At 69.2% G+C, this 57,671-nt stretch carries 48 protein-coding genes and 4 pseudogenes (1 of these 52 cut by a window edge); 25 read left to right on the top strand and 27 right to left on the bottom strand.

The window, feature by feature from the left end; translation table 11 throughout:
- Positions 1-50 precede the first annotated feature (50 nt).
- From IEZ15_RS27860 to IEZ15_RS27840, 5 genes and pseudogenes are all read right to left on the bottom strand, one after another.
- A complete protein-coding gene (locus IEZ15_RS27860) occupies positions 51-1,187 on the bottom strand; it encodes an SIS domain-containing protein (protein WP_114244851.1) in 1,137 nt (378 codons plus the stop codon).
- Between the two features lie 58 nt (positions 1,188-1,245).
- A complete protein-coding gene (locus IEZ15_RS27855) occupies positions 1,246-1,428 on the bottom strand; it encodes a Trm112 family protein (protein WP_030927015.1) in 183 nt (60 codons plus the stop codon).
- 244 nt (positions 1,429-1,672) lie between these two features.
- A complete protein-coding gene (locus IEZ15_RS27850; RefSeq protein WP_189279856.1) occupies positions 1,673-3,046 on the bottom strand; it encodes a phosphomannomutase/phosphoglucomutase in 1,374 nt (457 codons plus the stop codon).
- Between the two features lie 176 nt (positions 3,047-3,222).
- Positions 3,223-4,185 (bottom strand): annotated as a pseudogene (locus IEZ15_RS27845) (L-lactate permease).
- Positions 4,186-4,332: 147 nt separating this feature from the next.
- Complete coding sequence (locus tag IEZ15_RS27840; protein ID WP_189279855.1) at positions 4,333-4,710, bottom strand: DUF3499 domain-containing protein; 378 nt, start codon at positions 4,708-4,710, stop codon at positions 4,333-4,335.
- 322 nt (positions 4,711-5,032) lie between these two features.
- Here IEZ15_RS27840 and IEZ15_RS27835 point away from each other — a divergent pair, with 322 nt between their 5' ends.
- On the top strand, positions 5,033-5,461 hold the full coding sequence (locus IEZ15_RS27835; RefSeq protein WP_114244853.1) for a metallopeptidase family protein: 429 nt from the start codon (positions 5,033-5,035) through the stop codon (positions 5,459-5,461).
- Between the two features lie 53 nt (positions 5,462-5,514).
- Here IEZ15_RS27835 and IEZ15_RS27830 read toward each other — a convergent pair whose 3' ends face one another.
- The 3 genes from IEZ15_RS27830 to IEZ15_RS27820 all read right to left on the bottom strand — a co-directional run bounded on the left by IEZ15_RS27830 (position 5,515) and on the right by IEZ15_RS27820 (position 11,412).
- Positions 5,515-7,041, bottom strand: a complete 1,527-nt coding sequence (locus tag IEZ15_RS27830; RefSeq protein ID WP_189279854.1) for a DUF5719 family protein — start codon at positions 7,039-7,041, stop codon at positions 5,515-5,517.
- Complete coding sequence (locus IEZ15_RS27825; RefSeq protein ID WP_189279853.1) at positions 7,038-10,847, bottom strand: glycosyltransferase; 3,810 nt, start codon at positions 10,845-10,847, stop codon at positions 7,038-7,040. Before IEZ15_RS27825 ends, IEZ15_RS27830 begins: the two co-directional genes overlap by 4 nt.
- A gap of 301 nt (positions 10,848-11,148) precedes the next feature.
- On the bottom strand, positions 11,149-11,412 hold the full coding sequence (locus IEZ15_RS27820) for a WhiB family transcriptional regulator (protein WP_030927001.1): 264 nt from the start codon (positions 11,410-11,412) through the stop codon (positions 11,149-11,151).
- 705 nt (positions 11,413-12,117) lie between these two features.
- On the opposite strand from IEZ15_RS27820, the gene IEZ15_RS27815 reads away from it, so the two are divergent.
- The 3 genes from IEZ15_RS27815 to IEZ15_RS27805 are packed head-to-tail and all read left to right on the top strand — an operon-like array spanning position 12,118 to position 14,952.
- Positions 12,118-12,657, top strand: a complete 540-nt coding sequence (locus IEZ15_RS27815; RefSeq protein ID WP_189279852.1) for a cysteine dioxygenase — start codon at positions 12,118-12,120, stop codon at positions 12,655-12,657.
- Between the two features lie 13 nt (positions 12,658-12,670).
- Positions 12,671-13,627 (top strand): 2-phospho-L-lactate transferase, encoded by a 957-nt coding sequence (gene cofD, locus IEZ15_RS27810; protein WP_114249066.1) that lies wholly within the window; start codon positions 12,671-12,673, stop codon positions 13,625-13,627.
- Complete coding sequence (locus tag IEZ15_RS27805; RefSeq protein WP_189279851.1) at positions 13,624-14,952, top strand: coenzyme F420-0:L-glutamate ligase; 1,329 nt, start codon at positions 13,624-13,626, stop codon at positions 14,950-14,952. Before cofD ends, IEZ15_RS27805 begins: the two co-directional genes overlap by 4 nt.
- Positions 14,953-15,056: 104 nt before the next feature.
- Here IEZ15_RS27805 and IEZ15_RS27800 read toward each other — a convergent pair whose 3' ends face one another.
- From IEZ15_RS27800 to IEZ15_RS27790, 3 genes are all read right to left on the bottom strand, one after another.
- Positions 15,057-16,055: a DNA-3-methyladenine glycosylase family protein gene (locus IEZ15_RS27800; RefSeq protein WP_189279850.1), complete on the bottom strand. Its 999-nt coding sequence runs from the start codon at positions 16,053-16,055 to the stop codon at positions 15,057-15,059.
- A 59-nt stretch (positions 16,056-16,114) separates the two neighbouring features.
- Positions 16,115-17,206: a mannose-1-phosphate guanylyltransferase gene (gene manB, locus IEZ15_RS27795; RefSeq protein WP_189279849.1), complete on the bottom strand. Its 1,092-nt coding sequence runs from the start codon at positions 17,204-17,206 to the stop codon at positions 16,115-16,117.
- 124 nt (positions 17,207-17,330) lie between these two features.
- Complete coding sequence (locus tag IEZ15_RS27790) at positions 17,331-18,668, bottom strand: peptidoglycan recognition protein family protein (RefSeq protein WP_189279848.1); 1,338 nt, start codon at positions 18,666-18,668, stop codon at positions 17,331-17,333.
- 137 nt (positions 18,669-18,805) lie between these two features.
- Here IEZ15_RS27790 and IEZ15_RS27785 point away from each other — a divergent pair, with 137 nt between their 5' ends.
- From IEZ15_RS27785 to IEZ15_RS27770, 4 genes are all read left to right on the top strand, one after another.
- On the top strand, positions 18,806-19,558 hold the full coding sequence (locus tag IEZ15_RS27785; RefSeq protein WP_189279847.1) for a TIGR03089 family protein: 753 nt from the start codon (positions 18,806-18,808) through the stop codon (positions 19,556-19,558).
- A gap of 181 nt (positions 19,559-19,739) precedes the next feature.
- Positions 19,740-20,975: an LCP family protein gene (locus IEZ15_RS27780; protein WP_229846140.1), complete on the top strand. Its 1,236-nt coding sequence runs from the start codon at positions 19,740-19,742 to the stop codon at positions 20,973-20,975.
- A 223-nt stretch (positions 20,976-21,198) separates the two neighbouring features.
- The gene (locus tag IEZ15_RS27775; protein WP_189279845.1) at positions 21,199-23,007 is read left to right on the top strand and encodes an LCP family glycopolymer transferase; all 1,809 of its coding nucleotides are present in this window, start codon (positions 21,199-21,201) and stop codon (positions 23,005-23,007) included.
- A 49-nt stretch (positions 23,008-23,056) separates the two neighbouring features.
- Positions 23,057-24,736, top strand: a complete 1,680-nt coding sequence (locus IEZ15_RS27770) for an LCP family protein (RefSeq protein ID WP_189279844.1) — start codon at positions 23,057-23,059, stop codon at positions 24,734-24,736.
- A gap of 76 nt (positions 24,737-24,812) precedes the next feature.
- Here the strand turns inward: IEZ15_RS27770 and IEZ15_RS27765 are convergent, their stop codons facing one another.
- Positions 24,813-25,826 (bottom strand): glycosyltransferase family 2 protein, encoded by a 1,014-nt coding sequence (locus IEZ15_RS27765; protein WP_114244864.1) that lies wholly within the window; start codon positions 25,824-25,826, stop codon positions 24,813-24,815.
- A gap of 181 nt (positions 25,827-26,007) precedes the next feature.
- Between IEZ15_RS27765 and IEZ15_RS27760 the strand changes: the two genes are divergently transcribed.
- Entirely contained in the window at positions 26,008-27,471 is a 1,464-nt protein-coding gene (locus IEZ15_RS27760; protein ID WP_444545160.1) for an LCP family protein, read from the top strand.
- A gap of 18 nt (positions 27,472-27,489) precedes the next feature.
- Here the strand turns inward: IEZ15_RS27760 and IEZ15_RS27755 are convergent, their stop codons facing one another.
- On the bottom strand, positions 27,490-28,038 hold the full coding sequence (locus IEZ15_RS27755) for an acyl-CoA thioesterase (protein ID WP_114244866.1): 549 nt from the start codon (positions 28,036-28,038) through the stop codon (positions 27,490-27,492).
- A 119-nt stretch (positions 28,039-28,157) separates the two neighbouring features.
- On the opposite strand from IEZ15_RS27755, the gene IEZ15_RS27750 reads away from it, so the two are divergent.
- The 3 genes from IEZ15_RS27750 (at position 28,158) to IEZ15_RS27740 (ending at position 33,313) form a co-directional block, all read left to right on the top strand.
- Positions 28,158-29,450, top strand: a complete 1,293-nt coding sequence (locus IEZ15_RS27750; RefSeq protein ID WP_189279842.1) for an LCP family protein — start codon at positions 28,158-28,160, stop codon at positions 29,448-29,450.
- A gap of 148 nt (positions 29,451-29,598) precedes the next feature.
- Complete coding sequence (drmD, locus tag IEZ15_RS27745) at positions 29,599-32,181, top strand: DISARM system SNF2-like helicase DrmD (protein WP_189279841.1); 2,583 nt, start codon at positions 29,599-29,601, stop codon at positions 32,179-32,181.
- 136 nt (positions 32,182-32,317) lie between these two features.
- A complete protein-coding gene (locus IEZ15_RS27740; RefSeq protein WP_189279840.1) occupies positions 32,318-33,313 on the top strand; it encodes a helix-turn-helix domain-containing protein in 996 nt (331 codons plus the stop codon).
- 101 nt (positions 33,314-33,414) lie between these two features.
- Here IEZ15_RS27740 and IEZ15_RS27735 read toward each other — a convergent pair whose 3' ends face one another.
- From IEZ15_RS27735 to IEZ15_RS27710, 6 genes are all read right to left on the bottom strand, one after another.
- Positions 33,415-34,542 (bottom strand): reverse transcriptase family protein, encoded by a 1,128-nt coding sequence (locus IEZ15_RS27735; protein WP_194535971.1) that lies wholly within the window; start codon positions 34,540-34,542, stop codon positions 33,415-33,417.
- Positions 34,543-34,686: 144 nt separating this feature from the next.
- Positions 34,687-35,055, bottom strand: coding sequence for a hypothetical protein (locus IEZ15_RS27730; RefSeq protein WP_189279838.1), 369 nt, complete (start codon positions 35,053-35,055; stop codon positions 34,687-34,689).
- A 32-nt stretch (positions 35,056-35,087) separates the two neighbouring features.
- On the bottom strand, positions 35,088-35,558 hold the full coding sequence (locus tag IEZ15_RS27725; RefSeq protein WP_189279867.1) for a hypothetical protein: 471 nt from the start codon (positions 35,556-35,558) through the stop codon (positions 35,088-35,090).
- A complete protein-coding gene (locus tag IEZ15_RS27720; RefSeq protein ID WP_189279837.1) occupies positions 35,558-36,019 on the bottom strand; it encodes a Panacea domain-containing protein in 462 nt (153 codons plus the stop codon). Before IEZ15_RS27720 ends, IEZ15_RS27725 begins: the two co-directional genes overlap by 1 nt.
- A gap of 187 nt (positions 36,020-36,206) precedes the next feature.
- A complete protein-coding gene (locus IEZ15_RS27715) occupies positions 36,207-37,046 on the bottom strand; it encodes a hypothetical protein (RefSeq protein ID WP_189279836.1) in 840 nt (279 codons plus the stop codon).
- A gap of 137 nt (positions 37,047-37,183) precedes the next feature.
- Complete coding sequence (locus IEZ15_RS27710; protein WP_189279835.1) at positions 37,184-38,803, bottom strand: alpha/beta hydrolase; 1,620 nt, start codon at positions 38,801-38,803, stop codon at positions 37,184-37,186.
- Between the two features lie 17 nt (positions 38,804-38,820).
- Here IEZ15_RS27710 and drmB point away from each other — a divergent pair.
- From drmB to IEZ15_RS47215, 3 genes and pseudogenes are all read left to right on the top strand, one after another.
- Positions 38,821-39,738, top strand: a pseudogene (gene drmB / locus IEZ15_RS27705) (DrmB family protein); the annotation flags it as partial.
- Positions 39,735-40,478 (top strand): DISARM system phospholipase D-like protein DrmC, encoded by a 744-nt coding sequence (drmC, locus tag IEZ15_RS27700; protein ID WP_189279834.1) that lies wholly within the window; start codon positions 39,735-39,737, stop codon positions 40,476-40,478. The pseudogene drmB and the gene drmC, both read left to right, overlap by 4 nt.
- A gap of 68 nt (positions 40,479-40,546) precedes the next feature.
- A pseudogene (locus IEZ15_RS47215) lies at positions 40,547-40,696 on the top strand (LCP family protein); the annotation flags it as partial.
- 117 nt (positions 40,697-40,813) lie between these two features.
- Here the strand turns inward: IEZ15_RS47215 and IEZ15_RS27695 are convergent.
- The 3 genes from IEZ15_RS27695 to IEZ15_RS27685 all read right to left on the bottom strand — a co-directional run bounded on the left by IEZ15_RS27695 (position 40,814) and on the right by IEZ15_RS27685 (position 45,298).
- Positions 40,814-41,629: a class I SAM-dependent methyltransferase gene (locus IEZ15_RS27695; protein ID WP_189279833.1), complete on the bottom strand. Its 816-nt coding sequence runs from the start codon at positions 41,627-41,629 to the stop codon at positions 40,814-40,816.
- Positions 41,626-42,102, bottom strand: a complete 477-nt coding sequence (locus tag IEZ15_RS27690) for a hypothetical protein (RefSeq protein WP_189279832.1) — start codon at positions 42,100-42,102, stop codon at positions 41,626-41,628. Before IEZ15_RS27690 ends, IEZ15_RS27695 begins: the two co-directional genes overlap by 4 nt.
- Positions 42,103-42,289: 187 nt before the next feature.
- Positions 42,290-45,298, bottom strand: coding sequence for a carboxypeptidase regulatory-like domain-containing protein (locus IEZ15_RS27685; RefSeq protein ID WP_229846139.1), 3,009 nt, complete (start codon positions 45,296-45,298; stop codon positions 42,290-42,292).
- 445 nt (positions 45,299-45,743) lie between these two features.
- On the opposite strand from IEZ15_RS27685, the gene IEZ15_RS27680 reads away from it, so the two are divergent.
- From IEZ15_RS27680 to IEZ15_RS27650, 7 genes and pseudogenes are all read left to right on the top strand, one after another.
- Positions 45,744-46,253: a SigE family RNA polymerase sigma factor gene (locus IEZ15_RS27680; protein WP_189279830.1), complete on the top strand. Its 510-nt coding sequence runs from the start codon at positions 45,744-45,746 to the stop codon at positions 46,251-46,253.
- A 66-nt stretch (positions 46,254-46,319) separates the two neighbouring features.
- Positions 46,320-47,147 carry a hypothetical protein gene (locus IEZ15_RS27675; RefSeq protein WP_189279829.1) on the top strand — a complete coding sequence of 276 codons (828 nt, stop codon included), beginning with the start codon at positions 46,320-46,322 and terminating at the stop codon, positions 47,145-47,147.
- A gap of 25 nt (positions 47,148-47,172) precedes the next feature.
- Positions 47,173-47,352: pseudogene (locus IEZ15_RS27670) on the top strand (ATP-binding protein); the annotation flags it as partial.
- A 280-nt stretch (positions 47,353-47,632) separates the two neighbouring features.
- Complete coding sequence (locus tag IEZ15_RS27665) at positions 47,633-48,622, top strand: helix-turn-helix domain-containing protein (protein ID WP_189279828.1); 990 nt, start codon at positions 47,633-47,635, stop codon at positions 48,620-48,622.
- A 104-nt stretch (positions 48,623-48,726) separates the two neighbouring features.
- Complete coding sequence (locus IEZ15_RS27660; protein WP_189279827.1) at positions 48,727-49,311, top strand: DUF6932 family protein; 585 nt, start codon at positions 48,727-48,729, stop codon at positions 49,309-49,311.
- Entirely contained in the window at positions 49,308-50,264 is a 957-nt protein-coding gene (locus tag IEZ15_RS27655) for a hypothetical protein (RefSeq protein WP_189279826.1), read from the top strand. Before IEZ15_RS27660 ends, IEZ15_RS27655 begins: the two co-directional genes overlap by 4 nt.
- Positions 50,265-50,370: 106 nt before the next feature.
- Positions 50,371-50,844 carry a hypothetical protein gene (locus tag IEZ15_RS27650; protein ID WP_189279825.1) on the top strand — a complete coding sequence of 158 codons (474 nt, stop codon included), beginning with the start codon at positions 50,371-50,373 and terminating at the stop codon, positions 50,842-50,844.
- Positions 50,845-50,915: 71 nt separating this feature from the next.
- Here IEZ15_RS27650 and IEZ15_RS27645 read toward each other — a convergent pair whose 3' ends face one another.
- On the bottom strand, positions 50,916-51,281 hold the full coding sequence (locus IEZ15_RS27645) for a nuclear transport factor 2 family protein (protein WP_189279824.1): 366 nt from the start codon (positions 51,279-51,281) through the stop codon (positions 50,916-50,918).
- 337 nt (positions 51,282-51,618) lie between these two features.
- Between IEZ15_RS27645 and IEZ15_RS27640 the strand changes: the two genes are divergently transcribed.
- Complete coding sequence (locus IEZ15_RS27640) at positions 51,619-52,170, top strand: hypothetical protein (RefSeq protein ID WP_189279864.1); 552 nt, start codon at positions 51,619-51,621, stop codon at positions 52,168-52,170.
- Between the two features lie 171 nt (positions 52,171-52,341).
- Here the strand turns inward: IEZ15_RS27640 and IEZ15_RS27635 are convergent, their stop codons facing one another.
- Complete coding sequence (locus IEZ15_RS27635; protein ID WP_189279863.1) at positions 52,342-53,499, bottom strand: acyl-CoA dehydrogenase; 1,158 nt, start codon at positions 53,497-53,499, stop codon at positions 52,342-52,344.
- Between the two features lie 199 nt (positions 53,500-53,698).
- Between IEZ15_RS27635 and IEZ15_RS27630 the strand changes: the two genes are divergently transcribed.
- Entirely contained in the window at positions 53,699-55,042 is a 1,344-nt protein-coding gene (locus tag IEZ15_RS27630; RefSeq protein WP_189279823.1) for a UDP-glucose dehydrogenase family protein, read from the top strand.
- 23 nt (positions 55,043-55,065) lie between these two features.
- On the opposite strand, the gene IEZ15_RS27625 is transcribed toward IEZ15_RS27630, so the two are convergent.
- Positions 55,066-55,578, bottom strand: coding sequence for a CGNR zinc finger domain-containing protein (locus tag IEZ15_RS27625; protein ID WP_189279822.1), 513 nt, complete (start codon positions 55,576-55,578; stop codon positions 55,066-55,068).
- Between the two features lie 95 nt (positions 55,579-55,673).
- Here IEZ15_RS27625 and IEZ15_RS27620 point away from each other — a divergent pair, with 95 nt between their 5' ends.
- Positions 55,674-56,033, top strand: a complete 360-nt coding sequence (locus IEZ15_RS27620) for a VOC family protein (RefSeq protein ID WP_114244878.1) — start codon at positions 55,674-55,676, stop codon at positions 56,031-56,033.
- 49 nt (positions 56,034-56,082) lie between these two features.
- Here IEZ15_RS27620 and IEZ15_RS27615 read toward each other — a convergent pair whose 3' ends face one another.
- A complete protein-coding gene (locus IEZ15_RS27615; protein WP_189279821.1) occupies positions 56,083-57,273 on the bottom strand; it encodes a dipeptidase in 1,191 nt (396 codons plus the stop codon).
- A 6-nt stretch (positions 57,274-57,279) separates the two neighbouring features.
- On the bottom strand, positions 57,280-57,671 hold the 3' portion of the coding sequence (gene purE, locus IEZ15_RS27610; protein ID WP_114244880.1) for a 5-(carboxyamino)imidazole ribonucleotide mutase. The gene runs 148 nt beyond the window's last position; only the last 392 of its 540 coding nucleotides appear in the window; its start codon lies off the right edge, out of view — the gene reads right to left on this strand; the stop codon is at positions 57,280-57,282.

The raw sequence follows: 57,671 nt of genomic DNA, 5'->3' as shown, positions 1-57,671 counted from the left end.
GTGAGATGCGTGGATCGGGGGGTGTGCGTGGTGCGGGTCGGCCCGGGCGGTCAGGCGCGGGCTGCCGAGGCGAGAGCCAGGTAGACGGCGGCGAAGTCGGTGACCGCGAGGAGTTCGGCGAGGGCTTCGAGGTCGGTGCCCTCGTCCGGTTCGAGTTCGCTGATCGCCGTGTCGTGGCCGAGAGCCAGTTCGCGGGCGGCGGGCCCGGCGCTCAGGCCGCCGGTGGGGCGGTCGCGGAGCAGTACGACGCGGGCGTGCAGGGGCTCCGGCTCGTCGACCCTGTCGCGGAAGAAGTCGTCGGGGTCGGCCCCGGCGGCGAATGTCCCCGCCAGCAGTGCGCCGTGAGCGGGAAGCGCCTCGGGGAGTTCGGCGGCGAGGGCCGGGCGGCCGGAAAGCTCGGCCAGGACGGCGGCGAATCTGCGGCCGACCGGGGCCGCGGCTTCGCCCTCCGTCCAGATGAGGGGCAGGCTGTCGGCGAGCTCGGCAGCGAGGGTCTTGGCCGGGTTGCTGTACGTGGCGATGGCCGGACCGCAGCGTTCCGCGGTGCGGTCGAGGCGGTCGGCGACGCCCTGCAGCGCCTCGGCGGGCGCGGTGACCAGGCCGACCCGGTCGAGCAGCGCGAGCAGCGGGGTGAACAGGGCCCAGAGCGTGCCGGGGCCCGCGGCCGATGTCTCGACGTCGTACTCGCCGTGCGGGGCGGAGGCCATCGGTACGACGAGTCCGTGCGCCCCGTCGATCGCCTCGCGCAGCGGTGACTGGCGGGGGGCGACGGCCACGACGCTGCAGCCGCGGCGGTACGCCTGTTCGGCGAGAAGGGAGAGGCCCGGCTCGGAACCGTCGGCCGTGACGATGAGCAGCAGGTCCACAGAGCCTGCCCAGCCGGGCAGCGTCCAGCGCATCGCGCCCGCGGCGGGGGCGACCCCGGTGGGGTGGATGCGGGTGACAGGCGCGGAGGCGCCTGCCAGGGCCGTGATCAGGTCGGCGACGCCGGACGCGGCGGTTCCGGAGCCCGCGACGAGTACGGCGCGGGGACGGCCCTCCGGGTTCAGTGCGGCGATCCCGGCCTCCGCCGCGTGCCGGGCGGCGGTACGGACCCGGGCCCCGGCCTCGGCGGCGCCGCGGAGCAGGCCGCGGCGGTCGGCTCGGGCCAGGGCTTCCGGGGCGTCGAGCAGCGACTCGTCGAGCATGGGGACGGTCCTCCGATCACGTGCTGATCACCGTGCGGGGCGCGGGGCGCGGATGCCGTTACGCGGGGCGGCGGGCCTCATCGACGAGGAGGACCGGAATGCCGTCCCGTACCGGGTAGGCCAGGCCGCAATCCGTGCCGGTGCAGACCAGCTCGGGACTGTCGGCTGCCGACCGGTCATCGAGCGGAGAGTGACAGGCCGGGCAGGCGAGGATCTCCAGAAGGCCGGCTTCGAGCGGCATGGGGTGAGTCCCTTCAAGCATTCGAACAAGCGGTTCGGGCGACGTCAGCCTACCGCCGGGGTGCGGGGGGCGCGGCCAGGGCCGGGGGGTGGGGGTGGGCGGGGCGGGCGCCTGCGGCGGGGCCTGTTCCCGTACCCGCCCCTTCCCGAGCCGGCCGGGCCGGCCCCGCTCCTCAGACTCCAAAGGAGGTGACATTGCCGGGTGGGCCGCAATCGCCGGACAGGGCAAAACCGCCGGACTCGCCCTACGAGGCCCGTGCCCGGACCAGTGCCAGCACCTCGTCCCGTACCGCCGTCATCGTCTGCTCGTCCCGGGCCTCGACGTTCAGGCGCAGCAGGGGTTCCGTGTTGGAGGCTCGGAGGTTGAACCACCAGTCCGGTCCCGTGACCGTCAGGCCGTCCAGGTAGTCGGTCGTGACACCGTCGCGGGGTGCGAAGGATTCACGTACCGCTGCCGTGCGGCCCGGCTGGTCGGCGACCGTGGAGTTGATCTCGCCGGATCCGGTGTAGCGGTCGTACTGGGCGACCAGTTCCGACAGTGTGCCCGGCTGGCCGCCCAGCGCGGCCAGGACGTGGAGCGCGGCAAGCATGCCCGTATCGGCGTTCCAGAAGTCACGGAAGTAGTAGTGCGCGGAGTGTTCGCCGCCGAAGATCGCGCCGTGCTCGGCCATCTCCGCCTTGATGAAGGAGTGGCCCACGCGGGTACGGACCGGGGTCCCGCCGTTCTCGCGGACGACCTCGGGGACCGAGAGGGATGTGATCAGGTTGTGGATGACGGTGCCCTTGCCGCCGTTACGGGCGAGTTCGCGGGCCGCGACCAGGGCGGTGATCGCGGACGGGGAGACGCCCGCGCCCCGCTCGTCGACGACGAAGCAGCGGTCGGCGTCGCCGTCGAAGGCGAGGCCCAGGTCGGCGCCCTCGGCCACGACGCGGGCCTGGAGGTCGACGAGGTTCTTCGGGTCGAGGGGATTGGCCTCGTGGTTGGGGAACGTGCCGTCGAGCTCGAAGTACATCGGCACGAGGTCGACGGGGAGCTCCGCGAAGACGGTGGGGACGGTGTGACCGCCCATGCCGTTGCCCGCGTCGACGACGACCTTCAGCGGGCGGATCGATGCGAGGTCGACCAGGGACAGCAGGTGCGCGGCGTAGTCGGCGAGCGTCTCGCGCTCGGTGACGGTGCCGGGGGTGGCGGCCGGTTGCGGTGTGCCGGTCTCGGACCACTTCTCGACCAGGGCGCGGATCTCGAAGAGCCCGGTGTCCTGGCCCACGGGTGCGGCTCCCGCCCGGCAGAGCTTGATGCCGTTGTACTGCGCCGGGTTGTGCGAGGCGGTGAACATCGCGCCGGGGAGACCGAGGCTGCCGGAGGCGAAGTACAGCTGGTCGGTCGAGCAGAGGCCGATCATTGTGACGTCCGCGCCGCGCGCCGCGGCGCCGCGTGCGAAGGCTCCCGAGAGGCCGGGCGACGAGGGCCGCATGTCGTGGCCGATCACGATCGCGTCCGCGCCCGTCACCTCGACGAACGCCGCCCCGAACTGCTCGGCCAGCGATTCGTCCCACTGGTCGGGCACCACTCCGCGCACGTCGTACGCCTTGACGATCTGCGACAGATCAGCAACCACGGGCCGGTCCTCCTGAGATTTCTTCGGACCGCCCAAACTACCCGGCGGCCGTTCGGGCGGGCCGTGGGGTCTTGTGGCTGTGCGGCTGTGCGGTTGCCCGGCTGTGCGTACGGTGACCGGGGGCGGCCCGTTGCCGCTTTGTCCTCATTGCCGGGCGGGGTTGAGTGCCGTGCCGCTCAAGGCAGCATCCAGCCCAGCGCCGTCGTGCTCTGTGCCGGCACGATCAGGCACATCACAAGCAGCAGTCCCAGGCTCCACGGCAGCACCTTGCTCAGCAGGTCCCCCTCGCGTCCGGCCGGGCCGACCGCCGCGCACGCGATCGTCAGGTTCTGCGGGGAGATCATCTTGCCGAGCACCCCGCCGGAGCTGTTCGCCGCGGCCGGCAGCTCCGGTGAGAGACCCGATTCGCGTGCCGCCGAGACCTGGGGGGCGCGGAAGAGAGCGTTCGCGGAGGTGTCGAAGCCAAAGACCGCGACGTCGAACCAGCCGAGCGCCGGCGAGAGGAAGGCCGGTCCGGCACCTGCCGCGGCGAGGAGGGCCGGCAGCGGGGTCCGGCGGCCCACGACGCAGGCCACGTCGTCCAGCGGCAGCCGGTGATCCGGGCAAGGGTCACCACGGGGGTACCCATGGCGCCGAACGCGACCGGTGCGGTGTTGGCCACGAGCGAGACGACGGCCGCCTTCACCGGGTCGAAGCCGAGCGCCACCAGTCACGGAGGAGATCGCGACGGGCGCACCGAATCCGGCGAGAGCTTCGAGGAGCGCGCCGAAGCAGAAGGCGATGACCAGCACCTGGATGCGAGGGTCGTCCGAGAGCTTGCCGAAGGAGCGGCGGAGGATGTCGAAGTGCTGGGTACGCACGGTCATCCGGGACGCCCAGAGGGCGTTGACGACGATCCACATAGTGGGGAAGAGCCCGAAGAGCACGCCCTGAGCGCCTGCGGAGAGGGTCTGGCCGAGGGGCATGCCGTACGCGAGCGAGCCGACGGCGACCGCGACGGCGAGGCCGACGAGTCCGGCGCGGTGTGCCCGCATCCCGGCCGCCCCGAGCAGCACCAGCACGGTGACCAGGGGAAGCGCCGCGACCAGAGCGGACAGGGTGAGCGAATCGGCTACGGGTTCGAGTTGCTGGACAGACACACAGGCCTCCCCGGATTCCGTGATGCGGGAAGCTGTTTCTCACGACGAGGAAATAGTCGTGTCCACGACAAATTTTCGCCAATGGCCCGTACATGAAAACTTGAACGGGAAATCACGGACCGGTCGCACCGAACGGCACGGCGTGCTTCAGGACTCCGGTGAGCGCAGCACCCGCAGATGGCCGCGGCGAGCGACCCCCGCCGGGTCCGCGGTCTGCGGGCCCCCGCCCCTGCCGTCGGCTCCGCGGTCGTGCGGCCGCGCCGCTTCCCGCACGGCATTGGCAAGCGCTTCGAGGTCGTCACCGCTGGGGCGCGTGGGAGCGGAGGGGTCGGAGAGCCTGACGACCTCCCAGCCACGTGGTGCGGTCAGCCGCTCACTGTGCTCGGCACAGAGGTCGTAGCAGTGGGGCTCGGCGTAGGTGGCGAGCGGGCCGAGGACCGCAGTCGAGTCGGCATAGACGTACGTCAGTGTCGCGACGGCAGGGCGGCCGCACGCGGTGCGCGAACAGCGACGTACAGGGCTCACGATGTTGGACGGTACCGCACTCTTGAGCGGGCTGCGACGACTCTCCCTCAGGTCACCCCACCGTGTCGCCCTGTGACCTCCGGCACAACCGCCTTCCGGGCAGTCCTTCTGACCTGCGGAGGAACCCGGAGGCGCAGACCGTATCGGCAACGATTGCGGTCACCATTCGGCACAAAAGCTGTCATTCAGCATGAGGTCAACGGTCAAGAGCTGGGCCTGAATCGGGCTCCCGTTTGGCCGAATTGTTCAGGATTGGACATGTCGACGCCCCGTCAGGGAGCAGCGATCCACGTGCGCCGCAGAGAGTTACCCTGCGTCAGTGATGGACAGTCCCGTACCTCCCCACCAGTCCGAGCCGCGCCCACACCGTCGTGACCGCCATGGCCGCGGCATGCGCGGGCCCGTCGCCCCGCCCCAGGTGCCGCTCTCGGCCAGCAGGGCGGAGAACTTCCGTGATCTCGTGCAGGATTCGGTGGAACGGCTGGAGCGGCGCTGGCCTCAGCTGGCCGATGTCGACTTCATGGTGCTCGATGTGCCGGGGACTCAGGAGGAGACCGTACCGCTGGGGCGTGCGGTCTCGGCGGAGAAGGACCGGCCCGCGCAGATCATCATCTACCGCCGGCCCGTCGAGATCCGTACCAAGAGCCGCGACGAGCGCGCCCTGCTGGTGCACGAGGTCGTGGTGGAGCAGGTCGCGGACCTGCTCGGTCTTTCGCCGGAGTCGGTCGATCCGCGGTACGGGCAGGAGTAGGAGCGGCGGTACGAGCGGGCCGGCGCCCGGTCCCACCCGTACCGCCCGCCCGCTCAGTCGTCCAGGACCGACAGGTCCTGCTCGACCGCGGGTACCTCGACCGTTCCGTCGTCGTCCGGCAGGGTCTGCACGGTGAACATCTGGATGCCGTCCTGCGGCAGGGCGAGCATGCGTGCGGCGTGGACCGGGCCGCCCGACTGCGTCTGCACCGTCAGCGCGTAGCCGCCCTTGAGCCCGGACGGTACGGGCGGGGTGACCGCGAGCGTCGTACCGCCCTTGACCGTGTACGTCTTGACGGTCTGTTCGCCGCCGCCGCTGCCCGCGGAGGCGGTGACCTTCACGGTGGCGGTGGCGCCCGGCGCGGTGAGCGAGAGTGTGGAGCCCTTGGCCCGGTTGTCGGCCGCGGTCGCCTGTGCGCCCACCGGGCCGGTCGCCGGGATGTAGGCGACCTCCTGCGCGTCGCCCTTGCCGCGGACCACACGCAGCGCGGCCACCACCGGGGTGTCCTTTTCGCCCCGGGTCGGGGTGAGCAGCAGGGAGCCGGCTTCTCCCCTGGTGATGTCCTTCAGGTCGACGCCCGCGGTCATCCTCGACTTGACGTGGAGGTCCTCGTGCCCGGCCGGGGAGATCGCGCCGGTCTTGCCGAGCAGTTTCACCGTCAGATCGGCGTCGTCGTCGCCGGGTGCGAACGCCACCAGGCGGACCGAGGTGGCGTCCGCCGGGATACCGGGGAGCACCAGGGTGCCCGTCGGGTCGGCCGAGGCTGCCAGCCAGTCGCTGCCGGCCTCTTCGTCCGCGGCCCTGACGACCGCGCCGACGCGTCCGGTACGGGTGGTGACGTGGACGGTCACGTCCTCGGCCACCTTGCTGGTCAGCGTGGAGATCAGGACCGGGACACTGGACCGGGCGGGCACCGTGATGCCCTCGCCCACATCGGACTTGAGGGTGCCGTCCGGACCGTACAGCTCGATGTCGGCGACGGCCGCGGTGTCGTCCGGGTTGGTGAGGTGGACGTAGTCCTCGCGGGACTTCGCGGTGCTCGCGGCCGGGAACCAGAAGTTCGTGTCGGGTGCGGTGCAGCTGACGCCGAGCAGGCCGCGGGCACCGCCCGCCTCGACCGTGGTGGTCTGCTGGGTGGTCCAGCCGGGGGCCAGGCGGCCGGTGGCGGTGCCGACCAGCGCGGGGGTGTCGGCGCCGGACTCGTCGGCCGTGGCCGGCTTGCCTGGCTCCTTGAGGGAGACGACCGGCTTTCCGGGATCCGCCTTCGCCTTGTCCTTCTTGTCCTTGTTCCCGCCCTTGTCCGTGGCGTCGTCGGCCGTCGTGGACGTGGACTGCCTCAGTTCGGCCGTACCGGCCTCGCCGCCGCTGCCGCCCGCCGGGGTGAACGACGTGTATGTCGTCTCCGCGAGGTCCGAGAGACCGGGCGCCGGGCAGAGGAGGCTGGACCGTTCCACCGGCAGCCGGGTGGCGGCCTTCGCCTCCGTCGTGCCCCCGTCGCCGGGCGCGGTGAGCGCGGCGAAGCCGGTGACGGCGGCGAGGGCGACGGTGCCCGCGATGAGGGACAGGCTGGTGGACTTCACTCGGACTCGCCTCGCGATGCGTTACCGGTCGGCCACGGGTTCTGGCCCGGGGCGGGGTTCTCGTCGGGGTTCTGCGGGTCGTACTGGCCCTGTCGGCCGCCCTGTTGGCCGTAGTGGGCCTGGGGGTCGTACGGAGCCTGTGGGTCGTACTGCGGGGGTTGGGGGGCGTACTGGGCCTGCGGGTCGTACTGCTGTTGTTGTTGCTGCTGTTGCTGCTGCTGCGCGTAGCCGTACGGGTCGTAGGCGTTCTGCTGGTACGGGTCGGCGGTCGCCTGGTGCTCCTGCTGCGTGCCGTACTGGCCGTCCTGGTACTGCTCGCCCTGGTACTGCTGGTAGTCGGCGCCCTGGTACTGCTGCGCGTCCCATTCTCCGTACTGCTGCTGCGGCACCGCCGCGTACTGACCGCTGTCGGCCTGCGGGGCGAACACGTCCTGGTCGTCGGTCTGCTGCGGATGCGGTTCGGCCGTCTGCTGCGCGGGGATGTACTCCCCCTCCGCCGCCTCGGCACTCCCGCCCGGCTCCGACTCGGTCTCCGCCTCCGCCTGGGCGGCCGCGCGCAGCCTGCGTGCCCGACGCCCCTCGCCCGCGACCGGCTCCGTGGGGACTGCCATGGCCTCCTCGGGCAGGTCGTCGTCGATCTCCCGGCGGCGGCCGGGCAGGGCGAGGACCACCAGGACCACGGCCAGCGCGGCCTGGGCCCAGATCCAGGCGGTGTGGGTGAGCGGGGTGTTGTACGTGAGGTCCAGGGTGCCGCCCTCGGCGGGGAGCTCGAAGCCCTGGGCCCAGCCGTCGACGGTCTTCCGGGTCAGGGCACGCCCGTTGAGCGTGGCCTCCCAGCCGGGGTCGGCGGCATCGGCGATCCGCAGCACCCGGCCGGAGCCGCCTGCCGGAATCTTTGTGTGCGCCTCGACGGGGAGGGAGCCCACGGGCAGCGGTTCGTCGTCGGCGCCGGACGGGATGATCATGACGCGGGCGACCTGCCGGTCGACCCGCCACAGCGCACTGCCGTCCAGCTGGCTCAGCCGGCTGAGGCCCGGGGTCGCGTCGAGGACCCGGCTCATCTCCTTCGGAGCGCCGTCCCGTACCAGTACGTAACGGATCGCGAAACCGCTGAGCTGGCTGCCCTGGTCGGCGCCGGAGCCCGCGACCAGATTGGCGACGACCTTGTCGAGGTGGCTGTTGCTGCCGCCCGCCTCGGCCAGCTCCGCGTCACCGAGCCGCGCGCCGGAGCCGCGTACCAGGGTGTAGGAGACGGCGGCGGGCGATGTGCCGCCGAGGACCAGGGTGCGGGGCTGGTCGCGGGTGGTGCTCTCCTCCGCGACGAACGCGGGCACCTGCACCGGGTCGCGGCGCTCCAGCGGGCCCGCGGCACCGCCGATCATCCAGCCGGCCGCGGCCAGCACCGGGGCGAGGCCCGCGGCGAGAGCGATCAGCACGGCGACGGGCTGGCGCCAGCCGAAGCTGAGCTCGGCGACGCGTACCCGTGCGCCGTCCGCGCCGACCAGCGCGGCGACGATCAGTGCGATGCCGTAGACGAGGGTGGCGGGGCCCGCCCAGCCCGAGCCGTTGGCGAGAGCGGCGAAGACCAGTGCCACCAGCGCGACCGCCCACGCGGTGCGTACCGCGAACTGCCGCTCCCCGCGCAGCAGCGCCGCCAGCGCGGCGAACACGATGCCGAGCAGCAGCACACCGCCCGCGGCCTTGGGGCCGCCGGGGCTGATGCCGAGCAGGTCGAGTGCGGAGGCCGTGCCCGTACCGATCTCCAGGCCCGCCTCCTTCAGGAAGCCGGACGGGCTGGTGAGGAGCGTGAGTGACCAGGGCGCGAGAACCAGCAGCGGGGTGCCGATCGCGGCGAGGAAGCGGAGCCCGTACGCGGCGATGTCGTCGCGGCGCAGTGCGAGCACCCCGATGCCGAGGACCACGGCGAGCGGCCAGACGATGGGCGTGAAGGCCATCGCGATGGTGAGGAGCAGGGTGTACGCCCAGGTGGCGCGCCAGCTGCCGCGGGCGTCGCCGACGGCGCGCATGCCGTGCGCGGAGACGGCGGCACGGGCGATCAGCGGGAGCAGGACGGCCAGTACGGCGGTGCCGAGGCGGCCCGTCGCCAGTGCGCCGGTCGCGGCGGGCAGGAAGGCGTACGCGATGCTCGCCCAGGCCCGCAGCAGCCTTGATTCGAGCAGCGGCCGGGAGACGAAGTACGCGGTGAGCCCGGCGAGCGGGACCGAGCAGACCAGCAGCAGCGTGAGCGCGAAGCCGGTCGAGCCGAGGAACAGCGCGGACAGGGCCGAGATGACGGCGAGGTAGGGCGGTGCGGTCTGCGTGCCGCCGGTACCGACCGTGTGCCAGCCGTTCGCGTACCTGCCCCACAGCTCAAAGACGTCGGCGGGCGCGGCCAGCAGTGCTCCGCCCGCCAGCGCTCCGCCACCGAGCAGGCTGCGGCAGGCGACGAGCGAGACGAACAGCAGAAGGGCGAAGAGCATTGGGCCCGGCTTGCGCCCGATCCGCTTCAACCGCGCGAACTGCTCGATCTCCAGGAAGTCGGCGTCGTCGCCACCGGGACCGGACTCCACGGCGCCGTGCCGTGAGCCGCTCGAGTCGGCATCGGAACCACCGCCGAAGTTTCCTGCGACCTGCTCGACGGTGGCACGGACGGTGGCGCCGGGCGGCGGGAAGAGGCCGCGCAGTTCGGCCTGGTCGACAGCGCCCTTGCCGCGGCTGCGTCGGGCCGAGAGGATCCGCCCGGGGCGCAGCAGGGTGCCGAAGAGCCCGGCGACCTCGTCGAGGGCCTGGCCGGGCACCTTGCCGACGAGATAGGCGAGGGTACGCAGCAGGGTGCCGAGGACGAGCCGGAGCATCACCCAGGGCAGGGCCTTGGCGCGTGCGTTGACCAGCATCGTGTAGACGGCGCCGGCCTTGTCGACACGGTGCGGGGAGGCGACCGAACGTCCTGCGCAGTCGATGGGGCGGCGCTCGCGGGCGGAGGCCTCGGCGTGCCTGAGGACGGCGTCGGGGGCGACGAGCACCCGGTGTCCGGCGGTGTGCGCGCGCCAGCACAGGTCGACGTCGTCACGCATCAGCGGGAGGCTGCGGTCGAACCCGCCGAGCTCCTCCCAGATGTCACGGCGGATCAGCATGCCCGCGGTGGAGACGGAGAGCACGGTACGGACCTGGTCGTGCTGGCCCTGGTCCTGCTCGCGCCGGTCGAGTCCGGTCCAGCGGCGACCACTGTTGGCGATGGAGACGCCGACTTCGAGCAGTTGCTTGCGGTCGTACCAGCCGCGGAGCTTGGGGCCGACGATCGCGGCGTGCGGGTCGGTGTCGACGACGCGCAGCATCTCGGCGAGCGCGTCGGGTTCGGGTGCGCAGTCGTCGTGGAGCAGCCAGAGCCATTGCACCGGTTCGCCGTGCGGCAGTTCGGGCAGGTCGTACGCGTCGTCGCGCCAGGACCTGCTGACGGGGTCCCAGCTGCTGGGGCGCTTCAGGTACGGCAGGTCCTCGGGGGTGAGGAAGCCGGCCGTGCGGGTCGCCTCGTCGACGGCGGTGCCGAAGCTCGTACGGCGCGCGAGGTGCAGGACCCGTTCGGCGCCGAGGGCCTCGGTGACCAGCCGCGCGGAGTCGTCGGCGCTGCCGGTGTCGGCGGCGACGACGTTCTGTACGGGGCGTTCCTGCCCGAGCAGCCCGGCGAGCGCGTCGGGCAGCCAGCGCGCGCCGTCGTGGGAGACGAGCACGGCGGTGACGACATGCCGGGGGAACTCTGGGGCGGCGGCAGCCGCGTACGGCGCCGTCGATTGGCTGTGCACGGACATCGAGGTACGGGCCCTCCGGCCGGGTCCGGGGGGCGTCCCCCCGGGGGCTGCATCGGTGTACACGCGCGCTCCGTCGGGGCGTTGGCGCGTCTCGGACGGAGCCCCACACTAACGGTACGGATAACCGCGGTGCCGCCGAGCGGTTGAACGAGGGCCGTGACGGGGCGGTGGTGGAGCGGCGGGCACAGTGATGGCCCGTCGCCTGCGGGGTGTGCAGGCGACGGGCCATGATCGGTCGCGGTCCGGTGGGCGGCCGGTGCGCGCTTCGTACGCGGTGTTCTGTTGTTCCGGTGGTCCGCGGTCAGACGGCGGCCTTCTTCAGGCGGCGCCGTTCACGTTCCGAAAGGCCGCCCCAGATTCCGAACCGTTCATCATTGGAAAGCGCGTACTCAAGGCATTCGGACCGGACTTCACAGGCGAGACAGACCTTCTTGGCCTCGCGGGTGGATCCGCCCTTCTCGGGGAAGAAGGACTCGGGATCGGTCTGGGCGCACAGTGCGCGCTCCTGCCAGCCGAGTTCCTCGTCCGCGTCCTCGACCAGCAGTTGCTGGAACAGCTCGGTCATGTGCGCCCCTCGTCTGTCTCTTGCGTCCCCGTGATGCAGCCGTTACTGATTGCGGCCGAACGACACGAGTGAAATTACAAGTGTGTAGCTCCAGGCCAGTCAAGCGAAGATCTGCTATTGGCCCCGGTATTCACCCTCCGGAACCAAGGGTATGCGGAAAGTGTGCAAATCACCAAAAACCTGACATATGCCACGGGGCCCACCGCGCCCCCTCTCTCACCAAGTGAGACGACCGGGGCCACCCTCATGTTTCGATTCGATCACCGAAGCGATCAAGATCACAGTCGGGTCACGAGACCCCAACGACGTTTGGGGACGCGGCTGATGCGCCACATCTCCGCCGCGGCGACTGCACAAACCTTTCCCCGCCTGCAGTAACCGGATGAGGTGAAACATTACCCCCAAATCGGGCATTGGGTTGACAGCAGAGGATCGAGCCGGTCTCCTTGACTGCATGCCAGCGACCGCAGCGATGTACGCCACCCACGTCCGTGGGTTCCGCACCGCTGTCCAGGCGCGCTGTTGCTGTTCCAGCTGTCACAGCTGTTGATGCCGTAGGGCACCGGCTCTGATCCAGCTCCTCCTTTGCAGAGCTTCTCGCACAGCGTCTCCGTAGAGCTTCCTCTCTGCGCCTGCGCGGCTCTCCGGTCTCCGGTCTCCGAGACACCCGCACATGCACCCCCATGCCGAGGAACCACCGTTTCCATGAACAGCGACAGCGACCTTCAGATCGCCGGCGACATCCTTGAGGTCCAGCACCTCCTCCAGCCGGCCCGCGAGCACCCCTCCACCGTGGCCGAGTTCGTCGGACTCGCCCGCAGCATCGCCGCCGACCGTGCGCAGTGGGCACCGCTCGTCCGGTACGACACCACCACCCGCTGGTACCACCGGCTGCGCACCGTTCCCCAAGCCCTCGGCTCCGCTCAAGCAGGAGAGACCCCGCTTGGTTACGAGGTCTGGCTGCTCAGCTGGGTGCCCGGCCAGGGCAGCGGGCGCCACGACCACGGCCCGTCCTCCGGCGTACTGACCGTCCTGGACGGTCAGTTGACCGAGCAGACCGAACGCGGGACGCGGACGCTGGAATCGGGCGCGCAGCGCGTCTTCGCGCCCGGCTATGTGCACGAAGTGGTCAACGACTCTCTCGAACCAGCCGTCAGTCTGCACATCTACTACCCGGGTCTGACCGAGATGCCGATGCACACCGCGCAATGCGCCCCGGCGGCCATGGATGTCGTACCCGCCTGACAAACTGCTGTACATGCGCATTGTGGTTCTGGCCGGCGGTATCGGTGGTGCTCGTTTTCTGCGTGGCCTCAAGCAGGCCGCGCCCGACGCGGACATCACGGTGATCGGCAACACCGGTGACGACATCCATCTGTTCGGGCTGAAGGTCTGCCCCGACCTCGACACCGTGATGTACACCCTCGGCGGTGGCATCAACGAGGAGCAGGGCTGGGGGCGTACGGACGAGAGCTTCCAGGTCAAGGAGGAGCTCGCGGCCTACGGCGTGGGGCCCGAATGGTTCGGGCTCGGCGACCGCGACTTCGCGACGCATATCGTCCGTACGCAGATGCTGGGCGCGGGCTATCCGCTGAGCGCCGTCACCGAGGCGCTCTGTGCGCGCTGGAAGCCGGGGGTCCGGCTGCTGCCGATGTCCGACGACCGGGTCGAGACGCATGTAGCGGTCGACATGGACGGCGAGCGCAGGGCGATTCACTTCCAGGAGTACTGGGTGAAGCTGCGCGCCTCGGTCGAGGCGCAGGCGATCGTGCCGGTCGGCGCCGAGCAGGCCAAGCCGGCGCCGGGCGTGCTGGAGGCCATCGCCGAGGCCGATGTCATCCTCTTCCCGCCGTCCAACCCCGTCGTCTCGGTGGGGACGATTCTTGCCGTGCCCGGCATCCGGGAGGCGATCGCCGAGGCCGGGGTGCCGGTCGTCGGCCTCTCCCCCATCGTCGGGGACGCGCCCGTGCGCGGTATGGCGGACAAGGTACTCGCCGCGGTGGGCGTCGAATCGACGGCTTCGGCCGTGGCCACGCACTACGGTTCCGGGCTGCTCGACGGGTGGCTCGTCGACACGGTGGACGCCGGGGCGGTCGCCGCGGTGGAGGCCGCGGGCATCCGCTGCCGTTCCGTGCCGCTGATGATGACCGATGTCGACGCGACGGCGGAGATGGCCCGGCAGGCGTTGGTGCTGGCCGAGGAGGTACGGGCGTGAGCGCCGAGGCCTCCGGTTCTTCCCCGGCGCCGTCCTACCGGGTCTGGGCGCTGCCCGGGATGCCCGAGGTGCAGGCCGGGGACGATCTGGCGAAGCTGATCGCCGCCACCGAGCCGGGGCTGGCCGACGGCGACGTCCTGCTGGTCACCTCGAAGATCGTCTCCAAGGCGGAGGGCCGGATCGTCGAGGCCACCGACCGGGAGGCGGCGATCGACGCCGAGACGGTACGGGTGGTGGCGCGCCGCGGCACGCTGCGGATCGTCGAGAACCGACAGGGTCTCGTCATGGCCGCGGCCGGGGTCGATGCCTCGAACACCCCCGCCGGAACGGTGCTGTTGCTGCCCGAGGACCCGGACGCTTCGGCGCGCGCCATCCGGGACGGGCTGCGGGACACCCTCGGCGTCGAGGTCGGGGTCGTCGTCACGGACACCTTCGGGCGCCCGTGGCGCAACGGTCTGACCGATGTCGCGATCGGGGCGGCCGGGGTCCTGGTGCTGGACGATCTGCGCGGCGGCACAGATGCGCACGGCAATCCGCTGAGCGCGACCGTGGTCGCCACCGCCGACGAGCTGGCCTCGGCCGGTGATCTGGTCAAGGGCAAGGCTTCGGGGCTGCCGGTCGCCGTGGTGCGAGGGCTCGGTCATGTCGTGGACCCGACGGATTCCGCGGGCGGTGCCCGGGCGATGGTGCGGGTCGCGGCCGACGACATGTTCCGGCTCGGTACGTCGGAAGCGGTACGGGAAGCGGTGACCCTGCGGCGTACAGTGCGCGAGTTCACCGACGATCCGGTGGACCCTGGGGCGGTGCGGCGGGCCGTGGCCGCGGCGGTGACGGCGCCGGCGCCGCACCACACGACGCCGTGGCGGTTCGTCCTGCTGGAGTCCGGGGAGTCGCGGACCCGGCTTCTCGACGCGATGCGGGACGCCTGGATCGCGGATCTTCGCCGGGACGGCCGGAACGAGGAGTCGATCGCGAAGCGGGTGCGGCGGGGCGATGTGCTGCGCCGGGCGCCGTATCTGGTGGTGCCGTGTCTGGTGATGGACGGCTCCCACACGTACGGGGACGAGCGGCGGGACACCGCGGAGCGCGAGATGTTCGTGGTCGCCGCGGGTGCGGGTATCCAGAACTTCCTGGTGGCGCTGGCGGGCGAGCGGCTCGGCTCGGCGTGGGTGTCGTCGACGATGTTCTGCCGCGATGTGGTGCGTGAGGTGCTGGACCTGCCGGGGTCGTGGGATCCGTTGGGGGCGGTCGCGGTGGGGCGGGCGGCGACCCGGCCCGTGGCTCGGGTCGGACGGGATGCGGAGGGGTTCGTCGCGGTGCGGTGAGGTGGTGGGGGTGGGTGTTTCTTCTGCCCGCCGCTTCCGTGAACCGGGGGCTCTGGCCCGGGGCCCGGCCCTCAAGCGCCGGACGGGCTGGGGGGCCTGTGCCGTTACAGGCGGGCGATGTCGCCTCGGGTCATTCGAGGGGCCCGGCGGGGTGGGGTGTGGCCCGATAGCAGGATGAGGCGGGTGGCTCGGTGGCGTTGGCCCTCGTAGGGGGTGAGGAGGGCCAGCATTTCTTCGTCGTCGGCGTTTCTGTTGCCTGCCAGGGCGTGGCCGACGATGCCGGGGAGGTGGAGATCGCCGACCGTGACCGCGTCCGCCGCTCCGTTTGACCGTTGGAGGGTCTCGGCCGAGGTCCAGGGGCCGATGCCGGGGATCAGTTCCAGGCGGGCCATGGCCTCCGGGAGCTCCATGGCGGCCGCCTCCTCCAGGCGGCGGGCCACGCGTACCGCGCGCAGGATCGTGGTCGAGCGTTTGGCGTCGACGCCTGCGCGGTGCCATTCCCAGGACGGGATCAGGGACCAGGTGCGGGCGTCCGGCATGACGTGCAGGCCGAGGGCGGTGAACGCGGCGTGGTCCGTGGGGCCGGGCGCCGGGGTGCCGTGCTTGCGGACCAGGTAGCGCCAGGCGCGGTAGGCCTCGTCCGTGGTGACCTTCTGTTCGAGGACCGACGGGATCAGGGACTCCATGACCAGGCCGGTGCGCAGCAGGCGCAGGCCGGGGCGGCGGTGCCGGGTCAGGGCGAGCAGCCGGTGGCGCGGGCGGAAGGCGTCCGGGTCGTCCGTCGCGCCGAGCAGCGCCGGGAGCCCGTTCAGCAGCCAGGGTGCGCCCGGTCCCCAGGCAGCCGCCTCGATCCGGCCGCCCCGGGCCGTGACGCGGAGGGTTCCGGGGCCCGCGGGTGTGCGGCCGGCCCGCCAGACCGCGCCGTCCCGGGTCATCCGGAAGGTGGGGTCGGCGGGGCCGCGGCGCAGCGGGCCGAGGACCAGGCGCAGGTCGAGCGGGCCGGGCGGGGTCCAGTCGCGGGTCAGCGCGTCCGTCGCCGGAGCCGCCGCCTGGTGGGGGACTGCCGCGCGAGGGGCACTGCGGGGTGCGAATCGTCCTGCCACGGTGAGGTCCTCGGTCGTCGGGATGCCTGTCGAGGGTAAGCGCAGTGGCGGGTGCCCGGTTATTCGTCCGACGAGAAACGCACCGCGGCGTCCGGCAGGACCGCCCCGCACCAGATACGGATGCCGTCGCGCAGTTCGTTGTCGGCGCCGACCCGGGCTCCGTCCCCGATGACCGCGCCGGTCAGCACCGTACGGCTGCCGATCCTGGCACCGGCTCCGACCAGCGAGTCCGTGATCACGGCTCCCGGTTCGACGACCGCGCCGGCCAGTACCGCGGATCCGTCGATCCGGGCTCCTTCGCCGATCAGGGCGCCCTCTCCGATGACCGTACCGCCGCTGAGTTTGGCATCGGCGGCGACGGAGGCCGTCGGCAGGACGAGCTGGTCGCCGCACCGGCCGGGGACGGCCGGGGAGGGTGCGCGGCCCAGGACCAGGTCGGCGGAGCCGCGTACGAAGGCCTGCGGGGTGCCGAGGTCCAGCCAGTACGTGGAGTCGACCATGCCCTGGAGGTGTGCGCCGGAGGCGAGCAGTCCGGGGAAGGTCTCGCGCTCGACGGAGACCGGCCGGCCGGCCGGGATGGTGTCGATGACCGACCGGCGGAAGATGTACGCCCCCGCGTTGATCTGGTCGGTGACGATCTCCTCGGGCGTCTGGGGCTTCTCCAGGAACGCGGTGACCCTGCCGCTGCCGTCCGTCGGTACGAGACCGAAGGCGCGCGGGTCCTCGACCCGGGTGAGGTGGAGGGAGACATCCGCTCCGGATGTGGTGTGCGAGGCGACCAGAGTCCGGATGTCGAGGCCGGTGAGGATGTCGCCGTTGAAGATGAGCACCGGTTCGTCGGGGCCTGCCGCGAGCCGGGACGCGACGTTGCGTATCGCTCCGCCGGTGCCGAGCGGTTCGCGTTCGGTGACGTACTCGATGTGGAGGCCGAGCGACGAACCGTTGCCGAAGTACGGTTCGAAGACCTCCGCCAGATACGACGTCGCCAGCACGATGTGCTCGACCCCGGCGGCCCGGGCGCGCGCCAGCTGGTGCGTAAGAAACGGGACGCCCGCCGCCGGAACCATGGGCTTGGGAGTGTGCACCGTGAGCGGGCGCAGCCTGGTTCCCTTGCCGCCGACCAGGAGGATCGCTTCTCTTGCCTCTGTCACAGCGCTGACTCTGCTTCCTGGTGGGGCCTGGCCTGGTTTCGGCTGGCCAGTTTATGCAGACCGGTCGGGTCGTCCCCGGTCAGCAGCTCGCAGCGGTCCGCAGCGGCATTCCGCGGTGTTGCGTTCAGCGGCCCTGCAGATGGGCGGAGCTGGTCCGGGCCGAGCCGAGCTTCTTGTAGAGACGCGCTCCGGGGCATTCGGTTGCGAAGCCGTCCCGATGGCCGGAGATGACGTCGAGTTTGACCTTCTTTCCCTTCTTGAACTTGTTCCCGCCGCCCGAGACGAGTGTGGTCCTGCCCTGCGGGTTGGCTCCGAACAGGCCGAGCTTCCATGCGGTGAGCTTCGCGATGGCGTTCACCGCGGCGGCGGGAGGGTTCGAACTGGTGAAGGTTCCGAGCACCGCGATGCCGGTGCTGTTGCTGTTGAAGCCGCGCGTGTGCGCGCCCAGGACGGCCTTCGTCACGCCGCCGGCACGTCCTTCGTAGATGTTTCCGCACTTGTCGACGGCGAAGTTGTAGCCGATGTCGCGCCAACCGCCGCTCTTGACCTGGTAGCGGTAGATGCCTCGCAGGACGGAGGGCGCCTGGGTGCACTTGTAGCTGTTGCCCGTGGCGCTGTGGTGGATGAACGCGGCCTTGACGCTCTTGGTGTACACGAAGGCGCGCTCCCGGAGCTTCTCGTCGGCTCCCCAGCCCTTGCGAGTGATGATGCGCGGCCGGGGTCCGATGTACGGCTGGGCGCCGGGCGCGAGTCCGGCCTCCGCCTCGCTGCGTGCCTCGGTCTGCGCCTTGCTCAGGGCGGGGAGCACGCTCCCGTCGAGCGGTGTGGTCCGGTCGTCGCCGGTATCCCCGGCCTCGGCGCCCGCCGCGCGGAGCGGCTGCGGGTCCTTGCCGGGGTCGACGAGTTCGAGGCGCAGACCGGTGGGCAGCGGTACGGCGGGGGCATTCCGGTCCTGCGGGTCGGTGGATTGAGGGCGTACGCGGACCGCGACGCCGTCCGATGCGCCCACCCAGAGCGGGGCGGTGGAGCCCCGGACGGTCCCGGACTCGCGCTCGGCGCTCCCGGGGTCCGCGGCGTGCTCGGCGTTGTGCGTCTCCAGCTCCTGCCAGCCCGACCAGCGGGTGGTGCCGAGGGCACGGGTGCGGACCTGGACGGTGCCGCGGAGCTCGGTGTCCACGTCGTCCCAGACGACGCCGACCATGGAGAAGGGACGGACCTCGCGCTCGGGCAGCCCCTGTTCGCCGGCCTCGGCCGTCCGGGTGGGTTCGCCGGTGGCCCGGCCGGAGGGTGCCGGCAGCGGCGACAGCGGCAGGGACTGCGTCGAGCCCGGCGCATCGGGGGGTTCGAGGGACTCGGCGGGGGCGGTGTGGGTGTCGGGGACGGCGCCCGCGGGCACGGCTGGCAGCAGTACGAGAACGGCCGCACAGGTGACACCGATCGAGGATGCAAGGAAGGCACGCATACAAACGATCCTGGGCACATTCCGACAACTCCGGCTACCGGGACATCTCCGTACAATTGACGGGCCGTCTGCCGAACCGGTGTACCCGGCGCCCGTCGCCCCCACCCGGCCCGGCACCGCCGCGTACCCTTGCGCGGATGAACGCCACCGACCGCACCCCCGCCGACCTGCTGCGTTCCGCGCTTGCCACGGACCCGGCCCGCCCCTTGGTCACTTTCTACGACGACGCCACCGGAGAACGCGTCGAACTGTCGGTGGCCACCTTCGCCAATTGGGTGGCCAAGACCGCCAACCTTCTGCAGGGCGACCTCGCCGCGGAACCCGGCGACCGGCTCGCCCTTCTGCTGCCCGCGCACTGGCAGTCCGCGGTCTGGCTGCTCGCCTGTTCCTCGGTCGGCGTGATCGCCGATGTGCAGGGCGACCCGGCCGGCGCCGACCTCGTCGTCAGCGGCCCGGACACACTGGAGGCCGCGCGCGCCTGCCGCGGCGAGCGGGTCGCTCTGGCACTGCGCCCGCTGGGCGGCAGGTTCCCGCAGGCACCCGAGGGTTTTGCGGACTACGCGGTCGAGGTGCCGAGCCAGGGCGACCGGTTCGCTCCGTTCGCCCCCGTGGACCCGGACGCCCCCGCACTGGCGGTGGGCGGTGCCGAGCTGACGGCGGCGCAACTGTTGGCGCGGGCCCGCGAGGATGCGGCCGCTCTCGGCCTGACCGCCGGGTCGCGGCTGCTGACGGGACGTACGTACGACACCTGGGAAGGCCTGAGCGCGGGGCTCTTCGCACCGCTGGTGACCGGGGGGTCCGTGGTCCTGTGCCGGCATCTGGGGCAGCTGGGCGAGGACGGTCTGGCAAAGCGCGTCGAGAGTGAACGGGTCACCAACACCGCTGTATGACAAGCACCCTGAGGACCACTCGTCCGGCCCATACCGGGTCGAGTCCTCGGGGCTGCGCTTCAACTCCGGTACATGATCGGCGGTACAGACCACTCGGGACACAACCAAGCGTGAGGTTCAGCCGTCTACTCCTGCGACCGGCGGCCCAGCGCGCCGCCGAACGTGAAGGATGGACGCAGACGTGAGCGAAAGCGCCGGCCCGCCGGACGACTCCGACGACTCGGTGACGGGCAACTCGCAGGCCGGGGACGGCTCCGACGCCACCCCGGAGCTCCTCGCCGGACACAGGCGCCGCTGGCTGCGCTGGACCGCACTCGGAGTCTCGTTCGTGGTCCTGGCCTCCGCGGGCGCCGGCTGGTGGCTGTACCGGAAGCTCGACGGAAACATCAGGACCGACACTTCGGCGGCCGCCGAACTGAAGGTGTACGAGCGGGAGCGGCCCGCCTCCGTGGTGCACGACGCGGAGAACATTCTGCTCATCGGCTCCGACAGCCGGGCCGGCGACAACCACAAGTACGGTCGTGACGACGGCGGCAGCCAGCGCTCGGACACCACGATCCTGCTGCACCTCGCCGCGAACCGGAAGAGCGTCACAGCGATGTCCCTGCCGCGCGATCTGATGGTGGAGATCCCGGTCTGCCACAAAGCGGACGGTACGGCCACGAAGAAGCAATTCGCCCAGTTCAACTGGGCCTTCGAGTTCGGTGGCACCGCCTGCACGGTCCGTACGGTCGAGAAGTTGACCGGCGTCCGGATCGACCACCAGATGGTCGTCGACTTCAACGGCTTCAAGGACATGGTCGACGCCGTGCACGGTGTCGAGGTCTGCCTGAAGAAGCCGGTCGATGACACCGACGCCCATCTGAAGCTCCCCGCCGGGCGCCAGAAGCTCAACGGTGAGCAGGCGCTGGGGTACGTACGGGCCCGCAAGTCCATCGGCAACGGCAGCGACACCGAACGGATGGACCGCCAGCAGCAGTTCCTGGGCGCGCTGGTGAACAAGGTGCAGAGCAACGGCGTCCTGCTCAATCCGACCCGTCTCTACCCGGTGCTGGACGCGGCCACCAAGGCGCTCACCACGGACCCGGGCCTGGACAGCCTCAAGGACCTGTACGAGCTGGTGCGCGGCCTGCGCGAGGTACCGACCGACAAGGTGCAGTTCCTGACCGTCCCCCGGCAGCCGTACGCCGCCGACCCGAACCGGGACGAACTCGTCCAGCCCGATGCGGAACGCCTTTTCAAGCGGCTGCGCGAGGACACCCCGGTCGCCGTGGTCCCGGCGGACCGGCTCAAGGGTGACGACGAGAAGAACAACAGGAAAAACAATGCCGCGACCGATACGCCGGACGCTTCGGGACCGAGTCCCACACCGACCTATTCGGGCAACAACGCGGCGGCCGACCTGTGCAAGCAGTAAAGCAATTCCCAAGCAGAAGTCGGTGATCGGCGTGTAATGAGCAGAATGACCAGTTGTAAGGACCGTGGAATTTGTCACGCTCGTCGCTCGACGCCGAACCGGGCCGATAGTGTGACGCGATCCAGTGCTTCCGGCCGCCAGGCCGCGCACTTCTGGAGCGAAAGATCGAGCGCCTGATCGGGGGAGGCGCCTCGCGTGGCACCGACGGAGGACTCAAGAAACCGTGGATGCGCAAGGCCGTGGGCGGGCGGATGAAATCGACCCCGCAGACCAGTGGGTTCTCAACCCGCACACCGGCGATTACGAACTGCGACTGAATCATTCCGGAGCGGATTCGGCCAGCACTTCCCAGTCGTCCGGTCCGCGTATTCCCAATCGCAGAAAACCTGTCCATGACGGTGGCGGCGAGCGCAGAGGCACGGCCCGTGACGGCAGTGGCGAGCGGCAGCGTCCGGCCCGTGACGGGAATGAGTCCGCCCCGCGCCGCGAGGTTCCGGGACAGCGAAGCCGCCGTTCGGCCAATGGCTCGCGCGGCCAGGAGGGTTCGGGCCCCGGTGAGAACACGGGCCACCGCAGCCGCAAGGCCCCCAAGGCGCGCCGCAAGAAGGCGCTGCTGTGGACGGGCGGCACGATGGCCTTCGTGCTGGTCGGCCTGTCGGTGGGCGGATACGCGCTCTACCAGCACTTCAACGGCAACCTGAACACCGTCGACGTGGGCGGGGCCGGCAACAAGAACGTCTTCGACAACGACGCCCCGGTCAACATATTGATCATCGGGACCGACAAGCGCACCGGTAAGGGCAACGAGGGGTACGGCGACAAGGGCAGCGTGGGCCACGCCGACACCAACATCCTCTTCCACGTCTCCGAGGACCGCACCAACGCGACGGCGCTGAGCATCCCCCGCGACCTGATCACCGACATCCCGGACTGCAAGGTCAAACAGCCGGACGGCTCGGAGAAGGTCATCCCGGGTACGCCGAACGTCCGCTTCAACCAGAGCCTCGGTCAGGAGGGCCGCAACCCGGGCTGCACCATGGATACGGTCAAGGAGATCACCGGCCTGAAGGTCGACCACTTCATGATGGTCGACTTCAACGCGGTGAAGGAGCTGTCCACAGCGGTCGGCGGCGTCAAGATCTGTCTGGCCAAGCCGGTCAAGGACCCGGACTCGCACCTGGACCTGCCGGAGGGTGAGCACCGGATCCAGGGCGAGGACGCCCTGGCGTTCGTACGGACCCGGCACAGCTTCGGCAACCATGGCGACCTGGACCGGATCAAGATCCAGCAGCAGTTCATCGCCTCGATGATCCGGGAGATGCAGTCGAACGACACCCTGACCAGCCCGACCAAGCTCTACAAGCTGGCGGACGCGGCGACCAAGGCACTCACCGTCGACACCGGCATCGGCACGGGGAAGAAGCTGGCCTCGCTGGCCCAGGAGCTCGGCAAGGTCAACACGAAGAACATCACCTTCACCACCGTGCCGGTGCTCGACAACCCGGCCGAGAAGACACCGATCACCGTCGTACTGAACAAGCCCAAGGCCGACCCGCTGTTCGCCATGATGCGCGAGGACACCTCGCTGACCGAGGTGAAGTCGCAGAAGAAGGCCGCGAAGAGCAAGCAGGACGCGCTCCTCAAGGGTCCCAAGGCCGCCGCGGCCGATGTACGTGTCGATGTGTTCAACGGCGGCAAGATCGCCGGTGCCGCGCAGACGACCGTCGCCTGGCTGCAGAACAACCAGGGCGTGCTCAAGTCCACGAACAAGGCCAACGCCCCGGCGAAGATCGACAAGACGACGCTGGAGTACGCGCCGAACCAGGCGGACCAGGCCCGTGCGCTGGCCGCCATGATGGGCCTGCCCGGCTCCGCCATGAAGAAGGGCACCACGGACGCCGAGGGGCTCCAGGCGATGGTGCTGACGCTGGGCGGCGACTTCAAGGGCACGGGCGTTCCCATCACGGGACCGGCAAAGGCGCCGGCAGATATTCCGCTGGCAAACGCCGACAAGGCAGAGTGCGCCAAGTGACACCGGGTCACTGCGCCAAACCACGAGTCTGAGCAGCAGGGGGGTCCTGGTGGGACGGAGCAGTACGCCTGGGGAGGGGACGCGACCACGCGTCCGGCACGCCGGCCAACTCGGCTGGGACGACGGGCTCTACGAGGACGCCCCGGGGAAGGGGCCGGACTCCGGCGCGTCCGGCGGACGGTCCGCCCCGGCGGACAGCGGCCATCGGCGCGGCGGTTCCAAGCGGCGCGGCAAGAAGGGCAAGCGCCGGGTGCTGCGCTGGGTCGCCGCGGTTCTCGCGCTGTTCATACTCGGCGGCGCGGGCGCCGGTTACCTCTATTACGAGCACCTCAACGGGAACCTCAAGAAAGAGGACCTGAACATCGGTGACAAGAAGATGGCCGAACACAAGGCCAATGCCGCCGGTCAGACCCCGCTGAACATCCTGCTCATCGGCTCGGACGCGCGGGACTCCAAGGAGAACCAGAAGCTCGGCGGGGCCAAGAACACCTTCGGGGCACCGCCGCTGGCCGATGTGCAGATGCTGCTCCATCTCTCCGCCGACCGCAGCAACATGTCGGTGATCAGCATGCCGCGCGACACCCTGCTGAAGATCCCGAAGTGCACCGACCCGAAGACGAAGCACGTCTACCCCGCGACCACGGGCCTGGAGATGACCAACGAGACACTCGGACGCGGCGGTCCCGGATGCACCGTGGCCACCTGGTACGAGCTCACCGGCATCACCATCGACCACTTCATGATGATCGACTTCGCCGGTGTGGTCTCGATGGCCGACGCGATCGGCGGCGTCCCGGTCTGCGTCAAGGGCAACGTCTACTCACACACGAGCACGGGCAAGGGCTCCGGGCTGAAGCTGGAGAAGGGCACCACCAAGATCAAGGGCAAGCAGGCCCTTCAGTGGCTGCGGACCCGCTACGGCTTCGAGGACGGCACCGACCTCGGCCGCACCCACGCCCAGCACATGTACATGAACTCGATGGTCCGTGAGCTGCGCAAGGGCACCAAGCTCACCGACCCGGGCAAGCTGACGGACCTCGCCGAAGCGGCGACCAACGCGCTGACGGTCGACAAGGGCGACAAGGGCCTCGGCAGCGTCACGAAGCTGTACAACCTCGCGGAGGAGCTCAAGAAGCCGCCCACCAAGCGCATCACCATGACGACGATGCCGAACGTCTACGGAACGGGTGTGAACAAGGGCCGGGTGCTCCCCAAGCCCGTCGAAGCCGACCAGCTGTTCCAGATGGTCCGCGACGACATCCCGCTCGACGGCAAGGCGTCCAAGCGCAAGGCCCCGGCCGCCAAGAAGCCCACGGCGTCCCCCGCCGAGATCCCGGTGACCGTCCGCAACGGAACGCGTACCGACACCGACTACCCGGTCAAGGGCCGCGCCTCGGCGGTCAAGGAGCTGCTGAGCGGGAAGGGTTTCACCCAGGCCGCGATCGACACGCAGAACACCGCGGCGGCGAAGCGGACCGGGATCCTCTTCCCCACCGTGGACATGGAGGGCAACGCCCAGGCGGTCGCCAAGGCGCTCGGCATCCCGCTGTCGGCGGTGAAGAAGTCGACCGACGTCTCGGGCATCACGCTGGCCGTGGGTGCCGACTGGCGCGAGGACGGTGACTATCACGGGCCCTCGGCCGAGGAGAAGACCCCGGAGAGCGCACGGGCGCTCAACGGCGACGACGAAACGGCCTGCATGGACATCCAGCCGGGCTTCGGCTGGTAGCTCCGGACGGGGCACAACGCACTGTGGGGGCCTTCCGGCACATCGGAAGGCCCCCACGCCGTGTCGGCGGCTGTCCCTACACCGTGACGGCCGGGCGTCGGCTGGCGATGACCTTCTTCGCCAGCGAGCGAGGGCTGGTCAGGAAGCCGTACCCCCACGACATGTGCATGGTCGCGAGGGCCACCGGGATCTGCGCCCGCGCCTTCAGCGACAGGCCCTTGCCCGCCGGGACGGACCCGGCGACGATCGCCGCGGCGTACCCGGCGGGAACGACGAACGCCCACGGGGTGAGCGCCGCACCGACCACGATGCCCGCCGCGATCGCGCAGACAGCGGTGGGCGGTGCCAGGTAGCGCAGATTGATCGAGCCGGAGTGGTAGCGGGCGACGACGTGCCGCCAGCGGCCGTAGTCCTTGTACTGCTTGGCGAGCGCCTTGATGGAGGGCCTCGGCCGGTACTGCACCTTCAGCTCGGGCGAGAACCAGATCAGACCGCCCGCCTCGCGGATGCGGAAGTTCAGCTCCCAGTCCTGGGCGCGGATGAACTCCACGTTGTAGCCGTCCGCCTTCTCCAGGGCCTCACGGCGGAACACACCGAGATATACGGTCTCCGCGGGGCCTGCCTGGCCGCCGGTGTGGAAGGCCGCGTTGCCGACACCGATCTTCGACGTCATGGCCGCGGCCACGGCGTCCTCCCAGGCGTTCTCGCCCTCGGCGTGCATGATGCCGCCGACGTTCTGCGCACCGGTCTCCTCCAGGAGGCGGACCGCGGTCGCGATGTAGTTCGGCGAGAGCATGCCGTGACCGTCGACCCGCACGACTATGGGGTGGCGGGAGGCCTTGATCGCGGCGTTGAGGGCGGCGGGGGTGCGACCGGTCGGGTTCGGGACGGTGTGGACGCGGGGGTCCTCGCGTACCAGCTCAGCGGCGATCTCGTCCGTACGGTCCGTGGAAGGGCCCAGCGCGATCACCACCTCCATCTCACCTGCGTACTCCTGCTCCAGGATGTGCCGGACGGAGTTCCTGAGATGGCGTTCCTCATCGAGCACCGGCATGATCACGGAGACGGCGGGGTGCTGCGCGGCAGACATGGTGATCCTCGGGTGGTCCTCGGGGGCGCCGGGGGTTCGCACCCCACCAGGCGGCGTTATTCGGCCGCCACGTTACCGCGAATGGGGGACACCGGCGCGCGCCACCGGGTTGCTTCGCGGACTGCAGATCGTATGGGCCTACTGTGCGAACGGTCCCCCTTGCACCGCGGAGGTTCCCCCCGTGCCCACGCCGCACCCCTCCCCCCGTTCGCCGCGCTCCCGCCCGGTTCCGCCGCGGCGCAGGTCCAGAAAGCGGAACGAACGGCCGCGGTGGGGCATGCGGGTGGTGACCGGCATTTCGGTGCTGGTGCTCGGGGCCGGCGGCATCGGCCATGCGGTGGTGACCAGCCTGGAGACCGGGATCGACCGGATCGACCCGTTCAAGGACATGAAGAACCGGCCCCGGGCCGGCTATGGCACGAATCTGCTGCTCGTGGGCACCGACGGCCGCGACAGGATCACCCGGGAGGAGAAGAAGAAGTACCGGCTGGGCGGTGTGCCCTGCAACTGCACCGACACGGTCATGCTGGTGCATCTGTCGGCGGACAAGGAGCGCGCGAGCATCGTCTCGCTGCCGCGGGACAGCTATGCCGTGATCCCCGAGCACAAGGACCGCAGCACCGGCCGGATCCGCGCCGCCCACCCGGTGAAGCTGAACGCCGCCTACGCCGAGGGCGGGCCCGGTCTGACCGTGCGGACCGTCGAGCACATGACCGGCATCAAGATCGACCACTACCTCGAGGTCGACTTCACCAGCTTCATGAAGACGGTGGACACCCTGGGCGGGGTGCAGATCTGTACGGCCCGGCCGCTGAAGGACTCGTACACCGGTCTCGTTCTCCCCGCGGGCACCCATGATCTGGACGGCGGACAGGCGCTCCAGTACGTGCGCTCCCGGCACATCGACGGGGCCGCCGACCTGGGCCGGATGCAGCGCCAGCAGAAGTTCCTCGCCTCGCTGATCAAGCAGGCGACCCGCAGCGGTGTGCTGCTGAATCCGGTGAAGTTCCGGGACGTCGCCTCGACGATGCTGAGGTCGGTCCGGGCCGACAAGGGATTCGGCACGGAGCAGATGCTGGAGCTCGGCCGGGCGATGCGCGGCTTCTCCCCCGCCTCGTCCGAGTTCGCCTCCGTACCGATGGGGAACGTCGCCTACCCGGTCAAGGGCGTCGGCATCACGGTCAGGTGGGACGAGCGGAAGTCGAAGAAGCTCTTCCAGGCGCTGCGCGACGACCGGCCGCTCGCCCCGGTGCGGCCCGAGCAGCCGAAGGACGTGAAAAAGGTCGGTGTCGCCCCGCGGCAGATCCGGGTCCAGGTCTACAACGGGACCTCGAAGGACGGGCTCGGCAAGGCGGTCGACGACGCACTGCACGCCACCGGTTTCAACACCACGCGGGCCCCGCTGAACGGGGAGTCGCAGGATCTCAAGCACACCCTGATCACCTACGACCCGCGCTGGGACCTGTCCGCGAAGTCCCTGGCCGTGGCATTGCCCGGGGCCGAGCTGCGGGCGGTGCGGGGGCAGGGCCTCACGATGAAGGTGACGGCCGGTCCGGACTTCGAGAAGGTGCAGCGGGTGCGGGCCGAGGAGACGAACCGGGGCGAGTTCGGCACGGTCACGGGCGATCAGGAGGTCTGCCCGTGACCGCGGGTATGCCGGAGCTCAGTCCTCTATGCCGTCCGCCGCGCGCTTCTCGCGCAGTTCCTTGATCGCGCGGCGCCTGGCGAGGCGGTGGGTGCGCCGGATCTGCGCCTCCTGGTAGCGCCGCTTGTCGCGCTCCGTCTCCGGGATCACGTGCGGTACGGGGCGCGGCTTGCCGTCCGCGTCGACCGCGGCGAACACCAGATACGCGCTGCCGACCTGCTGGGCGGGGGTGGATTCGTTCCACCGCTCGGCCATGACCCGGACGCCGACCTCCATCGAAGAGCGGCCCGTCCAGTTCACCTGGGCTCGGACGTGAACAAGGTCACCCACGCGGACCGGCTCCAGGAAGACCATCTCGTCCATCGAGGCCGTCACCGCAGGTCCGCCGGAGTGCCGGCCGGCCACGGCGCCCGCCGCGTCGTCGACCAGTTTCATGATCACTCCACCGTGCACCGTGCCCAGCAGATTGGTGTCGCTGCCGGTCATGATGTGGCTGAGGGTGGTCCGGGAAGCGGCGGTCGGCTTGCCCGGAATATCGCCCTCCGGGCGTGGGGCCTGATCTGTCATACCGTCCACCTTATGCGCGGGCTTACGCCCGGCAGCAATGCATCAGCTTCGCAACAGCCCTGATGCGATTTCCCGCACCCCCTGTAAGAGCAGGGCGCCCGGCCTGCACACTGGACCGCATGAACGATTGGCCCGAGGGCTGGACCGACGACAACCGCAGCGGCAACCGCTACGGGCAGGGCAGTGACAGCGACCGGCCCGAGGGCGCCCGTGTGATGCGGCATGTCCAGCGGCCTCCCGCACCGCCGCAGCAGCGCCCCGCACCGCCCCGGCAACGGCAGCCGGAGCCGCCGCAGTACGCCGGCGGCTACGACAACAACGCGGGGTACGACAACGGTTACAACACGGGCCAGGTCTACGGCGGCGGCGGCCGGGGCAACGGCTACGGTGACGGCGGCCGGGGTGACGGCGGTTACGTCCAGGGGCGTCCGGCGCCCGACTGGCGCCGCCGAATAAAGATCGGCGCGCTGTCCCTGGTCGTCGTGGTGCTCGCGGTCTCCATCGGCACCTACTTCTGGGCCGACTCCAAGCTCAAGCGCGAGGTGGACCTCTCCAAGGTCATCGAGCGGCCGAAGGCCGGTGACGGCACCAACTACCTGATCGTCGGCTCCGACAGCCGCGCGGGCATGACCGCCGAGGACAAGAAGAAGCTCCACACCGGCTCCGCCGAGGGCAAGCGGACCGACTCGATGATGATCCTGCACGACGGCTCGAACGGGCCGACGCTGGTCTCCCTGCCGCGTGACTCGAACGTCGAGATCCCCTCGTACAAGGGCTCCGACTCCGGCAAGCTCTACCCGGCCCGCGGCCGGTTCACCAAGCTGAACGCCGCGTACGCCGAGGACGGTCCCGAACTCCTCGTCCGTACCGTCGAGTTCAACACCGGGCTGCACATCGACCACTACGTCGAGATCGGCTTCGGCGGCTTCGCCCAGATCGTGGACGCGATCGGCGGGGTGGAGCTGGACATCCCCAAGGCGTTCAAGGACAAGAAGTCCGGCGCCGACTTCAAGGCGGGCAAGCAGACGCTGAACGGCGAGCAGTCGCTGGCCTTCGTCCGCACCCGGTACGCCTTCGCGGGCAGCGACCTGGACCGTACGAAGAACCAGCAGAAGTTCCTCGCGGCGTTGGCGAGCCAGACGGCGACACCGTCCACGATCCTCAACCCGTTCAAGCTGTACCCGACGATGGGCGCCGGTCTCGACACTCTGATCGTCGACAAGGACATGTCGCTGTGGAACCTGGGCAACATGTTCTTCGCGATGAAGGGCGTCACGGGCGGTGACGGCACGTCGATGAACATGCCGATCTCGGGCTCCACCGGCGGCAATCTGGTCTGGGACAAGGCCAAGGTCAAGCAGTTGGTGCAGCAGCTCAACAACGACGAGAAGGTCACCGTCTCCGGTAATTGACGGCAGACAATGCAGGGCCCGGACGTTCGCCGTCCGGGCCCTTCCTTTTCCCCGGAGCCCATTTGACGGTCCGTCTTAAGCTTCCCGGAGGGGTTGGCAGCGCGGCGCACTCGCCCGCGGCCGAGGGACGAGCACAGGAGTGCCATCGATGACGGACGCGACCGTAGACACCGCACGGACCGGAACCGAGGACGAGCCGGCCGTACCGGCTCATGGCCAGCTCGTCACCGTAAGGAACCGTCCCTGGGTCGTCACCGAGGTCACCCGCTCCGCAGTCTCCTCCGAGGACCCCGCCCGCACGGCAGGAGCATCGGCGCCGCACCTGGTGGCTCTGGTCTCCGTCGAGGACGACGCCCGCGACGAGGAACTCCGGGTGGTGTGGGAGCTGGAGCAGGGTGCGGTCGTCCACCAGCAGTACGAACTGCCCTCCCCGGCCAAGGGCATAGACGCCCCGGAGCGCCTGGACGCATTCCTCGACGCGGTCCGCTGGGGTGCGATCGCCTCCGCCGACAAGACCGCTCTCCAGGCGCCCTTCCGGTCCGGCGCCGAGATCCAGGACTACCAGCTCGCGCCCGTCGTGCGTGCCCTCTCCATGCCGCGTACGAATCTGCTGATCGCCGACGACGTCGGTCTCGGCAAGACCATCGAAGCCGGCCTGGTCATGCAGGAGCTCATGCTCCGCCACCGGGCCCGCACCATGCTGATCGTCTGTCCCTCCGGCCTGACCCTCCAGTGGCAGGACGAGATGCGGGACAAGTTCGGCCTGGACTTCCGGATCGTGAACAGTGCATTACTCAGGGAGCTGCGCCGTTCGCGGGGCCCGTACACCAACCCCTGGACGCACTACCCGCGGCTGATCGTCTCGGTGGACTGGCTCAAGCGGGACCGTCCGATGCGGATGATGCGGGAGGTCCTGCCACACCTCCCGGAGTATCCGCGCGCCTTCGACCTGCTGGTCGTCGACGAGGTGCACACCTGCGCACCGTCCGGGACCGGCAAGTACGCCGTCGATTCGCAGCGTACGAAGGCGATCCGTACCCTCGCCCCGCACTGCGAGCACCGCCTCTTCCTCTCCGCCACCCCGCACAACGGCTTCCTGGAGTCGTTCACCGCGCTCCTGGAACTGCTGGACGACCACCGGTTCGCCCGTGGCGTGAAGCCCTCGGACGAACAGCTGCGCCGCGTGATGGTGCGGCGCCTCAAGTCCGAGCTGCCGAAGACATGGGACGGCAGGGCGCGCTTCCCCGAGCGGGTGCCGCACGCGCTGGAGGTGCGGTACGCGGACGAGGCGCGCGCCGCGTACGCGAAGCTGTCGGCGTACGCGCGCTCCCGCCGGGAGGCCGGTGACAGCAGTGCCGCCCGCACGGCCTCGGACTTCGTCACCACCCTGCTCAAGAAGCGGTTCCTCTCCTCCCCCAAGGCCTTCGCCGAGACGATCGATGTCCATCTGGCGACCATGACGAAGGGCCCCTCCGCCGAACAGGCCCCCAGCGAGAGGGTGTTGCGTCCGCTCATCGAGCGGGTGGAGGAGACGGCGGAGAGCGACGACGGTCATGCCGAGGCAGCCGAGCGGGCACTGACCGCGGTACGCCAGGCCTCGCACACCCTGACCGCCGCCGAGCACGCCCAGCTGAAGGAGCTGTCGGTGTGGGCTCGCACGGCCACCAAGCGGCCGGACGCCAAGTTCGTCGCCTTGCGCGGCTGGCTCGACTCCATCGTCTGCAAGAACGGACCAGCCGGAGACTGGGAGCCGGACCGGGTGATCGTCTTCACCGAGTACCGCGACACCCAGCGCTGGCTCTTCGACCGGCTGATCGCCGCCAAATACCCCGTAGACCGGATCGCCCAGCTGTACGGCGGCCAGAAGCCGGACGAGCGCGAGCACATCAAGACGGTCTTCCAGGAGGACCCGTCCCTCTCGCCCGTCCGCATCCTTCTGGCCACGGACGCCGCCAGCGAGGGCATCAACCTCCAGGCCCATTGCCACCGTCTCCTGCACTGGGAGATCCCGTGGAACCCCAACCGCCTTGAGCAGCGCAACGGCCGTATCGACCGGCACGGGCAGCGGGCGGACCAGGTGGATGTCTTCCACTTCGTCCCCGAGGGCTGGCAGGGCTTCGGCGCCGCCGAGGACGGCGACCGTGATTCCCGGCACGAGGACGGCACCCTGGAGGACGAGCTCCACTTCCTGGCCGTCGCCGCCCGTAAGACGGAGCAGATCCGCGAGGACCTCGGCAGCGCAGGTGAGATCATCGCCGCGCAGGTCGAGCAGAAGATGCTGGGCCGCCGCTCCGACTGGACCACGGCCGACGCCGAGATCAGCAAGCGGTCGGGGCAGGCCGTCCTCAAGGTGGACCGGGATCTCGCCAAGGAGCTGGAGAAGCTGGTCGCGCAGCTCGCGGGCAGCCGCGACACCCTGCACCTGACACCCGAGACCGTGGAACGAGTCGTGCGGACAGGTCTTCAGCTCGCCCACCGCAAGGACCTCATCGAGACCCCCGACCCCGCAGGCGGCGACTCCCCTGTGCGCTGCTTCAGCCTCCCCGAACTCCCCGGGGCCTGGGCCCACGCCCGTAACGACGGGCTGCGTCACCCCCTCACCGGCAGGGAGCGCCCGGTGGTCTTCGACGAGCGGGACGCCCGCCGGCGCACGGACGTGGTCCTGCTCCACCTGGGCCACCGTCTCGTCCAGAAACCCGACCCCACCCCGCCCCGTCACTCGCGCGGGTGACGTAAGGCAACTGGGCTGGATTTCATACGGGTTGGCAGGCATATGCTCACCGCGACAACTGCAGACATGCGACGGCCCCCGACGAGACGCCAATCTCGACCGAGGGCCTGACCACCGAGGAAGTTAGGGCTTCCCGATGGGTACCCAGCAGATTACCGCGCCCCCGTGCGCCCCGTCCCCCGTAACCGGGGGCGCCACACCGTCATCCGGCGTCATCCACGCCAACGTCCGGCATGCCGCTGGCTTCACGGTCATCGGCAACCACCTCGCCCAGCACCGCGGACTCTCCCTCACCGCCATCGGGCTCGCCGCCCACATCCAGTCGCTGCCCGCCGGAGCCAAGATCGGCATCAAGCACCTCGCCGAACGCTTCCCCGAGAGCGAGACCCGCATCGCCGCCGCCCTGCGCGAACTCGAAGCCCACGGCTACCTTCACCGCAGCCGCGCACGCCTCCCCGACGGCCGGATCGTCACCCGCACCGTCTCCTACAACCAGCCCGGCACCGAACCGGCCGCCGCCGCCGCAGCACCTCAGCCACGAACCAGGCCCAGCACACCGGCAGCCCCGCTGCCCCCACCACCGCCACGCGAGCCCGCTCCCGAACCGGAGCCCACCCAGGCACCACAACCGCCCGCACCGCAGACAGCGCCTGCACCCGTCCTCGTACCGGCTCCCACCGCACGCAAGGCGCCACCCCCGCCGATCCCCCAGCCGCAATCACCCACCCCGGAACTCCACCGCTTTGCGGCCGCACTCCTCGCCGACCTGCGCCGCCACACACCCCAACTCACCCTCTCCGACAACGACATCCACACCCTCACCCCCGGCGTCGCCAGCTGGCTCGAACGCGACGCCCACCCCGACACCATCCGCCACGCCCTCACCACCGACCTCCCAGTCCCCCTCAAACACCCGGCCAAACTCCTCCGCCACCGGATCACGACACTCCTACCACCCCCGCTCCCCGGAGCCGAGGACCTCGCACCCGCACGCCCCGGCGTCATCGCCATCCCCCTCCAGAACTGCGACGGCTGCAACCGCGCCTTCCGCTCCCGCCACCCCGGTCGCTGCCGCGACTGCCGGACAGAGGTTGTGTCGCAGGGCAGCGCCGGCCCGGGCCGCGCCGCATGACCGTCCCCAGTAGCACGCGCTTCGGAGCTGTACGCCCACCCACGAGGCCACCTCCGCAAACTCCCTGAACCGGAAGCCACCGGTCTGGGCAGGGAATCAGCTCAGTCGAGAGACCAGCCCTGCGCGCGCAGCATCCCCCGCCAGCGTTCCTGAACCGGGTGGGCCCAATCCGTCTCCGCGCCGAGGGCGTAGGCGACGAGGCCGTCGACATGATGCACCAGGCCTGCGAGGGACGCGAAGTCCCGGTGCTGCTGATGCGCCCGGAGCCCGAACTTCTCGATGCCGTACAGATGAGCCAGCAGCCGTGACTTGAAGGCCGGGGTGAGGCGCAGGACGTCGCCGTCGACCAGCAGCCCGAGCACTGCCCGGCGGGCGCCCGGCGGAACGATCCGCGTCTTTCGCGCGTGAGGCTCAAAGCCGTAGCCCTGGACAGCGTGAGTGAGCTCCCTCAGCGCGGCGACGGCTGCCGGGCGAGAGAACGGGTCCCCGCTGGAGAGGATCATGTCGTCCGAGTAGCGCGTATAGACGAGGCCGTGGCGTGCCGCGATGTCCGAGAGCCGGTCATCCATCGGGCGGACGGCGAGGTTCGCGAGCACACCGCTGGTGGGGGCACCCTGCGGTAGAGAGCCTCCCCAGCCGCCCTGATAGGCGGTGATCTTGGGGTAGCGGTCCTTCCGGACCGGATCCACGTCGTCGCGCCGGTCGTCCCAGGTGCAGAGTCTCGACAGTTCATAGGCCACCAGCGGCTGGTAGCCCTGAGCGCGGAAGACCTGGTGGACGCGACGCTCGCCGATCGCCCCGAAAAAATCCTGGATATCGATCTTGATCAGCCACTGCGCTCCGAGATGTCGACGGGCGCATTCCGCTACAGAGCGCCCTTTGACGTAGGCAAACGCATGCGGATGCACGGGCAGCAGGTCGAGCAGATGATGCAGCAGCCACCGCTGGGCAGCCATCAGTTCAGGCTGCGGAACCAGCAGCTTCCGGGGACCACGGTCCGGCTTGCCGGGCAAATGGATCGGCGTGTAGTGGTATCCGCGTCGCTCGACGGCACCGCGGAGGGTGCGGTAGGGAATTCCCGTCAGGTGGGCGAGATGCCCGAGAGTGACCACAGGTGGCAGGCCGCGGGTTCCGGCGTCGGCCGACTGACTCAGCGCACGGCGAGCCGTACCTAAGGACCGGGATGCCGGGACAGACCGTAGGTAGAGGTGAGGGGAGGCGCTGACCATCTACCTTTACTTTCCTTCCGACGGCCCGACCACACGGTCACGCGGAAGTTGATTCACGGGCAGCGCCCACGACGCCACCCTGCCCCCGGGCCCTGTGAAGAGACCCGGTTGGGCCGGTCCCGACGGAACCGGCAGTACTAGATCTCAGCGCCCCTCCCTGAGCGAGACAGGGTAGTAGGGAGCCGTGCTGTCGTACAGCCCGGTAGCCACACATGATCCGCACCAACACCGCTTGCCAGATGCAGAGTTGGCCGAAAACTGTGCCCCTCCGATGAGCCTGCGCGGGCTCGGGTGTGTGGCCCCACCGAGCAGCAGCCGGCCGGCATCCGTCAGATGGCGCCCGCGGATCAGTTCGAGATCGGCGGCTCGTTCCAGAACCGTCTCTACGGACCAGAGCTCGCCCGTCAGCGCCTGCGAGAGGCCGTAGTCGTGCCGTACACCCTGTGCCAGCGCGCACAGGAGCTTGCGCACCGCGTCGGCTGACGGCGTGAGCGGCGGCTCGGTTTCGGACACCTTCGTTTTCCCCTCGTCCAGCCCGGATCGGCTCAGGTGTGCTTAAGCTTCGACGGGTACACCTCATGCTCCGGGTCCCACCACAGGACATGGAAGACATTGCCCAGGAGGAAGCCGTACAGCCGCTGCTTCCCAGTGAACTCAAGGCGATGAAGCGCCGTCGCGTCGCCGAAACCGAGCTCCCCCAGCCTCACCACGGCCTCCTTGGATAACCCGCCGGGCAGGTCGTACTCCTTGAAGAACCGGCGCGTGGTGCGCAGCTCGTTGAGCGTCATCGACTCGCAGGCGGCGAGCTTCGTCAGCACCTCGCACAGCGTGGCCGCTGCCATGCGGTCGAACCCCCAGCAGCCGTCGTGATCGACATAGGTAAACCGCCAGCACACCTTGTCGTCCGAGAACGCCAACCCAGGGAGCAGGGAGCGGACGTCACCGACCCGCTTCCCTTGCGCAGCCCCTGTGGGCGGCAGGGCCAACTTCTTTTTGGCGCGTCCCCCCTTGGACATCAGCCGTCGAGCTCGTCGTGCTCGGCGAGGGCACCGAAGAAGTCCGCGATCTCCTCATCGAGCAGCGGCTCGCTGCTCCGCTCCAGGTCGGGCACCTGGGCGCGTTCGCGAGCCTGCACCCAAGGGCCCGTCCGATGGGTCATCTCCGAGAGCTCATGGGCGGAGTACACACGCATGTTCTCCAGGACGATGTCGATCGATTCCCGCTCGGCATCATCCAGCTCGGCCGGGTCACCCTCGATGTCCCCCCGCCGCAGCTCGAAGCGGCCCCGGTGCTTGCTGTACAGCTCGGGAGCGACCGGCCCGTTCGCCCACGCCTCGAAGCGTTCGGCGAAAAGCGGCCGATCCTCCCAGGCCAGGTGGTAGCCGTAAGCGAAATAGCAGAGCTTCTGCAGCTTCATGGCCGACATCGGTGCGGCCTTCACCAGGATGTACGCGGCTACATCGTGCACGTTTGCCATGGTCGGTCCCCTCTGGTCCTCCCCGCCACCCTAGAGCCGCATGCCCGCCACCGGCATCCTCGGAGCTTTCGGGCAGGAGAGGATCCCCCTGTCGGTCCAGCCTACGGGCGGGGTCCGACAACAGGAACGCTGCGAGCCCCTCGGCCTTGCCAGCACTCACAGAGGGCGCTCAGTCCCGAATGCTTGTCTACTGACCGCTCTCGCGCATATAGGGTGGCGGCCACTCACGTTCCCACGCGGCAGAGATGCTGATGACGGCCTCTCCATGGTTCCGGACCACCCCGGCCCCTGCCTCGTGTTCATCCGGTGTCAGGACCACGACGGCGTCACCACCCTGTGCCGCCACCTCCGTGGACGGTTCCTCCATCTGCCATCCGCGCTCCCCCAGAGTGCGCACCATCTGGTGGAAGGCCCGCTCTGCGGTCGAGGCGTCTTCACAGGTATAGGTCCACTGATGATCCGCGTAGCACGAGCCGTCCTGCAGACGTACCACAACGGCGGGCTCGTCCCGGGAGGGACGCCCGCCGGCGAAGCTGTCCAGGATCTGGCTGGAAACGGACCGCACCCCGTTCATGGCTTCCTGCCGATCTTGTAGCTCGGCCTCGGTCCTGGGGGCCGGGTAGCCGAGAGACTCGGACATCGGCTTCTTGTCCCAGAAACAGGGAGAGGTGACGCCGACGCTCAGCTGACCGCCCAGCCCCATTGCCACCTGCATGAGGAAGTCGTCCGGCTTGCTTCTCAAATTGGCCGCAACCACTCGGCGTTCATAATCTGGCGCAGCGTCAACGACGTGTCCGGCCTCCTTCCAGTTCTCGAAGACCTTCCGGACCACGTTCTTTGCGTCGTCTCGCGGAATCCCCTTGAGCCAGTAGTTCCGTGTCAGGGTGACACGGTCCTCGGACCCGCCGTCACTGGGTTCCTGACAGGATTTCACGCCTCCACCGAACGGCTCCAGACGTGGCTCGGGACTCACTCCACGGATCGCTTCTTGGATCAATCCGTCAGCCGTCCGCTCAGCCTGACTCATGTCCATTCCTGCGCCTCCATGTTCAGCAGTGGGGCTACTCAATGCATTAGGCCTTACCGAATCACCCTCACTGCCCGTCCCGCAACCGGCCGCAAGGAAAGACGTGATGACAAGAAGACCGAGCAGGCGTCCTACTTTCACTCAGGCACCGTCCCACTCATCGGATACTCCCCATTCACAATTAACGCCATATTCTTCAAGGACTCAGAGTTTTCATCCCAGTACAGACTGTGTGCAGAAAATGGGGGCCATTTATTTCCATCTTGAACCCCGAACCTGTTGCCGCCAAATTCTGGAGCCGTGGGGTCGACACCGAAAGGGCGTTCACCCCAACTCCACGGGTTATAGATCGTCCGCGTCGGGAGACCCGCCACCACGTCGTTCGCAGATTTCCCCGCCCACACACTCTCCGGCGAGAGGTTGAGGTCATCGGCGCGATCCACCCCCACTCCAGGACTACCGACGAAGATAGCGGCGTCAACAGGCGGGGTCTCGTCTCCAGCGAGCATCTTTCCCGACACGAGCGAACCGTAGCTATGCCCTAGCAGCGTGTCATGGGCAGGCTCTCCTTGATGCGATACCTGCAATCCGTCGAGAAATTCATTGAGGACGGGAGCCCCCCGGTCCGCCAGTTTCTCACCGGCAACCGATACGGGATTTTGTGGGGCATCATAGTCGAGCCACATCAGCGATGCATATTTCTTGTCCGGATCTCCCATCGCAACCGATTGACTATAAAGGCTTTCCGCCCTGTCGATATCTTTACCGATCGTTTCAAGTTTGGTATTCATACCAGGGACATATGTTGTCACATTGTCCGCCCCGTCAGGATTTCCTACGGAAATGATGGCATGCCCATTTTTCTCGTTATCGATGCCGAGAAGATAGAGTTCTGGCAAATCTTTCCTGCCGGTGGAATCGAGATGTTCCTGAACCTGCTCCAAGCCGGCCAGCTTCTTGTCGATATCCTTAATCCGCCCAGTGGCACCACTGACCGAATACCTTCCATTTGGCGAGAGCATGTCGCGTTGGCCAATCAAATTCGCGCGCTCCAGCTCCAAGTCGGCAGTGGATGTCCGCAGGACGTAGCGGTTCCCCTCATCCCGAACCTCCGATGGAAGGCCGTCGAGGGTGCCAACGGTAGCGAGGTTGAGTGAGACGTAATCGCTCCTCTGCTCCTCGGACAGTCCCTTCCACCACTTCGCATTCTCTTGGGGGGTTCCGTCCTTGGGTGGTTCGAGGATGAGGTCCATGTAATCTCCGGCATCCTTACGGGCGCCTCGCATGTCCTTCTGGGTGTCGGCCCAGTCGCGGTGGGAGACCGTCAGGTCATCATCCGCCTTCAGATTCCTCAGCTTCGGGGCCCATTTCGCGTCCGCCTCAGCCGCCTCTTTGACAGCCTCGGCAATGCGGTTGGCGTAGGCTTGCGCGACGTTGTGGTTCGGGTTGATGCCCGGCCCCTGCACCAGTGAGGTGCCGCCCGACACGTTGCCGCCCGGAATGCTTGTGCCGCCGGGTTCCTCAATCCAGGCCGAGTAACTGACTGACCCGTCCTCTCGCACCTTGAGGTTCGCATCCCCTGCGTCATCGACCGCCAGGTCAAGCTTGACCTTGGCCATCCGTAGTTCCAGAGCGAAAGCGTTGAGAGCAGCACTGATCAATCCGCACTCGACCTGGGCATACTGAAAGTTCTTCGACAGTTCCCGAAGCTGCGTGACAGCCGCGTCCAGGGCTTCACCCTGGAGAGACTTCTGCATAGGACAAGGTCTGGAAGGCGGTTACCGACGAGGCTGCCGCCTCCTCGGCGGCATCCTCCGGAAATCCCGTCCCTGACGACGAGGGATTTGACCTGGCGACGCCCGAATGGGAAGCGTTCACCGCACCTCACCGCTACGAGCTGCCGGATTTCACCACCGAGCCCGAGAAGGTGCCCGCTACCGCAGACCGATGGCTGGAGCGGGTCATCCTCGTTCACCGTCTGCGCGAAGTCTCCGCACTCACCGGCTTCACCCGGATCGACGCCCCGGAGTGGATTCCGCTGGACCACAATGACGATCCGACCGTCCAGGCGGCACCTCTCACCAGGGAGCCGCCGTCCTGGGTTCCCTGCGCCGAGCTGCGGGGCGAAGGTGTATTCCTCGCCTTCCGCGAGGAGCGCCTGGACGAGTGGGAGAAGCGTCCGGAAGTCATCGCCCGCGAGAAGGCCCTCAAGGCCGCACACGTGACCTGGTGCCTGGCGCGCGGACTCGAACCCCAGTGGCCCGGCATCCGCTACGTACTCCTTCATACGTTCGCGCATGTCCTCATCCGAGGCTTCGCTCTGGAATGCGGCTACGGCGCTTCCGGAATCGCGGAGCGCGTATACGCCCGCTCCGGCAAGAACCCCATGGCCGGCATCCTTCTCTACACTGCGGCGCCGGACAGCGAGGGCACCTTGGGAGGCCTGGTCTCCCTGGGCAGGAAGGACCGGCTCGGGCCAGTCATCGACCAGGCAATCGAGGAGGCCCGGCTCTGCAGCTCCGACCCGATGTGTGCGGAGCACGACCCCCGGGTCCACGGCCGTCTGCACGGGGCTGCCTGTCATGCCTGCCTCTTCGCCGCCGAGACGTCGTGCGAACGCGGCAACCACTACCTGGACCGCGCACTCCTCGTCGAGACCCTCGCCGGGGATCTCGGCGCCTTCCTGTCATGACCGGCCGGCTGCCCAGGCTTCTCGCGGCGCTCGGCAAGCGCCTCCCGGCAGACCGGCTGGCCGACCTGCAGCACCACCTGCGCACGGCTGACAGCCCGGCGGATCCCCTGCTCGACCGGTGGTCCGCCGACCACCCGGCAGCCGGCCTTTCCGCCCAGCTGAGCGCAGTACGGAAGACGTGGCAGGACGAGGCCCCTCAGCTCCCTGGGACGGCCCTCGCACTGTCCCTCGCCACGGCGGCGGCAGCCGAGGAAGAAAAGGAGCCACCTGCGGAGCTCGTCGTGAGCGGCCCGACGAGCTCCGCCATCCCCGTCCGCCTCACCAGCGGCATCGCCATCGAAGTCATACGTTCTGCCCACGAGTCACTGCTCATAGCGAGCTTCGCCGCGTACGGAATCGCGGAGATAGTGGCGGAGCTCCGTGCAGCTGCCGCGCGTAACGTCCGTATAGATCTGCTCCTGGAAGAGTCGACCTCGGCTGCCCGCGCCTTCGGTCCTCTCAGGGACCATATCCGGATCTGGCACCGTGCGGACCACTCCGCCCGCAGCAGCCTGCACGCCAAGGTGATAGCCGCGGATCGGCGCATCGCATTGCTGGGCAGTGCCAACCTCACCGGTCGCGCCCTCACCGACAACGTGGAGATCGGCGTCATCCTGCGCGACAGGAGGACAGTCGGCCGACTGGTCGACCACCTGCACTGGCTCACGGGCCCGGAAGCCCGACATCTACGGCCCGGCTGACTCATCTCGCGCGGTCTCTTGGCCGCATACACACGTCTGGCCCTCAGTCTGCTGTCGGGGGCCGAACGAAGCTCTACCCGGCCCGCGGCCGGTACACCAAGCTGAACGCCGCGTCGCTGTGGTCCCTGGGGCAGATGTTCTTCGCCATGAAGGACGTCACGGGCAGCGACGGCACGTCGATGAACATGCCGATCTCGGGCTCCATCAACGGCAATCTGCGACAACTGACGGCAGACGCGAATTGGTGGCCGACGCACGCAGGGCCCGGACGGTTCGCCGTACGGGCCCTGCCCCATGCCGGGCGCGGGCCGGGGGGATCCGGCCCGTCCCCGCCGTCACCCTCCCGGCCTGCTCCCCCGGGCCAGCAACGCCACATGCGGGAGCGCCAACCGGCCGTCGTCCGCCGCGAATTCGGTGCACAGCGCGTCGTACTCCCGCTTGGCCGCGGCCACCCCCGCCGGCCCCCGGCTGTTGACCAGCTGCCCGATCGCGGCCACACCGGCGGCCGGCCCGGCCCACCAGTCCTCCGCCCCGACACGGTGGTCCCAGGCCAGCGCCTCACTCCGTACGCTGTCGAGGCCGGCCACCTCCAGCAGCGTGCACAGCCCTTCCCGGGTGCGCGGGAAGTTGTGTTCGGGGTCGACGGTGGCCAGCCACCGGGGCCGGGTCAGCCCCGCCGCCTCGGCGGCCCGCCCGATCAGCGCCTGACCCGGGGCGCCCGGCGCCTGCCAGATGGTGACGGCGACTCGGCCGCCGGGACGGGTGATCCGGTGCATCTCGGCCAGGGCGTCCAGCGGCCGGCCGACGTGATTGAGCACGAAGTTCGCCACGACGGCATCGAACTCGTCGTCTTCATAAGGAAGTTGCGGAAGCGAGCCGCACCGGACATCGACCCCGGACACGGCACGCCGGGTCAGCTCCACCATTCCGGGTTCGGCGTCCGTGGCCCGTACGAGCGCACCGCGCCCGACGGCCGCCGCCGTCACGCTGCCGCTGCCGCACCCCACGTCGAGCATCCGCGTGCCCGGCCCGACCGCGGCGGCATCCAGCAGGGCGGGCACCGTGTGGGCGCAGAGCCGGGCGAAGGTCCGGGCGTAGCTCTCGGCCCGCCCTTCCCAGATCCGCCGCTCGCTCACATCGAACGCGGTCATCGCACGCCTCCCGCGGGCCCCTGCGGCTCGACCTCGTCCAGGTCCTCGTACAGCGCGTCCAGAATCCGCCCCGTGGGCTCGCCCTGCGGTGTCAGCTCCGCCAGGCACCAGCCGGGGAGCTGCTGCTCGACCTCGGGCGGAAGGTCGCCGTCGGCAGGGTCGGCCAGTCCGTAGAGAAGACCGAACGCGGTCTCCTTCGCCACCTCGCGGGCTATCTCCCCCAGGTCGCCGGGGGTCAGACCGAGAGCCAGCGCCCGCCCGACGGCGCCGCCCGCGAGCCCGTCCTTCCGGTAGGCCTCGACCCAGTCGGGGGCCGCCGTGCTCCACCCGTCGATGTCCTGCCAGACCATCCGCAGGAAGCGGTAGCGGGCGAGCTGCGGAATGTTCTCCTCGGCCTCGGAGTCGGCCCAGCCCGCGGCGTCGTCGGCGCCGAGCGCGGTGAACAGGCCGGTGAGCTTGTCGATATCGGTCATGGACGTGGAAGGTACGCGACGCGGCTGCCGTGCAGCGATCAGGAGTGGCCCCGGTCCACCGCTGCTCGTTGGAGTCGACGTTGCGTCGACCTCGTCGGTCAGCGGCAGGAACTCCTGCAGGCCATGGGCCGCTGAGCGCGCGGGCCGGCCCCGAGGGGCCGGCCCGCGCTGTTTCACCAGAGCAGGGTCACGAGGCCTTCTTCAGCGTGAAGTTGCCGGTCGTCGTCTCCCCCTTCTTGAGCTTCACAGTGGTGACCACCGGCTGGTAGCCGTCCTTGGCCACGATCACGGTGACCGGGTTGTTGCGGACGTCGAACCACAGGGCGAAGCTGCCGTCCTTGGCGGTTCGCAGCGTGTAGCTGTTCGCCCAGCTGTCGATCTGGACGGTCGCCCCGGCCAGTGGCGCGGTGCCGCCCTTGCCGTCGGCGCCCAGCACGGTGCCGGCGTACTTGCCCCAGGTCTTCGGCGGGTTGACGTGCATCTTCACGTCGACGTCGGCGACCGAGTACGGGGTGTCGGTCTGGACGGTCAGCGCCGCGGTGTAGTCGCCGGGCTGGGTGACCTCGGGGACCGTGGCGTCCAGGCCGACGGTGATCGTGGTGCTCTCCCCGGGCTGGAGTGTCACCTTGTCCTTGCTCGTGGACAGCCAGCTGACGTCCGAGGACTCGCCGCCCTGGTCGTAGCCGGGCAGCACCTCGACGGTGGACACCGGCGGCGTCGAGCTGCCGCCGGGGTTGCCGCCGACCTTGTAGAAGCCGGAGGAAGCACCCACACGGTAGACGCTGGTGTTGGCGTTGGGCAGGGCGGTCCAGCTGCCGGTGCCCGGGTCGAAGGCGTAGCCCTGGTTGGTGATGGCGGCGCTGTTGTTGACGACACCGCTGGAGACCAGCAGCTTGCCGTTACCCACGCTGTACGCCGAACCCCACAGGTCGGCGGGCATGTCGGCGACGGGCGACCAGCTGTCGGCGCCCGGGTCGTAGACGTAGGCGTGCTTGGTCGAACTGCTGCCGCCGCTGCCACCGGCGCAGTAGAGCTTGCCGTCGATGCCGCCGCAGGACTGCCAGGAGATCGGCTCCGGGTAGGAGGCGATCTGGGACCAGCTGTCCGACGACGGGTCGTAGACCGTGGCGTCCGTGGTGCCACAGCTGCTGGTGCAGCCGCCGACGACGTACAGCTTGCCGCCGAGCACCGCGCTGCCCGAACCGGCGTACGGCTTGGGCGAGGACGCCTTGGTGGACCAGCTGTTCGACGCCGGGTCGTAGACCTCCAGCTTGGCGTCGGGGTCGCCGTCGGCACCCCAGCCGCCGACCACGTACAGCTTGCCGCCGATGAAGCCGTGGGCCGGGGTGCCCTCGCGGGTGTCGGCCGCGGAGGCCAGCTTGGTCCAGGAGCCACTGTCGGGGTCGTAGGCGTACAGCGCGTTGGTGTCCTCGCTGCCTGTGTAGCCGAAGGCGGAGTACACCTTGCCGTCGTAGACGGCGACCGCGTTGTCCTGCACAGCGGTCGGCAGGTTGGCCACCGGCTGCCAGGCGTCACCGGCCGCGTTGGCCGCCGGAGCCGCATCCGAGGTCTTGCCCTTGCTGAGGGCCAGCGGGGAGTAGTTGCCCTTCACCAGGTTGAGCGGCGCGCCGCCCTTGACCTGCTGAGTGAAGCCGCCCGGCCGCTCGCCCAGGGTGAGGCTGGCAGGCGCACCGCCGGTGTTCTTCACCGTCAGGTTCTGGGTGGCCTTCTTGCCCCAGTCGACCGTCTTGTCGATCGAGCCAGGGGTGAACGCCAGCTTGCCGGCCTTCAGGTTGAAGACCGCCTGGGTGGTGCTGTCCGGTGCCACGTTCACCGTCTTGGCCAGGTCGGCGTATTTCGACTTGGAGGCGGTGTAGGTGTGGCTGCCGGTCTTGGAGGTGAACATCCAGTAGAAACCGCCGCCGAGCGCCGGGTCGTCCGGGGTGGCCGCGGTGGTGGCCTTGTCCTGCGGGGCGTCGGTGTTGACGACAGTGGCGCCGACGACGCCGTCGTCGGTGTTGGCGTCCTTCACGGTACCGGCCACCAGACCACCGGTGACGGGCTCGTAGGTCCGCTTGCCCACGAACACGTTGTCGAGTTCCCACCAGTAGCCGTAGCTGCCCGTGAAGTGGAACCGCAGCTGCACTCCGGGCTTCCCGGCGTAGTCGGTCAGCGGAAGCTCGACATGGGCAGGGCCGGTCAGGGTGGTGGTGCGGTTCCAGATGTTGGTCCAGGTCGCACCGCCGTCAGTGCTGACGTCGATGTTGCCGCTCTGGTTGGTGTAGCTCTTGTAGTCGGTGTCGAACTCCAGTTGCGGGTTGTCGTTGCCGGTCAGGTCGATGACCGGCGTGATCAGCGAGCTGTCCTGCTTCTTGCCGCTGCCGATCTTGTCACTGTCGACCATGGCGAAGGCGCCGGAACCACCGGTCTTGTTACCCCGGTTACCGAAGTCGTCGAAGGACCAGCCGCCGGTGGTGCCGTCGGCGTTGACCACGCTCCAGCCCTCGGGGGCGCCGACGGTGGAGTCGAAGGGCTGGGTCGGGCCGGACCGCTTGACCTGGTAACCGGGCGCCGTGGCCGCCTCGGCGTCCACCGGGACCGCGACGTTCACGGTCTGCGCCGCGTCATTCACGGTCACCTGCTTGGTGACTGCCTCGTAGCCGGGGTACACGGAGGTGAAGCGCAGGGTGTAGTCGGCGCCCTGCGGCAGGTCGACGCTGTACGCGCCGGTGTACGGGTCGGTGAAGACCGGGGCGCCGGGCACGTCATCGATGGTGATCTTCGTATAGAGCGGCCAGCCGTGGCCGGAGCCGTCGGTCACCTTACCGGTCACGGTCTGCCGGGCCACCGCGTCCAGCGCGAAGTCCATCGTGACGGTGCCATCGTCGACGACGACGCCGTTGGCCTTCTTGGGCGCGTACCCGTAGGCGTACGCGGCCATTTTGTAGGTGTCAGGCGGCACCGTCAGGTTGTAGTGCCCCTGGGCGTCGGTGGTCGACCGGTAGATTCCGGCTACGACGGAGGCGCCGGAAAGCGCCTTGCCTGAGCTGTCGGTGACGGCGCCGGAGATCTCGCCGTGCGAGCCGACGCTGGAGGCGGCGAGACCGCCCCCGGGATGCGTCGCGGTGGCGACGGTGCCCGGAGCGGCTGCCTCGGCGCCGGTGGCAGCCTGGGCGACGGGTAAGCCCGCAGCCATGACTGCGACAGCCGCCGCGGTGAATGCGGCCAGTCGCGCGGAGATCCTCCGCGCGGCCGGTCTGGAACGCCTCGAAGTGCGCAATGTGTGACTCCCATGCAGCTGAGCTGGGGTCGACCCGTGCGCTGGTTCTCGGTCGACAGCAGATGGATTCATCCGCCGCGACAACTAAACATCGTTGCCATGCTCTCGACAAGACTGCCTCCGCGGCGGGCGGATACACGACATGACGCGACTCCTCCCCAACGCGTGGTTCCCTACCACCGCCTGCTCCTGAGCGTCGCCGCCGTCATCCCGGGCATGTGCCTCCGACCCCCGCGGAACACTGCTGGCGCGGCAGCGGTGGAAAAGAAGGTGCTCCTGCCGCGCGCGACATTCTGCCGTCCCACGTAGTCAAGAGGGGTATGCACGGGGATCACGGAACAAGAGAACAGGCGGGGGCCGAGTGAAATCAGCACAGGAGGATCAGTACCTGGAGTTCGTGGCCGCGAGGGCGAAGACGCTGTACCGCTCGGCGTACGTCCTCGCGGCCGGCGACACACATCTTGCCGAGGACCTGGTCCAGGAAACCCTCAGCCGGGTGTACGTGCACTGGAAGCGGGTGGCCAGAGCAGAGAGCCCGGCGGCCTACGCCCAGACGGTTCTGGTCCGCACCTCCCTCACCCTGCGGCGTCGGCGAAGCACCGGCGAGCGCCCCATCGGGAACATGCCCGACAGTGCGGCGGCCGGACCGGACGCCGCACTGCGGCTCACCCTGCTGGACGCGCTCGGCCAACTGCCGCCCCGGGAACGGGCGGTGCTGCTGCTGCTGCGCTACTGGGAGGACCGCAGCATCGAGGAGACCGCCCAGATGCTCAAGCTGAGCAGCGGCGCGGTCCGCTCCCAGGGCACCCGGGCACTCAACAGGGTGCGCGCGTTGCTCGGCGACAGCCTGTCCGACCTGGTTCCGCACTGAACACCGGTGCGCACAGGTCGAACCCACCGCAAAATCCCCATCAGTGACAGAAAAGGTGACGCCAGCATGCCGTTCGAAGCAGACCTCGCACACGCCCTGGACCGCACGACCGACTCCCTCGCACCCGATCTCACCACGCTCACGAGCGGAGCCGTCGAGCGCGGGCGGAGCCGCAGTCGGCGTCGGCGCAGCGCCGCCGTCATCGCCGGGGTCGGCGCCTGCGCCGCGATCGCGGCAGCCGGCCTGGTGCTCCCCGGCGCACTCGCCGGGATTCGCTCCGCAGGATCCAACATGGAAACGGTGGCGCTGGCGAAGCCTCGTTCCGCGATCACCGGAACCCAGATGATCGACGCTGTGAAGAAGACGTTCCCCGGGAGCCGGTTCGGCCGGGAGGACGGACAGAGCAACGACCCCTCGAATCCGTCCGGCGGGTGGGTCGCCAACGGCGGAGCGGACGTCAACGACGGGCACGGCGCCGCCAACGTCGGTGTCTCGGCCCTGCGGCTCCAGCTGCCACTCAGGGACGGCGAAGGGCTGAACTGCGACGATACGACCGGGCGTGCTGAGGTCGGCGACACCTGCGAGCTGAGCGAGCTGCCGAGCAGCGCCGCGCTTCCCGGCGGAGCCCTGGTGATGTCGGAGAAGATCGCACAAAGGCAGCCGATTGGTGCCGACCCCGTCCCCGACTCCGACATCGCTCACCGCTGGACGACGACGGTGACCCTGAAGTCGACCGGCGCCCAGCTTCAGATGGTGCAGTGGAACACCGCCGGCGACTTCGGTAGCGGAAACAGGCAGAAGCCGACCCGTGACGCTCCCCCGCTCTCCCAGAAGCAGGCGGTGGCCGCACTCACCGGACCCACCTGGGCGCCGATCCTCGGTGCCGTCGGCTGACCCGTTGCCTTGCCGAAAATGGGGGGTGACCGACACCCGGGGCGAGCAACTACCTCCCACGCCCGGCACCGCGTCCGCCCCCGCCGACGACGCGGAATCAAGGCGCGGCCTCCTCATCGTCGAGGCACTCGCCGACCGCTGGGGCATCGCCCTCGGGCCTGTCCCGCGCAAGACGATCCGGGCCGAACTCAGCCTCGTACCGTGACCGCTTCACCGGGTCGCGGAGACCCACGACCCGGTAGGCCACGTCGCCACGTCCCACGACGCATAAAGCTTTAAAGAACCTGGGGAAATCACCCTCCCCACCCAAACCCAACCCCACCCCGCCTCCGTCACTCGCGCGGGTGACATAGGGCAACTGGGCTGGATTTCATACGGGTTGGCTGGCATATGCTCGCCGCGACAACTGCAGACATGCGACGGCCCCCGACGAGATTGCAGTCTCGACCGAGGGCCTGACCACCGAGGAAGTACGGAGCTTCCCGATGGGTACCCCGCAGATTACCGCGCCCCCGTGCGCCCTGTCCCCCGCACCCGGGGACGCCACACCGTCATCCGGTGTCATCCACATCAACGTCCGGCACGTCGCAGGCTTCACCGTCATCGGCAACCACCTCGCCCAGCACCGCGGACTCTCCCTCACCGCGATCGGGCTCGCCGCCCACATCCAGTCGCTGCCCGCCGGAGCCAAGATCGGCATCAAGCACCTCGCCGAACGCTTCCCCGAGAGCGAGACCCGCATCGCCGCCACGCTGCGTGAGCTCGAAGCCCACGGCTACCTCCACCGCAGCCGCGTACGCCTCGCCGACGGCCGCATCGTCACCCGCACCGTCTCGTACAACCAGCCGGGCACAACCCGTCAGCCCCGGGCGGTTCCCAGCGAGCCGGCCCCGCTGCCCACACCACCGCCGCGCGTAACCGCTCCCGAACCGCGCCCCGCACCACCCCCGGCGCCCACACCACCGCCGCAGCCGCAGCCCACACCCGTACCGGCCCCCACCGTGCGCACATCGCCGCCTCCGCCGCTCCCCCAGCCACAGGAGCTCACGCCGGAGCTTCAGCGCGTGGCCACCGCGCTCCTCGCCGACCTTCGCCGCCACACGCCCCAACTCACCCTCTCCGAGCGCGACATCCACACCCTCGCCCCCGGCGTCGCCACCTGGCTCGAACGCGACGCCCACCCCGACACCATCCGCCATGCCCTCACCACCGACCTCCCGAACCTCCTGAAGCACCCCGCCAAGCTTCTGCGCCACCGGATCACGGCGCTCCTGCCACCGCCGCTGCCGGGAGCCCAGGACCTCGCACCCGCACGCCCTGGTGTCATCGTCATCCCGCTCCAGAACTGCGACCACTGCGACCGCGCCTTCCGCTCCCGCCGCCCCGGCCACTGCCGCGACTGCCGCACGGACCAGCAACGCGTCGAGGTGAGTGCATCTTCCGCCGAGGAGAGTCAGTGGCCCATGGCCTGCTGAACACGGCAAGGCGTCCACGTTGTCCAACTTTCCCTGCCGCGAGAGAGTGAGCAGCCGTTCGTGAACATTTCCAGCATCGGACAGAGTGCGTGACGGGGGAATCTGTGCTGCCGGACTTCACTTCTGAGGGCCTGCTGCCGCCTGGTCGCTTTTCGGTGACCATGGAGGAAGCCGAGGACTTGCTCGTACGCAGTCCAGCATTCGAGTGCTCAAGCAGCCGGACCACTCTATGGAAAGGATTCGAGCAGTACCTCAACCGTTTCGGAGTGCTGGAGGACAGCTACCCGCAGAAATTGCAAGGCCGACCTCTGATCCATCGGGTGTGGCTGGGAGGCAGCTTCGTCAGTGCGAAGCCTGAGCCCCGAAACATCGACGCGACGATGTTCATCGACGTAACCGCAGAGATGGCGGTCAAAGGGAATCCAGGTTCCAAGTGGCTCACCGAGGCGTTCAAGAGCAGGGACCAGATCCTGCGCAGGTTCGGCGTCTCGCCCCTCAGAGTGGGATACCGCCCCGTTGCGTCGGTATTCGATATGCAAAGCATTGTCGAGGATGACCGGACATACTTCATGCAGCGTGGGATCTGGGACGACTGGTGGCAACGATGCCGCCTTCCTGACGGAAGAGACCCTGCCCCCACCGAGGCGAGTGCCGTGCCCGTTCGCGGCTACCTGGAGGTGCGACTGTGAGCGAGAGCATCTGGCGCCAACGCATGCGCGCGGCCCGCGCACAGGACCCCGAGGCCACCGCAAGGCTCCTGGACGAGCTGGGCACCGAGGAACGCAGCGATACGGAGATCGAAGCGGACCACCGCAGAAGCCGCCTCGAAGCCATGCAGGAGTACCAGCCGGGCGCCACCCTCCAGGAAGAACTGTGTCTCCGCCTCACCGGACCGGAGGCCGAAGGCGGAGCACTGCGGTTTCAGTGGGGCAACGCACTTCTCGACCCGGTCGAGAAAGCTGTGTCCAAGGCCGCAGGCACACCTGTCGAACTTGAGGTCACCGGGCTCTCGAGAGGCAGTACGGTCGTGCACGCTCGTCCCGTCCTGTCGGTATCGCCTGATACAGGGACGCTCGGCGGTCCTGCACCGACAGCGGCAGACAAGGGAGTGCGTACGTTCGTGCGCCTTCTCACTGCCCTGGAGGACGAGAGCGACGTGCGCGAGTGGGCACAGCTCTTCGACTCGGTGGACGCGCTGTCCGGGGCCCTGGAGCGCTTCCGCTTGAACCTCGGCCTGACCTGGTACGCGGCGGACGGCGGCATGCGTCAGGCCAGTCTGACTCAACGAGGAGTCGAATACGCCAAACGGCTTCAGTCGACACGCGACGACGATCAGGAGTTCACGATCTCCGGACGTGTCACTGAGCTCCGCAGCAGCGGTGTAGTCAAAGTGAAGTCGGGCCTGGCCCAGAACGCCCCTGCACACGACGTGAGAGTCGAACCGGAACAGCTCGTACGCATGCGTCTGGCTCTGGGAGACAACGTGCATTTCAGGGTGCGCTACCGGCGGAAGTTGGATGCCATCGGCCGCACCAGAGTGTCGGAGTACCACTTCCTCGGGGTGGCAGCCGAGGAACTCGCTCTCGACCTTGAGGCTGGGCCGTCGCCCCACGGAGAGAACTCGCCCGAGGCGCCGCGATAGGGCGGGCTGCTCGGTCACGTCAACTCCTCAGCGCATCCTCACTACGACGTGTGAACCAGTCACATTCTGCATATGCCAATGGCGTACCACTCCTAGCGTTCTCCGCATGGTCAACTCATCGCACGAAACGAACACAGAATTCCATGCGCGGGTGTCGGCGACACCAGACATCCCGCTTCCCGACACGAGGGCAGTCCCCCAGCCGCCTGCCCCGCTCCTCGAAGGCACCAAGCCGAAGCCGCAGGAACGCCCGGTAGACAATCTGCTCCTCGCCGAAATCGTGGAACTCGGCCTGGGAGAAAGCCCCGCCGTCACTACGTGGCGAAATCTCATGGCCGAAACCGACCTCGCGTTCTTCCGCTCCGAGACTTCCCAGCGCCTGCGGATGGAAGGCCGCAGCCAAGGCCTGGCACTGGGCGTCCTGCTTCTCCTCGCACAGACCGGCCTCCACGTACCCGACGAGGCCCGCGGCCGCATCGCGAACTGCGACGACATGGACATCCTGACCCGCTGGCTCCTCCATGCCCCCACTGCCTCATGTGTCGATGAGCTCTTCGACGAGCAACGCCCCACGCTGTAACTCCACTCCGGGTTTATGCCCGTCCGAAAGCCCCCGGACCCATGTAAAGAGACCCGGTGGCCACCGATGGCTCAGCTCGTCAAAGTGCCCTGGTGGAAATACATGCGCCAGCCCACTTCCGTCAGACGCCACACGGAGCTCCGCCATACTCGGCGCCCGCTGTGGTCGGCGAAGTACGTCAGATGAACGATGCCGGGAGCGAGTACGACCCCCGACATATCGCTGACCTCGACCGGAGCTTCGGGGGCCACCGAATCGTCACTCGTCACTGTGAGAATCGACGTCGCGTCCCAGCGCCGCCCCGACGCTCCGATCTCGAGGAACTCCGGGTCCAGGAGCTCCGAGACCAGGGCCGGCGAAGCACGCACGTCAGGGTCGAGAAGCCGCACCTCTGCCTCAATGGCCGCTTGAACGGCCCGCTCACTCTCGTCTGCCATGCGCGAACCCTACGGACGTTCCTCGTCACGTCACAGCGAATAGTTCACGCAACGCAAGCAGCGACACCGGCGATGACGTCGTCTCCCGTCAACATTCATGGCGGGGTTGATCACCAACTGCCTCTACTGTCCGTCGCCAATGAATCCAGCCCGCTTGTCACTGAACCCAGTCGTCGGCAGAACTCAGCAAGCGCGGAAGGACTTTGCTGCGCACATCGTCTCGAAGTCTGATGGTCGGTCCGCCTTGCGGCGCGGTCACGCAGGCCAGGCGGTCAGTCCAGCGGACCAACCGGAGCAGGCGCAGAGGCTGATGGAACGCGACGGGTGGGGCGGCAGGATGAGTCGCATGAGCACTCCGGACGCCACCACGGCCGCAAACTCCGTTGCGCCGCCGCCCCGTTGGGCAATTTGGGCCGCGCATCTGACCACCTTGGCCGTACTGCCGAGCGGGCTATGGCGGATCGCCCTGGTGCTCGGTTATCCGGCCGGCTACCTGGACGAGCGCTTCGCGGACTTCGAGACGCTCGGCGCGAAGGTCTGGATGCTGACACTGAGCCTGGTCTGCGAGCTTCTCGCCTTCCTGACGATCGGTCTGGTGCGCCCCTGGGGCGAAGTCGTGCCGCGCTGGATACCGCTGATCGGAGGACGCGCCGTGCGCCCGATGGCCGCCGTCGTCCCAGCCACCCTCGGCGCAGTGGCACTGACCGTGATGTGGGCCAATGTTCCCTGGTGGTGGACGTACCCGCACGATGACATGACGGGCACCGGCGACCTCGTGGTCGGCATCCTCTACCAACCGCTGGTCCTGTGGGGCCCTCTACTCGCCGCCGTCACCGTCTCCTACTACCGCCGTCACCGCTCCCCGCGCAGCCGGGTCATGGCGTCTTGAAGCAGCGCCCTGTGGGAGAACCTTGCCCCCGTGTCGGCCGACTGGGTTTGATGACAAACGGGACCTGCTGTCTGCGGCCCGGCCGATTCATCTCGCGCGGTGTCTTGGCTGCCTACACGCATCTGGCCCCCGGTGCGCTACAGGGGGCCAGACGCTTATGGGCAATAACCGCTACGGCAGGTTCCGCGCCATCACGATGCGCTGGACCTGGTTCGTGCCCTCGTAGATCTGCGTGATCTTCGCGTCGCGCATCATCCGCTCCACCGGGTAGTCCCGCGTGTAGCCGTAGCCGCCGAGCAGCTGGACCGCGTCCGTGGTGATCTCCATCGCGACGTCGGAGGCGAAGCACTTGGCCGCGGCGCCGAAGAAGGTGAGGTCGCCGTCGAGGCGCTCGGACTTGGCGGCGGCCGAGTAGGTGAGCTGGCGGGCCGCCTCCAGCTTCATGGCCATGTCGGCAAGCATGAACTGGACGCCCTGGAAATCACCGATCGGCTTGCCGAACTGCTTGCGCTCCTGGACGTAGCCCTTGGCGTAGTCGAGGGCGCCCTGGGCGATACCGAGGGCCTGGGCCGCGATCGTGATGCGGGTGTGGTCCAGGGTCTTCATCGCGGTGGCGAAGCCGGTGCCCTCCTCGCCGATGATCCGGTCGGCGGGGATGCGGACGTTGTCGAAGTAGACCTCGCGGGTCGGGGAGCCCTTGATGCCGAGCTTCTTCTCCGGGGCTCCGAAGGAGACACCCTCGTCCGACTTCTCGACGACGAAGGCGGAGATGCCCTTGGAGCGTTTGGTCGGGTCGGTGACGGCCATGACCGTGTAGTACTTGGAGACGCCCGCGTTGGTGATCCAGCGCTTCACGCCGTTGAGCACCCAGAAGTCGCCGTCGCGCACGGCCCTGGTCTTCATGCCGGCCGCGTCGGAACCCGCGTCGGGCTCGGAGAGGCAGTACGAGAACATGCCGTCGCCCTTGGCGAGCGGGCCCAGGTACTTCTTCTTCAGGTCCTCGGAGCCGGAGAGGATCACCGGGAGCGAGCCGAGCTTGTTCACGGCCGGGATGAGGGAGGAGGAGGCGCAGACGCGGGCCACCTCCTCGATCACGATGACCGTGGCGAGGGCGTCGGCGCCCGCGCCGCCGTACTCCTCGGGTACGTGCACCGCGTGCAGGTCCGCGGCAGTCAGGGCGTCCAGCGCCTCCTGCGGGAAGCGCGCCTCCTCGTCGACCGCTGCCGCGTACGGGGCGATCTTCGCCTCGGCGAGCGCGCGCACCGTCTCGCGGAGCATCTCGTGCTCCTCGGCCGGACGGTACAGGTCGAAATCGGTCGAACCCGCCAAGACGCTCACTCCCCAAAGATGCTAACTACCGTTAAGTAACCCGATTTTAGAGCTCCGCCCCCGCGATGGCCTATGCAATGCGTGCGTGAGCTTCACGACAGGGGTGGGAGAAGCTGCGCAGGCAGCCGGAAACCGGGCCTCCAGAGGCACGACTATGCTCGTTCACCGCACGTCTGTCCGCATCTCCCAGGAGCACTACATGGCCCTCAGGATCACTGTGATCGGCACCGGCTACCTCGGCGCCACCCACGCCGCGGCCATGGCGGAACTGGGCTTCGAAGTGCTCGGCCTCGACATCGTGCCCGAGAAGATCGAGATGCTGAGCGCGGGCAAGGTCCCGATGTACGAGCCCGGCCTGGAGGAGCTGCTCCGCAAGCATGTGGAGGGCATCGAGGGTGCCACCGGACGGCTGCGGTTCACCACGTCGTGGGAAGAGGTGGCGGCCTTCGGCGATGTGCACTTCGTCTGCGTGAACACCCCGCAGAAGCACGGCGAGTACGCCTGCGACATGAGCTACGTCGACAGCGCCTTCGAGTCGCTGGCACCGCATCTGACCCGGCCCGCCCTGGTCGTCGGGAAGTCGACCGTGCCGGTGGGTTCGGCGGCCCGGCTCGCGGCGCGGCTGGCGGAGCTGGCGCCGGTGGGTGCGGAAGCGGAGCTGGCCTGGAACCCGGAGTTCCTGCGCGAGGGCTTCGCCGTGAAGGACACCCTGCACCCGGACCGGATCGTCGTCGGCGTGGCGAGCGAGCGGGCCGAGAAGCTGCTGCGCGAGGTGTACGCGGTGCCGGTCGCCGAGGGGTCGCCGTTCGTGGTGACGGACTTCCCGACCGCCGAGCTGGTGAAGACGGCGGCCAATTCCTTCCTGGCCACGAAGATCTCGTTCATCAATGCCATGGCGGAGGTCTGCGAGGCCGCCGACGGCGATGTGAAGAAGCTGGCCGAGGCGATCGGGCACGACGAGCGGATCGGGTCCAAGTTCCTGCGGGCCGGGATCGGCTTCGGCGGCGGCTGTCTGCCGAAGGACATCCGGGCCTTCATGGCGCGCGCCGGTGAGCTGGGCGCGGACCAGGCACTGACCTTCCTCCGCGAGGTCGACTCGATCAACATGCGGCGCCGCGGCCACATGGTGGAGCTGGCCCGGGAGGCCGTGGGCGGCGATTCGTTCCTCGGCAAGCGGGTCGCGGTCCTGGGTGCGACGTTCAAGCCGGACTCGGACGACGTACGGGACTCGCCGGCCCTGAACGTGGCCGGGCAGATCCATCTGCAGGGCGGCCAGGTCACGGTCTTCGACCCGAAGGGCATGGACAACGCCCGGCGGCTCTTCCCGACCCTCGGTTACGCGGACTCGGCGCTGGACGCGGTGCGCGGCGCGGATGTGGTGCTGCATCTGACGGAGTGGCGCGAGTTCCGCGAGCTGGACCCGGCGGCGCTCGGCGAGGTCGCCTCCCGTCGGATAATCCTGGACGGCCGCAACGCGCTCGACAGCGAGCAGTGGCGCGGGGCCGGCTGGACGTACCGGGCGATGGGGCGTCCGAAAGCCTGACGTGTCCGGTCCTCGGACCGGTCTCAGCCGCGCTTCGCGCGGTAGGTGCGCATTTTGGCGCGGGCGCCGCACACTGACATGGAGCACCAGCGGCGGCGCCCCGCCGGACTGCGGTCGTAATAGGCCCATTGGCAGTCCTCGGCCTCGCACGCCTTGAGCCGGGCCCAGGTGCCGTCGGCCGCCGCGATGGCGATGGCCGCCGCGACACGGGCGGTCAGACCGGCCGGTTCGGCGGCGGGCCGCAGTGAAGCGGCGCCCGCCGCGTCCACGGTGACGCGCAGGGGCGCTTCGGCGAGGAGCCGGTCGAGCGGGGGCGCTGCGGAGCCGTCCGGCGGGCGGTGGCCGGCATGGGCGAGGCAGGCGGTGCGCAGCGCCTCGCGCAGCACGCGGGCGTCCGGGACGTCCGGCTCGGTGAGAAAGAAGGCGGCGCGCCCGTCCGCCGTATCGAGAGCGTCCGCACCGGTCTCGATGTCCAGTGTGTTGACCAGGGCCTCGATCAGCGCGAGTCCACCGGGCGCGGAATCTTTCTCATTCATGGTTGCGACGTTACCTCCAGTGCGGCAGCATGCAGTAACGGTTACCTGTTGGGACGACTTAGAGGTAACCACCCCTGTATGAAGGAGGAAGTGCCATGGCTGTCGCCACACTGGGTGCCGTCGTTCTGGACTGCCCCGACCCCGTTGCGCTCGCCGGGTTCTACGCCGGGCTGCTCGGCGGAAAGGTCGAGGACCACGAGGGCTGGGTGGAGCTGACCGGTGGCACGGCCGTGCCGCTCGCGTTCCAGGCCGCGCCCGGTTTCGTACCGCCGCGGTGGCCGCACCCGGACGGCTCGCAGCAGTTCCATCTGGATCTCACCGTGCCGGATCTGGACGCGGCGGAGCGGGAGGTGCTTGCGCTGGGTGCGGCCGTGCTGGATGCGGAGGACCGGGAGCGGAGTTTCCGGGTGTACGCGGATCCTGCGGGGCACCCGTTCTGTCTGTGTGCGGCTTAGAAAACGTGCGGGGCACCCCTGGGGGTGCCCCGCACGCGACAGCTCCGGCTCAGCCGCGGTCGTCCAGCTGCTCGATCGTGGCGTGGGACGGGGCCCGGTGCGTGCTCAACTCGCGTGCGACGTCCTCGGCGTCGCGCAGCACCCGTACCGCGTTCTGCCAGGTGAGCTTGGCGAGATCGGCGGTGGACCAGCTCCGGCCGAGCAGCTCCGCGATCAGGTTCGGGTAGCCCGCGACATCCTGTAGCCCCTCCGGGAGGAAGGCGGTGCCGTCGTAGTCGCCGCCGATGCCGATGTGGTCGATCCCGGCGACCTCGCGCATGTGGTCGAGGTGGTCGGCGATCGTCGCCACGGTGGCCATCGGGCGCGGATTGGCCGCTTCGAAGGCTGCGTGGATCTTCATGGCCTGCGCGGTGGTGTCGAGGTGGTGCAGGCCGTGGGCGCTCATGTTCTCGTCCGCGGCAAGGGTCCAGGCGACGGCTGCCGGGAGGACGAACTTCGGTACGAAGGTCGCCATGGCGATGCCGCCGTTGGCCGGGAGCCGGCCGAGGACGTCGTCGGGAATGTTGCGCGGGTGGTCGCAGATCGCACGCGCCGAGGAGTGCGAGAAGATCACCGGCGCGGTGGAGGTGTCGAGCGCGTCGCGCATCGTGGTGGCCGCCACATGGGAGAGGTCGACCAGCATGCCGGTGCGGTTCATCTCCCGTACGACCTCGTGGCCGAACGGCGAGAGACCGCCCACGCCCGGCTCGTCGGTCGCCGAGTCCGCCCACGCGATGTTGTCGTTGTGGGTGAGCGTCATGTAGCGGACGCCCAGGGCATGCAACGCGCGCAGGGTGCCCAGCGAGTTGTTGATGGAGTGGCCGCCCTCGGCGCCCATCAGGGAGGCGATACGGCCTTCGGTCCGGGCCGTCTCCATGTCGTCGGCGGTCAGGGCGCGCCGCAGGTCCGCGGGGTAGCGGTCCAGCAGCTCGGTGACCACGTCGATCTGTTCGAGGGTGGCGCTGACGGCTTCGTCGCCCGCCATGTCGGACTGTACGTAGACGGACCAGAACTGCGCACCGACACCGCCCGCCCGCAGCCGCGGGATGTCGGTGTGCAGATGGGCGGACTGGTCGGTGGCGATGTCACGAGCGTCCAGGTCGTAGCCGACCTGTTCGCGCAGCGCCCACGGCAGATCGTTGTGGCCGTCGACGACGGGGTACTCGGCAAGGAGCTCCGCGGCCCGCTTCAGCTGGTCCACGGTGGCCTACTTCCCGAAGCCGAAGGAGTCGCTGCCCTCGACCTTGCTGCGCAGCCGCTTGCCCTTCTCCGTCGCCTGGTCGTTCAGCTCCTGCAGGAACTCGACCATGCGGGCCTGCAGCTCGCTGTCGTGGGCGGCGAGGATGCGTGCGGCGAGCAGGCCGGCGTTGCGTGCGCCGCCGACCGAGACGGTGGCGACGGGGACACCGGCGGGCATCTGCACGATGGAGAGCAGGCTGTCCATGCCGTCCAGGTACTTCAGCGGGACCGGGACGCCGATGACGGGCAGCGGGGTGACGGAGGCGAGCATGCCGGGCAGGTGGGCGGCGCCGCCCGCGCCCGCGATGATCGCCTTGAGGCCGCGGTCCGCCGCGTGCTCGCCGTACGCGATCATTTCGC

This window comes from Streptomyces atratus, assembly GCF_014648655.1.
Classification (GTDB): domain Bacteria; phylum Actinomycetota; class Actinomycetes; order Streptomycetales; family Streptomycetaceae; genus Streptomyces; species Streptomyces atratus.
This window is presented reverse-complemented; position numbering and strand designations above follow the sequence as displayed.

Excerpts from the sequence above, each read along its gene's own strand:
- IEZ15_RS27860 (WP_114244851.1), bottom strand. The coding sequence starts at position 1,187 with ATGCTCGACGAGTCGCTGCTCGACGCCCCGGAAGCCCTGGCCCGAGCC.
- IEZ15_RS27855 (WP_030927015.1), bottom strand. The coding sequence starts at position 1,428 with ATGCCGCTCGAAGCCGGCCTTCTGGAGATCCTCGCCTGCCCGGCCTGT.
- IEZ15_RS27835 (WP_114244853.1), top strand. The coding sequence starts at position 5,033 with ATGGACAGTCCCGTACCTCCCCACCAGTCCGAGCCGCGCCCACACCGT.
- IEZ15_RS27825 (WP_189279853.1), bottom strand. The coding sequence starts at position 10,847 with ATGTCCGTGCACAGCCAATCGACGGCGCCGTACGCGGCTGCCGCCGCC.
- IEZ15_RS27820 (WP_030927001.1), bottom strand. The coding sequence starts at position 11,412 with ATGACCGAGCTGTTCCAGCAACTGCTGGTCGAGGACGCGGACGAGGAA.
- IEZ15_RS27815 (WP_189279852.1), top strand. The coding sequence starts at position 12,118 with ATGAACAGCGACAGCGACCTTCAGATCGCCGGCGACATCCTTGAGGTC.
- cofD (WP_114249066.1), top strand. The coding sequence starts at position 12,671 with ATGCGCATTGTGGTTCTGGCCGGCGGTATCGGTGGTGCTCGTTTTCTG.
- IEZ15_RS27790 (WP_189279848.1), bottom strand. The coding sequence starts at position 18,668 with ATGCGTGCCTTCCTTGCATCCTCGATCGGTGTCACCTGTGCGGCCGTT.
- IEZ15_RS27785 (WP_189279847.1), top strand. The coding sequence starts at position 18,806 with ATGAACGCCACCGACCGCACCCCCGCCGACCTGCTGCGTTCCGCGCTT.
- IEZ15_RS27765 (WP_114244864.1), bottom strand. The coding sequence starts at position 25,826 with ATGTCTGCCGCGCAGCACCCCGCCGTCTCCGTGATCATGCCGGTGCTC.
- IEZ15_RS27755 (WP_114244866.1), bottom strand. The coding sequence starts at position 28,038 with ATGACAGATCAGGCCCCACGCCCGGAGGGCGATATTCCGGGCAAGCCG.
- IEZ15_RS27750 (WP_189279842.1), top strand. The coding sequence starts at position 28,158 with ATGAACGATTGGCCCGAGGGCTGGACCGACGACAACCGCAGCGGCAAC.
- drmD (WP_189279841.1), top strand. The coding sequence starts at position 29,599 with ATGACGGACGCGACCGTAGACACCGCACGGACCGGAACCGAGGACGAG.
- IEZ15_RS27740 (WP_189279840.1), top strand. The coding sequence starts at position 32,318 with ATGGGTACCCAGCAGATTACCGCGCCCCCGTGCGCCCCGTCCCCCGTA.
- IEZ15_RS27735 (WP_194535971.1), bottom strand. The coding sequence starts at position 34,542 with ATGGTCAGCGCCTCCCCTCACCTCTACCTACGGTCTGTCCCGGCATCC.
- IEZ15_RS27725 (WP_189279867.1), bottom strand. The coding sequence starts at position 35,558 with ATGTCCAAGGGGGGACGCGCCAAAAAGAAGTTGGCCCTGCCGCCCACA.
- IEZ15_RS27720 (WP_189279837.1), bottom strand. The coding sequence starts at position 36,019 with ATGGCAAACGTGCACGATGTAGCCGCGTACATCCTGGTGAAGGCCGCA.
- IEZ15_RS27715 (WP_189279836.1), bottom strand. The coding sequence starts at position 37,046 with ATGAGTCAGGCTGAGCGGACGGCTGACGGATTGATCCAAGAAGCGATC.
- IEZ15_RS27710 (WP_189279835.1), bottom strand. The coding sequence starts at position 38,803 with ATGCAGAAGTCTCTCCAGGGTGAAGCCCTGGACGCGGCTGTCACGCAG.
- drmC (WP_189279834.1), top strand. The coding sequence starts at position 39,735 with ATGACCGGCCGGCTGCCCAGGCTTCTCGCGGCGCTCGGCAAGCGCCTC.
- IEZ15_RS27695 (WP_189279833.1), bottom strand. The coding sequence starts at position 41,629 with ATGACCGCGTTCGATGTGAGCGAGCGGCGGATCTGGGAAGGGCGGGCC.
- IEZ15_RS27690 (WP_189279832.1), bottom strand. The coding sequence starts at position 42,102 with ATGACCGATATCGACAAGCTCACCGGCCTGTTCACCGCGCTCGGCGCC.
- IEZ15_RS27685 (WP_229846139.1), bottom strand. The coding sequence starts at position 45,298 with ATGGCTGCGGGCTTACCCGTCGCCCAGGCTGCCACCGGCGCCGAGGCA.
- IEZ15_RS27675 (WP_189279829.1), top strand. The coding sequence starts at position 46,320 with ATGCCGTTCGAAGCAGACCTCGCACACGCCCTGGACCGCACGACCGAC.
- IEZ15_RS27665 (WP_189279828.1), top strand. The coding sequence starts at position 47,633 with ATGGGTACCCCGCAGATTACCGCGCCCCCGTGCGCCCTGTCCCCCGCA.
- IEZ15_RS27650 (WP_189279825.1), top strand. The coding sequence starts at position 50,371 with ATGGTCAACTCATCGCACGAAACGAACACAGAATTCCATGCGCGGGTG.
- IEZ15_RS27645 (WP_189279824.1), bottom strand. The coding sequence starts at position 51,281 with ATGGCAGACGAGAGTGAGCGGGCCGTTCAAGCGGCCATTGAGGCAGAG.
- IEZ15_RS27640 (WP_189279864.1), top strand. The coding sequence starts at position 51,619 with ATGAGTCGCATGAGCACTCCGGACGCCACCACGGCCGCAAACTCCGTT.
- IEZ15_RS27630 (WP_189279823.1), top strand. The coding sequence starts at position 53,699 with ATGGCCCTCAGGATCACTGTGATCGGCACCGGCTACCTCGGCGCCACC.
- IEZ15_RS27625 (WP_189279822.1), bottom strand. The coding sequence starts at position 55,578 with ATGAATGAGAAAGATTCCGCGCCCGGTGGACTCGCGCTGATCGAGGCC.
- IEZ15_RS27620 (WP_114244878.1), top strand. The coding sequence starts at position 55,674 with ATGGCTGTCGCCACACTGGGTGCCGTCGTTCTGGACTGCCCCGACCCC.